Source organism: Streptomyces sp. NPDC055254 (assembly GCF_053606025.1).
This window is the reverse complement of the sequence record NZ_JBSGQV010000010.1, coordinates 110809-167497: the sequence shown is the minus strand read 5'-3', so window position 1 is coordinate 167497 and position 56689 is coordinate 110809. Positions and strand designations below refer to the sequence as shown.

Annotated in this window: 51 protein-coding genes and 2 pseudogenes (2 of these 53 running past the window's edge); 31 read left to right on the top strand and 22 right to left on the bottom strand. The window is 72.6% G+C overall.

Annotated elements, in window-relative coordinates:
* Both ACWFQ8_RS13580 and ACWFQ8_RS13575 read right to left on the bottom strand, forming a co-directional pair.
* On the bottom strand, positions 1–287 hold the 5' portion of the coding sequence (locus ACWFQ8_RS13580) for a DUF4158 domain-containing protein (RefSeq protein WP_453786358.1). The gene continues 145 nt to the left of window position 1, outside the view; only the first 287 of its 432 coding nucleotides appear in the window; its start codon is at positions 285–287; its stop codon lies off the left edge, out of view.
* Positions 288–446: 159 nt separating this feature from the next.
* A complete protein-coding gene (locus ACWFQ8_RS13575; RefSeq protein WP_453786357.1) occupies positions 447–2474 on the bottom strand; it encodes a 5'-methylthioadenosine/S-adenosylhomocysteine nucleosidase family protein in 2028 nt (675 codons plus the stop codon).
* A gap of 258 nt (positions 2475–2732) precedes the next feature.
* Between ACWFQ8_RS13575 and ACWFQ8_RS13570 the strand changes: the two genes are divergently transcribed.
* From ACWFQ8_RS13570 to ACWFQ8_RS13545, 6 genes are all read left to right on the top strand, one after another.
* Positions 2733–3479, top strand: coding sequence for a vWA domain-containing protein (locus ACWFQ8_RS13570; protein ID WP_453786356.1), 747 nt, complete (start codon positions 2733–2735; stop codon positions 3477–3479).
* A 662-nt stretch (positions 3480–4141) separates the two neighbouring features.
* Positions 4142–4942, top strand: a complete 801-nt coding sequence (locus tag ACWFQ8_RS13565; protein WP_453786355.1) for a protein phosphatase 2C domain-containing protein — start codon at positions 4142–4144, stop codon at positions 4940–4942.
* A gap of 66 nt (positions 4943–5008) precedes the next feature.
* Positions 5009–6283, top strand: coding sequence for a hypothetical protein (locus tag ACWFQ8_RS13560; protein ID WP_453786354.1), 1275 nt, complete (start codon positions 5009–5011; stop codon positions 6281–6283).
* 112 nt (positions 6284–6395) lie between these two features.
* Complete coding sequence (locus tag ACWFQ8_RS13555) at positions 6396–8795, top strand: ATP-binding cassette domain-containing protein (RefSeq protein ID WP_453786353.1); 2400 nt, start codon at positions 6396–6398, stop codon at positions 8793–8795.
* 124 nt (positions 8796–8919) lie between these two features.
* Positions 8920–9465, top strand: a complete 546-nt coding sequence (locus ACWFQ8_RS13550; RefSeq protein WP_453786352.1) for a hypothetical protein — start codon at positions 8920–8922, stop codon at positions 9463–9465.
* Between the two features lie 175 nt (positions 9466–9640).
* On the top strand, positions 9641–10072 hold the full coding sequence (locus ACWFQ8_RS13545; protein ID WP_453786351.1) for a pyridoxamine 5'-phosphate oxidase family protein: 432 nt from the start codon (positions 9641–9643) through the stop codon (positions 10070–10072).
* 160 nt (positions 10073–10232) lie between these two features.
* Here ACWFQ8_RS13545 and bla read toward each other — a convergent pair whose 3' ends face one another.
* Positions 10233–11171, bottom strand: coding sequence for a class A beta-lactamase (bla, locus tag ACWFQ8_RS13540; RefSeq protein ID WP_453786350.1), 939 nt, complete (start codon positions 11169–11171; stop codon positions 10233–10235).
* Between the two features lie 355 nt (positions 11172–11526).
* Here bla and ACWFQ8_RS13535 point away from each other — a divergent pair, with 355 nt between their 5' ends.
* The 10 genes and pseudogenes from ACWFQ8_RS13535 (at position 11527) to ACWFQ8_RS13490 (ending at position 19180) form a co-directional block, all read left to right on the top strand.
* On the top strand, positions 11527–12087 hold the full coding sequence (locus ACWFQ8_RS13535; protein ID WP_453786349.1) for a pyridoxamine 5'-phosphate oxidase family protein: 561 nt from the start codon (positions 11527–11529) through the stop codon (positions 12085–12087).
* A pseudogene (locus ACWFQ8_RS13530) lies at positions 12072–12515 on the top strand (SDR family NAD(P)-dependent oxidoreductase); the annotation flags it as partial. The gene ACWFQ8_RS13535 and the pseudogene ACWFQ8_RS13530, both read left to right, overlap by 16 nt.
* A 375-nt stretch (positions 12516–12890) precedes the next feature.
* Positions 12891–14048 (top strand): threonine synthase, encoded by a 1158-nt coding sequence (locus ACWFQ8_RS13525; protein ID WP_453786405.1) that lies wholly within the window; start codon positions 12891–12893, stop codon positions 14046–14048.
* 25 nt (positions 14049–14073) lie between these two features.
* Positions 14074–14793: a helix-turn-helix transcriptional regulator gene (locus ACWFQ8_RS13520; protein WP_453786348.1), complete on the top strand. Its 720-nt coding sequence runs from the start codon at positions 14074–14076 to the stop codon at positions 14791–14793.
* 172 nt (positions 14794–14965) lie between these two features.
* Entirely contained in the window at positions 14966–15604 is a 639-nt protein-coding gene (locus ACWFQ8_RS13515) for a TNT domain-containing protein (RefSeq protein ID WP_453786404.1), read from the top strand.
* The gene (locus ACWFQ8_RS13510; RefSeq protein WP_453786347.1) at positions 15601–15840 is read left to right on the top strand and encodes a hypothetical protein; all 240 of its coding nucleotides are present in this window, start codon (positions 15601–15603) and stop codon (positions 15838–15840) included. Before ACWFQ8_RS13515 ends, ACWFQ8_RS13510 begins: the two co-directional genes overlap by 4 nt.
* Positions 15841–16125: 285 nt before the next feature.
* The gene (locus ACWFQ8_RS13505; RefSeq protein WP_453786346.1) at positions 16126–16371 is read left to right on the top strand and encodes a hypothetical protein; all 246 of its coding nucleotides are present in this window, start codon (positions 16126–16128) and stop codon (positions 16369–16371) included.
* A gap of 292 nt (positions 16372–16663) precedes the next feature.
* On the top strand, positions 16664–17056 hold the full coding sequence (locus tag ACWFQ8_RS13500) for a hypothetical protein (protein ID WP_453786345.1): 393 nt from the start codon (positions 16664–16666) through the stop codon (positions 17054–17056).
* A 244-nt stretch (positions 17057–17300) separates the two neighbouring features.
* Complete coding sequence (locus ACWFQ8_RS13495; protein ID WP_453786344.1) at positions 17301–18530, top strand: hypothetical protein; 1230 nt, start codon at positions 17301–17303, stop codon at positions 18528–18530.
* A gap of 143 nt (positions 18531–18673) precedes the next feature.
* Positions 18674–19180: a DinB family protein gene (locus ACWFQ8_RS13490; RefSeq protein WP_453786343.1), complete on the top strand. Its 507-nt coding sequence runs from the start codon at positions 18674–18676 to the stop codon at positions 19178–19180.
* Between the two features lie 71 nt (positions 19181–19251).
* On the opposite strand, the pseudogene ACWFQ8_RS13485 reads toward ACWFQ8_RS13490, so the two are convergent.
* Positions 19252–19771, bottom strand: a pseudogene (locus ACWFQ8_RS13485) (IS5 family transposase); the annotation flags it as partial.
* A 187-nt stretch (positions 19772–19958) separates the two neighbouring features.
* A complete protein-coding gene (locus ACWFQ8_RS13480; protein WP_453786342.1) occupies positions 19959–21098 on the bottom strand; it encodes a tryptophan 2,3-dioxygenase family protein in 1140 nt (379 codons plus the stop codon).
* A 267-nt stretch (positions 21099–21365) separates the two neighbouring features.
* On the opposite strand from ACWFQ8_RS13480, the gene ACWFQ8_RS13475 reads away from it, so the two are divergent.
* Entirely contained in the window at positions 21366–21545 is a 180-nt protein-coding gene (locus ACWFQ8_RS13475) for a hypothetical protein (RefSeq protein WP_453786341.1), read from the top strand.
* Here ACWFQ8_RS13475 and ACWFQ8_RS13470 read toward each other — a convergent pair.
* Together ACWFQ8_RS13470 and ACWFQ8_RS13465 are read right to left on the bottom strand one after the other, a co-directional pair.
* Positions 21542–22333, bottom strand: a complete 792-nt coding sequence (locus tag ACWFQ8_RS13470; RefSeq protein WP_453786403.1) for an IclR family transcriptional regulator — start codon at positions 22331–22333, stop codon at positions 21542–21544. The genes ACWFQ8_RS13475 and ACWFQ8_RS13470 overlap by 4 nt on opposite strands.
* A 939-nt stretch (positions 22334–23272) precedes the next feature.
* Positions 23273–23863 (bottom strand): RNA polymerase sigma factor, encoded by a 591-nt coding sequence (locus ACWFQ8_RS13465; protein ID WP_453786340.1) that lies wholly within the window; start codon positions 23861–23863, stop codon positions 23273–23275.
* A gap of 493 nt (positions 23864–24356) precedes the next feature.
* On the opposite strand from ACWFQ8_RS13465, the gene ACWFQ8_RS13460 reads away from it, so the two are divergent.
* Positions 24357–25592, top strand: a complete 1236-nt coding sequence (locus ACWFQ8_RS13460) for a DUF418 domain-containing protein (RefSeq protein ID WP_453786339.1) — start codon at positions 24357–24359, stop codon at positions 25590–25592.
* A 21-nt stretch (positions 25593–25613) separates the two neighbouring features.
* Here ACWFQ8_RS13460 and ACWFQ8_RS13455 read toward each other — a convergent pair whose 3' ends face one another.
* Complete coding sequence (locus ACWFQ8_RS13455) at positions 25614–26273, bottom strand: hypothetical protein (protein ID WP_453786338.1); 660 nt, start codon at positions 26271–26273, stop codon at positions 25614–25616.
* Between the two features lie 135 nt (positions 26274–26408).
* Here ACWFQ8_RS13455 and ACWFQ8_RS13450 point away from each other — a divergent pair, with 135 nt between their 5' ends.
* Positions 26409–27086, top strand: coding sequence for a response regulator transcription factor (locus ACWFQ8_RS13450; RefSeq protein ID WP_453786337.1), 678 nt, complete (start codon positions 26409–26411; stop codon positions 27084–27086).
* 208 nt (positions 27087–27294) lie between these two features.
* Positions 27295–28674 (top strand): ATP-binding protein, encoded by a 1380-nt coding sequence (locus ACWFQ8_RS13445; protein WP_453786402.1) that lies wholly within the window; start codon positions 27295–27297, stop codon positions 28672–28674.
* Positions 28675–28886: 212 nt separating this feature from the next.
* Here ACWFQ8_RS13445 and ACWFQ8_RS13440 read toward each other — a convergent pair whose 3' ends face one another.
* Positions 28887–29543, bottom strand: coding sequence for a nucleoside/nucleotide kinase family protein (locus ACWFQ8_RS13440; RefSeq protein WP_453786336.1), 657 nt, complete (start codon positions 29541–29543; stop codon positions 28887–28889).
* Between the two features lie 208 nt (positions 29544–29751).
* On the opposite strand from ACWFQ8_RS13440, the gene ACWFQ8_RS13435 reads away from it, so the two are divergent.
* Complete coding sequence (locus ACWFQ8_RS13435) at positions 29752–30222, top strand: cation:proton antiporter regulatory subunit (protein WP_453786335.1); 471 nt, start codon at positions 29752–29754, stop codon at positions 30220–30222.
* Positions 30223–30228: 6 nt separating this feature from the next.
* Positions 30229–31533 (top strand): cation:proton antiporter, encoded by a 1305-nt coding sequence (locus ACWFQ8_RS13430; RefSeq protein WP_453786334.1) that lies wholly within the window; start codon positions 30229–30231, stop codon positions 31531–31533.
* A 38-nt stretch (positions 31534–31571) separates the two neighbouring features.
* On the opposite strand, the gene ACWFQ8_RS13425 is transcribed toward ACWFQ8_RS13430, so the two are convergent.
* The 4 genes from ACWFQ8_RS13425 to ACWFQ8_RS13410 form a co-directional block, all read right to left on the bottom strand.
* The gene (locus ACWFQ8_RS13425) at positions 31572–32858 is read right to left on the bottom strand and encodes a hypothetical protein (protein ID WP_453786333.1); all 1287 of its coding nucleotides are present in this window, start codon (positions 32856–32858) and stop codon (positions 31572–31574) included.
* A 105-nt stretch (positions 32859–32963) separates the two neighbouring features.
* Positions 32964–34214 carry an FAD-dependent oxidoreductase gene (locus ACWFQ8_RS13420; RefSeq protein WP_453786332.1) on the bottom strand — a complete coding sequence of 417 codons (1251 nt, stop codon included), beginning with the start codon at positions 34212–34214 and terminating at the stop codon, positions 32964–32966.
* Positions 34211–35617: an FAD-dependent oxidoreductase gene (locus tag ACWFQ8_RS13415; protein ID WP_453786331.1), complete on the bottom strand. Its 1407-nt coding sequence runs from the start codon at positions 35615–35617 to the stop codon at positions 34211–34213. Before ACWFQ8_RS13415 ends, ACWFQ8_RS13420 begins: the two co-directional genes overlap by 4 nt.
* A complete protein-coding gene (locus ACWFQ8_RS13410) occupies positions 35614–37050 on the bottom strand; it encodes an FGGY family carbohydrate kinase (RefSeq protein ID WP_453786330.1) in 1437 nt (478 codons plus the stop codon). Before ACWFQ8_RS13410 ends, ACWFQ8_RS13415 begins: the two co-directional genes overlap by 4 nt.
* A 356-nt stretch (positions 37051–37406) precedes the next feature.
* Between ACWFQ8_RS13410 and ACWFQ8_RS13405 the strand changes: the two genes are divergently transcribed.
* The 5 genes from ACWFQ8_RS13405 to ACWFQ8_RS13385 all read left to right on the top strand — a co-directional run bounded on the left by ACWFQ8_RS13405 (position 37407) and on the right by ACWFQ8_RS13385 (position 42784).
* A complete protein-coding gene (locus tag ACWFQ8_RS13405) occupies positions 37407–38387 on the top strand; it encodes a hypothetical protein (protein WP_453786329.1) in 981 nt (326 codons plus the stop codon).
* Between the two features lie 128 nt (positions 38388–38515).
* Positions 38516–40048: an amino acid permease gene (locus ACWFQ8_RS13400; RefSeq protein WP_453786328.1), complete on the top strand. Its 1533-nt coding sequence runs from the start codon at positions 38516–38518 to the stop codon at positions 40046–40048.
* Positions 40049–40165: 117 nt separating this feature from the next.
* Positions 40166–41701: a hypothetical protein gene (locus ACWFQ8_RS13395; RefSeq protein ID WP_453786327.1), complete on the top strand. Its 1536-nt coding sequence runs from the start codon at positions 40166–40168 to the stop codon at positions 41699–41701.
* A gap of 245 nt (positions 41702–41946) precedes the next feature.
* Positions 41947–42363 carry an ATP-binding protein gene (locus tag ACWFQ8_RS13390; protein WP_453786401.1) on the top strand — a complete coding sequence of 139 codons (417 nt, stop codon included), beginning with the start codon at positions 41947–41949 and terminating at the stop codon, positions 42361–42363.
* Between the two features lie 58 nt (positions 42364–42421).
* The gene (locus ACWFQ8_RS13385) at positions 42422–42784 is read left to right on the top strand and encodes a DUF4180 domain-containing protein (protein ID WP_453786326.1); all 363 of its coding nucleotides are present in this window, start codon (positions 42422–42424) and stop codon (positions 42782–42784) included.
* Between the two features lie 50 nt (positions 42785–42834).
* On the opposite strand, the gene ACWFQ8_RS13380 is transcribed toward ACWFQ8_RS13385, so the two are convergent.
* The 3 genes from ACWFQ8_RS13380 to ACWFQ8_RS13370 all read right to left on the bottom strand — a co-directional run bounded on the left by ACWFQ8_RS13380 (position 42835) and on the right by ACWFQ8_RS13370 (position 48117).
* Positions 42835–45528: a SpoIIE family protein phosphatase gene (locus ACWFQ8_RS13380; RefSeq protein WP_453786325.1), complete on the bottom strand. Its 2694-nt coding sequence runs from the start codon at positions 45526–45528 to the stop codon at positions 42835–42837.
* A gap of 99 nt (positions 45529–45627) precedes the next feature.
* Positions 45628–47445, bottom strand: coding sequence for a VanW family protein (locus ACWFQ8_RS13375; protein WP_453786324.1), 1818 nt, complete (start codon positions 47443–47445; stop codon positions 45628–45630).
* Positions 47446–47523: 78 nt separating this feature from the next.
* Entirely contained in the window at positions 47524–48117 is a 594-nt protein-coding gene (locus ACWFQ8_RS13370; RefSeq protein WP_453786323.1) for a hypothetical protein, read from the bottom strand.
* 299 nt (positions 48118–48416) lie between these two features.
* On the opposite strand from ACWFQ8_RS13370, the gene ACWFQ8_RS13365 reads away from it, so the two are divergent.
* Positions 48417–50483 carry a SpoIIE family protein phosphatase gene (locus tag ACWFQ8_RS13365; RefSeq protein WP_453786322.1) on the top strand — a complete coding sequence of 689 codons (2067 nt, stop codon included), beginning with the start codon at positions 48417–48419 and terminating at the stop codon, positions 50481–50483.
* A 62-nt stretch (positions 50484–50545) separates the two neighbouring features.
* On the opposite strand, the gene ACWFQ8_RS13360 is transcribed toward ACWFQ8_RS13365, so the two are convergent.
* The gene (locus ACWFQ8_RS13360) at positions 50546–50746 is read right to left on the bottom strand and encodes a hypothetical protein (RefSeq protein ID WP_453786321.1); all 201 of its coding nucleotides are present in this window, start codon (positions 50744–50746) and stop codon (positions 50546–50548) included.
* Positions 50747–51059: 313 nt separating this feature from the next.
* Between ACWFQ8_RS13360 and ACWFQ8_RS13355 the strand changes: the two genes are divergently transcribed.
* Positions 51060–51290, top strand: a complete 231-nt coding sequence (locus ACWFQ8_RS13355) for a DUF6296 family protein (RefSeq protein ID WP_453786320.1) — start codon at positions 51060–51062, stop codon at positions 51288–51290.
* Positions 51291–51311: 21 nt separating this feature from the next.
* On the opposite strand, the gene ACWFQ8_RS13350 is transcribed toward ACWFQ8_RS13355, so the two are convergent.
* From ACWFQ8_RS13350 to ACWFQ8_RS13335, 4 genes are all read right to left on the bottom strand, one after another.
* Positions 51312–52712: an NADP-dependent succinic semialdehyde dehydrogenase gene (locus ACWFQ8_RS13350; RefSeq protein ID WP_453786319.1), complete on the bottom strand. Its 1401-nt coding sequence runs from the start codon at positions 52710–52712 to the stop codon at positions 51312–51314.
* Positions 52713–52818: 106 nt separating this feature from the next.
* Complete coding sequence (locus ACWFQ8_RS13345; protein ID WP_453786318.1) at positions 52819–53793, bottom strand: NAD(P)-dependent alcohol dehydrogenase; 975 nt, start codon at positions 53791–53793, stop codon at positions 52819–52821.
* Positions 53790–54023, bottom strand: a complete 234-nt coding sequence (locus ACWFQ8_RS13340) for a helix-turn-helix transcriptional regulator (RefSeq protein ID WP_453786317.1) — start codon at positions 54021–54023, stop codon at positions 53790–53792. Before ACWFQ8_RS13340 ends, ACWFQ8_RS13345 begins: the two co-directional genes overlap by 4 nt.
* Positions 54017–54445, bottom strand: coding sequence for a hypothetical protein (locus tag ACWFQ8_RS13335; protein WP_453786316.1), 429 nt, complete (start codon positions 54443–54445; stop codon positions 54017–54019). Before ACWFQ8_RS13335 ends, ACWFQ8_RS13340 begins: the two co-directional genes overlap by 7 nt.
* Before the next feature lie 245 nt (positions 54446–54690).
* Here ACWFQ8_RS13335 and ACWFQ8_RS13330 point away from each other — a divergent pair, with 245 nt between their 5' ends.
* Positions 54691–55371: a beta-glucanase gene (locus ACWFQ8_RS13330; protein WP_453786315.1), complete on the top strand. Its 681-nt coding sequence runs from the start codon at positions 54691–54693 to the stop codon at positions 55369–55371.
* Between the two features lie 186 nt (positions 55372–55557).
* Entirely contained in the window at positions 55558–56418 is an 861-nt protein-coding gene (locus tag ACWFQ8_RS13325) for an endonuclease/exonuclease/phosphatase family protein (RefSeq protein WP_453786314.1), read from the top strand.
* Between the two features lie 153 nt (positions 56419–56571).
* On the opposite strand, the gene ACWFQ8_RS13320 is transcribed toward ACWFQ8_RS13325, so the two are convergent.
* Positions 56572–56689, bottom strand: the 3' portion of a protein-coding gene (locus tag ACWFQ8_RS13320; RefSeq protein ID WP_453786313.1) for a hypothetical protein. It continues 1379 nt past the right edge of the window; only the last 118 of its 1497 coding nucleotides appear in the window; its start codon lies off the right edge, out of view; its stop codon occupies positions 56572–56574.

Genomic DNA, 56689 nt, shown 5'->3' with positions numbered 1-56689 from the left:
GCGGCGCGCCGGTCCCGGTTCAGCTCCACTCCGCACAGCTCGACCGCCAGCCACTCGGCGAGCTGGGCCTGGTCGTCCTCGGAGCACTCACGGAAGCCGAACGCGTCTCGGATCTCCATCCGGTGCCGCTTGATCGCCCGCCCCGACCAGTCGTACGCGGCCCACTCCTCCGCGGCCACCTTCACCCGCTGTGCGACGTACGACACCGCCGACACCGGGATCTCCCCGGCGTCCTCCGGGAACCAGGCCTCCACCTCGAAGAACTTCAGCAACAGCGCGGACCCCAACCGGTTTGCTCCCGACTTGTTCCGCAGCCGCGGGGAGCCGCGTTGACTTCGGCAAGACGCGCGGGAAGGCGTTCATTCGGACATCGCGGACCGGGCGAAGCGCTCCCACGCCCGGCGAAACCCGTCCGGGCCCAGTCGCTCACCCGTAGCCGTTCGGGGTCAGGACCCCGAAGTGTCCCGGCCGCCCCGGCCGGGTGAGCGCGTCATACCGTCGAGTGCCTCGCGGTGGGAGGCAGTCTCGTCCTGCCATGCCTGGGGGTCGAGCCCGCCGCTGTGCACCATGTGGACGACGAAGGCGGCGGCGTTGCCCGCTGCGGTCTTCTGTGCTGCCGCGGTCTTATGGGCGCACCAGTCGGACACGCCCTTGACGAGGATCCACTCGGTGCGTCCTCGCGCCGCGGCCGCGTACAGGCCTCCGCCCTCCATTTCGACGGCGAGCGCGTCCGGTTCCTGCTTCAACAGGGCATCCCGGTGAGGCGCGAAGTCGACAAGGGCGCCCGAGGACAGCACCAGCCCGGTGTGGACGGCCGCGCCGGTCCAGTCGACGCGCGCGGTGCGGAGTCGATCGAGCAACAGCACGGACGGGGGCACCTTGTCGCCCCGCAGCGTCACGATGCTCCGCTCCCCGTCACCTCCCACCCGGCGGTGGTCCATCTCCCGAATCTGCTCGGCGACCACGATGTCACCCAGGGCTTGGCGACCGCGCGGGGAGGTTTCGCCGTCGAGGGTGAAACCGGGTTTCAGGCCGCCGCAGATGCCGACCATGATCAGGAAGTGCGGGCGCAGTCGTGTCAGCAGTGCCGGCACCACCAGCGCCGAACCGGACGGTCCCAGTGACGACTGCCCGCACCGGGCGACGTGGATGGCCACCTCGCTGATGCACCCCTGCTCGAACACGGTCTGGTCGCCGAGGAAGCGCGCCTTCGGGGTGGCGCCGTTGACCGCGGCGACCGCGGCGAACACCGCCTCCTGCTCGACATCGGTGGCGACGAGCAGCAACAGCTTCGTTCGCTGGTCCATGGTTCTCCTGAGGACGACGTGGGGAGCGCGCCGGGTACGTCGCGCCCTGACCGACTGCAGGGCGGCGACGGCGCCTACTAGGACTCCGGTCAGAGCCATCACACTGATCAGCCACCCGAAGACGATCGACTGGAGCGTGTCGGGAGCCAGCCCCGGGGGGTCGTTGAGGAGCAGCCGCTGGCTCAGCCAGCGCAACGCCCGCGGATAGTCGGACGGCCGGCCGTCGCAGCGCTCGGCGCACGCCGTGCGTTCCCAGCCGGCCACGAGTACCGGCCCGGCCAGCAGTACGGCTACCACCGCCGTGGCGTACCAGAGGGCGAACGAACCGGACACGACCCGCCGGTCCGCCGGATCGTCGCCGGCGGCCACCGGGAGCAGCACCAGCACATCGGTCGGACCGCCGGTCACGCGTGGGGCCCGGTTCCGGGAGTTCAGGCGTTCGCGTACCGCCGTCGTGGTGACTCCACGGAGCGGCACCAGGAGTGTCTCGATCGCGCCGCCCCGCTCCACGCCGAAACCGAGGTCCGCCGCCACGGCCCTGGCATGGCCGCCGACCAGCACTCCCAGTCGACCGGTGGCGCGCCGCAGCAGTTCGTCCGTACGCTGCGGATCTTCCAGGTGAATCAGCGGAAGGGTCCAGTACGCACCGTCCGGCGGCGGCCCGACCGGGCCGGCCTCACGGGAGCGGACGGTACGCCACATCGCCCAGGCGGCGGTCGCGCAGACCCCGGTCGTCCACACGGCGGTGTACAGCACCGTGGCGAGTACCAGTACGAGGACGGCTGTCCGGGCCGGGGTGAAGGGCAGCAGGACCGCGATGACGGCCCAGGCCACGGCGAGCGGGACGATGAAGACCAGCCGCTCCCACTGTCGGTCGGCGAGCCTCAGCAGGGCGTGGCCGACCGACAGCGCCGGTGTCGCGCGGAAGGGTGCCGCCGGCGGCTCCAACAGGGCGAAGCCGTACCGGTCCAGCCAGACCAGCCGCCCGTCCAGAGCCGCCGCACGCAGCATCACCGCCAAGGGGCCGCGCGACCTCGTCAGGCCCGAGGTCCCGCGTTCTCGCAACGCGGCGATCGAGACGGCTCCGTGCTCCGCCGCGCGCACCGCCCGGGCGGCGTCGAGGCACTGGGCGAAGGACGGCGACACCGCCTCCGAGGCATCGCCCACCGAGCACCTCCCCTCTGCGACTGCGGACCGCCGACGAGCGGCCTGCCGAAGTTAGCCGAATCGAGTGATCTACGCCACAGTAGCGTCTACTGTGACAGTGCGTCATCCGGCGCAGGGGACAGGGGACTTCCGCGCGGGGGCGACCACTGCCGTGCCGACACGCCCACCGGTCGTGGGCGCGGTCGTGGGCACGGTCGTGCCGCCGGATGGCCGTTCGGTCGAGCGGCGGCGCCCGGAGCGCCGCGGGGGGAGTGGTGCATGAGCCCTGAGGCATCCGACGGCAGGGAACGGGCGTTCCCTTTCTACGTGGTGTGCGACGTCTCGCAGTCGATGTGGAAGGAGGGCGTCTATCATCCCGCGGGGGACGTGGGGCGGGTGCCGGGGCGCACCCCCTACGACGCGCTCTGCGAGGCCGTGCCGGACCTGCTGTGGAAACTGCAGCTGGACGCCACGGCCTGTGATGCCGCGCACATCAGCGTCGTCACGTTCGCCGAAAGTCCGCGCACGGTGGTGCCCCTGGCACGGCCGGACACCGTGAAGCGCATCGACTCGCTGCCGAAGGGCAGCCAGACCGACTACGCCAAGGTCCTGGTCCACCTGGCGCGCCAGGTCGAGCAGGACTGCCGTGAGCTGGAGCAGGAGTACGCCCTCAAGCGCCCGACGGTCTTCTTCCTCACCGACGGCGATCCGTACGTGGGTTCCGCACGTCAGCCGGACGAGGCCTGGCTGCCGTACCGCGCGCAACTGGTCGGCCTGAAATGGGCCCCCCAGGTGGCTGCCTTCGGCTTCGGGAACGTTCGCCCCGCGACGCTGGTCCGTCTGGCCACCCCGGCGATGGGCGACGGCCATCAGTCGCGGCCGATGGCGTTCCGGTCCACCGCGCAGGTGCCGGTCAGTGATCTGCTGGAGGCGCTGATCGACACCCTCTTCATCAGCATCAGTGCCTCCGTTTCGGAGGACAAGCTCGACCTGCGTGTTCCGGAGGGCATGCAATGGCTGGCCTGATCATCGCTCTCCTGGCCTCTGTCGGTGCGGTGCTGCTGTTCTTCACGGCCGTGAGCATCGCCACCAGCGTGCGCCGTAGGGGCGTACTGCCGTCCCGGCTTCGGGGAGCGCTGACCGGGATGCCCCTGGTCGGCGCCCACTGGCGCCGTACCCGGCGCCGGCGCCGCACGAGCGGAGGCGGGAGCCCCGCCCCGCACCCCGGCCGGTCGGACAGGCAGGAGGAACACCGCCCCGCGACCTGCCCCCAGGCACAACCGATGACGGGTCCGGGGCAGCGCGGGGAGATGGGACCGTGGTCAGCCGGAATCGGTCAACCGGCGGCACTCCCCCTGGCGTCCGCTCGCCGCTCCTGGCTGTCGGCCGGGGTGTCACGGGACCGGGAACATCAGCCGTCGACGTGTGCCGTCGGACAACCTGCCGGCGGCGAGGCGGACCGTCCGGCTGTCGGCCCTGACAGCGGGAAGCACCACAGCTCCGAATCGGCCGTCCCGGGCCGGGGGCTGCGCAAGCACCGCAAGGATGCCGACGGTGCCCGTCCCGGCCCGACTGCCGGCGCGCCCGGGGCGAAGGCCGACGCCGACCCGTCGCCTCTGGTGGCGGGGCGTCCGCCCCGCCCCGTACCGGTATGGCTGTCGAGCACGGCCACGCACGCCCGTGCCGCCATGGCCGCCGACGGCGGCGCCGTGCACGGGATCACCGTGCGCGCCGCGACCGTCCGAGGCCGCAGCCACATGCAGACCGGCGAGGAGCGCCACGATGCCTACGTGGTCCGCACTGACCCCTCCCTACCGTGGATCGTCGCGGTCGTCGCGGACGGCGTCAGTTCCTCGGTGAATGCCGGTGAGGCAGCCGCCGAGGCCGTTGCCCACGCCGGCCAGCTCGTCCTCGACCGGCTCCGCTGCGCCGGTCCTCCGGACGGCGCCCACTGGTGGACCGGGGTGTTCGAGCGGACCGCCGCCGCCGTCGCCGCACACACCGAAGGGCTGCCCCGGCTCGAACCGCCCGCTGCACGACGCCGCATGATGGAGCCCGGCCCGGCGGCCACCACCCTCGCCGTGTTGGTGGCGCCCGCCGACCCGACGCATGACCCCCGGGTCTTCTCCGCCGTCGTGGGAGACAGCCGGATCCTACGGCTGCACCACGGCACGTGGAGTGCCGTGCTCGACGCGCGGGCCTTGACGGCCGGATCCGACCGGGTGCACACCCTGCCGCGCCACCCCGAGGCGATGCGTGCCACCGAGTCGGTGTGGCGCCAGGGCGAGGTCCTGGTGCTCGCGACCGACGGCTTCGCCGACGCCATCGGCCCCGAGTCGCCTCTGGCGCTGGCCCTCGCGGACCGGTGGAGGCAGCCGCCGTCGCTCTCCGGCTTCCTGCGGGACGTCGACTTTCGCAAGGCCACCTACAACGACGACCGGACCGTCGTTGCCCTCTGGCAGGGGAATGCGGACACCGCCGTCGCCTGACGCCCGGTGCGCCGCTCCGTCCCCGCGACCAGCCACCATCCACGGACCGACGAAGGAGGTGCCGCCGTGCCGGACCCGGTCACGATCCCGGTCACCGAACTGCAGTTGGGGCCCACGGCCTTCCGCGGTGCCGGACAGGCCAGATCGCTCGACCTGTGCCAGGCACCCGGCCACCCCATGGTGCTGATCAAGTGGTACACCGCTCAGGCACGCAACGTGCTCGACCCGGACGCCTTGGCCGCCCTCGTGGAGTGGCGGTTGCGTTTGAAACCCTCCGACCGCGCTGAGCTGGACCGGCGTTGCGCCTGGCCGCGGGCCGCCGTCACCGACGACGACGGGGTGTGCGGCGTCCTGATCGCACCCGCGGGTGAGGACTTCGGCGACACCCTGCGCCGAGGCGGTCGTTCTGTTGCTCGCCCCCGGGCGATCGACGACCTGGCTCGTACCCGCAAGGCCGCCGTTCGCGTCGGACTGCCCTACTACGAGGCGCCGCTGAAACTGGCCGTGCTGGCCCGGCTCGTCGAGACCACCCAGTGGCTGCATTCCCACGGTTTCGCGGTGGGCGACCTGCAACCGAAGAACGCCCTCTTCGCGATCGAAGGCGGTATCCGGGTTCACCTCATCGACTGCGACTCGTGCGTCATCCTGGACGGCACTCCCCCGGTGTTCCCACCGGCCGACCCGGAAAGCTGGAAATTGCCGGGAGCGGACGGTTTCAGCGAGGTCACCGACTACGGCAAGCTCGCCTGGTCGGTCGTGCGCTGCGTGCAGGAGAACCTGGAGGCCACCACCATCGACGAGGCCGGACTGCGGACCGTGATCGACTCCCCGACCCTGGAAACCATCGCGGACTGCAGCCGCGGCGAAGTCCTCCCGAACGCCGCCGGGGTCTGGGCGTCCCGGGCCCGGGCATGGCCCCGGCTGGTCACCCCGTCCGGGTTGTACGTCACGGTGGACGGGAGCCTGCTGCGCCGCTGGGACCCCTCGTCCCCCGTTCCGGATCCCGCTTCCTCCCCGCCTGCTCCGGGTTCCGCCGACGCCTCCGCGCCCCACTCGGCAGCCGCCTCCCCGGACGTGGCCGGAGGCCGTGCCGCGGACCCGGACCCGGACCCGGACCTGGACCCGGTGCAGGTGCCGGACCCTCCAACGGAAGCCGGGTTCGTCCCGTCCGGGCCCGCGGGAGCGGCCGCGGGGAACCGCCGCACCCCGCCCCCCGGCCGCAAGGACGACATCGTCGACCGCGTCATGTGCGTCCTGGCCGTCGTGCTGGGCCTGGCAGCGCTCGTCCTCGCCGGCTACGGCGCGTACGCGGGCGCGACCTGGCTCGTAGGCCTTTTCTGAACGAGGACGGGGGCGGCTCGCGCCGAGACGGGGTGGGAAGCGGTCGCCGCCCGCCCCGCCCCCGGAGGCCGTACCCGCCCACGTCTTCGGCCCACTTGGAGGGAGACCCCCCATGACCCGCACGGCGAATCCGCTGGTGATCGGAGTGGACGGCCGCTACACCACACTGGAGCCCGGCCGCTCGTACCGCATCGGCACGGCCCCCCATTGCGACATTCGGCTCCCGGATCCCGGGCCGGCGGACGAGGTGGGAACGCTCCTGCACCGGCTGCACTGGACCCTCGGTGGTCTGCCGTCCGACGCCCGCGTATGGCTGGGCGGCGCCGAGGTCGTCGGCCGGGTCGTCCACCTGCGGAACGTCCCCGACGGTACGACCCTGCTCGTACGTACCCCGAGCGGGGAGGCGAGGATCGACATCGGACGAACCGGAGCCACGCGCCGGGCGCCCGCTTCCGCAGTCCCCCCGGCCCGCACGGCCCCGCCCCCTCCCGCAGACGGGGGCCCCGGGTCCGGCCGCACGGACGGCGCTGACGGGGTGGTGACCCGGCGGCTGCACCGCATCGGGCCCACCACCCTCATCGGCCGTGCGGACACGGGGGGACCGAGTGACGCCCCGGGACGCATCGCCGTCCCGGGCCTGGGCGTTGCCGTCCGACACGCGACGCTCACCCGCCGGGCGCAAGGGGAGTACCACCTGGCCGACCACGGACGCGGACGCGGCACGTTCGCCGGCGGGAGTGCGGTGCTGTGGGCGCGCATCACCCCCGGCACCGCCTTCACCGTCGGTCGCAGCCGGTTCACCCTGGTCGAGGACGGCGTACTGCGGGAAGACCGGTACGGAACGCCCGCCGCGCTGGCCGTCGAAGGACTCCGGGCCGTTCACGGCAGCGTCACCGCGTTGGACGGTCTCACGTTCACGTTGGAAGCGGGCCAGGTGCTCGCTGTCCTCGGCCCCTCGGGCGCCGGTAAGACCACGCTGTTCCGGGCGCTGCTCGGAGAGGTGACGGTGACGGGCGGTCGGGCCACCCTGCAAGGGCTCGACAGCCGCACCCACGCGGCCCAGGTCCGGCTGCTCCTCGGCCTGGTCCCCCAGGACGACGACCTGCACCGCACCATCACCGTCCGCCAAGTGCTGGACTACGCGGCCCGGCTCCGGATGGCGTCGGACGTCACGGCCGCCGACCGCAGGACGCGCGTCGAGGCGGTGTGCGCTGAACTGGACATCGCCGACCGCATGGACACCCGGGTCGAGCTCCTCTCCGGCGGTCAGCGCAAGAGGGTGTCGCTCGCCCTGGAGATCCTCGACGAACCCTCGCTGCTGATGCTCGACGAACCGACGTCCGGTCTCGACCCCGGGGCCGCCAGAGAGGTGATGCGCCTCCTGCGCGGCGTGGCCGACCGAGGCTGCACCATCATCCTCGTCACCCACTCCACCGACCAGCTCCATGGCGTCGACCAGCTCCTGCTGCTGGCACCCGGCGGGCGGCCCCTGTACTTCGGCCCGCCCCGTGAGGTCCTCGGCTCCATGGACGCGCCCGACTTCCCGACCCTGATGGACCGTTCCCGCGCCGTCGGGCCCGCCCGGCCCGTCCGATCCGGATCCGGTCCGGTCGGCGCCGCGCGGCCCGGGACCTCGGGGGGCCGTCGCCGCAGTGACGAGGCTCCCCCGGCGCCCGCCCACACACGCCCCCGCCCCAGGAGGCACCGCCCGACCCGCCGGACGGCGATCCTCGCCCGCAGGGAGCTGTCGTTGTTGGCCGCCCGAGGGCCGGCAGGTCTGCTGGGACTCACCGGCCTCGCGGTGGTCTGCGGCGCCTTCGCGGCCCTGGTCGCCTCGGACCGGGGGCTCGGCGGTGGTCCGGGAAGCAACCCCGAGGCCCTCCAGGTCGTCAACCTCCTGGTCATCGGCGCCGTCCTGTGCGGTCAGGCCCTCTCGTACGGGAACGTGGTCGCCGACTTCCCGATCGTACGCCGCGAGTTCCGCACCGGCGTGTCACCGGGACCCGTGCTGGCCGCCAAGGCCCTGGTGTACGCGGGGGTCGGCACGATCCAGGCGGTGGTCTCCGCATCCGTGTACCTGGTCTTCAGGCCCGGACCCGCCGCGGCGTTCGGCCTGCCCTCGGCGATGCTCCTCGTGCTGCCGCTGATCGCCACCGTGGTCTGTTCGATGGCGCTCGGCCTGCTCGTGTCCGTCTGTGCCTCCCGGTTGGAACGGGCGGTGACCTTGGTGACGTTCGCCTCGGTCTGCCAGGTCGCGCTCAACGGGGTGCCCTTCGCACTGACCTCCGGGCCGCTGCACCTGGCGTCCCTGGTCGTACCCGCCCGCTGGGGGCAGGCCGCGCTGGGCTCCCTGGCCGATGTGGGGCGCCTGGCCCCGCAAGCGGCCAGTGACCCCCTGTGGGCCCACCGGGCCGGCCGGGCCGCGCTGGACAACGGCATGCTCGCCCTCCTGACGGCCCTCTTCCTCATGGCCGCTTGGCTGGTGCTGCGCCGCCGGCTCCGACCGGTCTGAAGCCGACCGTATGCCCGGGGCGGCCGCGGGGAAGGGATACCACGGCCGCCCGGGGCACGCGCGTACCGGTCGGCACGGACAGACGCAGCGACGGCGACGGCGACGGATAGAGGGGGGTGGGGACGTGTCGGAACCCGGATCCATATCCACGGAGCAGCTGCTGCTCCTCGAGTACGACCGGCTCAAGGACGAGCAGCGGGCCCGCATCGGCTTCCGGGACAACCTGCTGTACGCGACCCTGGCCTCCGTTGCGGGCATCCTCGTCCTGCACGTCCAGTCCAAGACTCCCGCAACGCTTCTGCTCCTCCCGCCCATCACTGTCCTGCTGGGCTGGACCTACCTGGTCAACGACGAGAAGATCTCGGCCATCGGCCGCTATGTGCGCACCCGTATCGCGCCTCGTTTCGCGACCGGGGGCGAGGGCGGCCAGGAGGTGTTCGGGTGGGAGGTCGCCCACCGCGACGACCCCCGGCGACGGTCGCGCAAGCGGCTGCAACTGGCCGTGGACCTGTTGTGTTTCTGCGGGCCGCCGATCGGGGCCGTCGCCGCCTACTGGACCGCGGGCCGCACTTCGCCGGTCCTGGCCGCCGTGTCCGTCGCCGAGCTGCTGGCCACCGTCCTGCTGGCCTGGCAGATCGTGGCCTACGCGGACCTGACCGCCACCGGCTGACTTCCCGGGCGCCTACCGGCCCTGCCCGGCGAATGCGCGGTCGGCTCCGCCCGCCCGCACGTGGCCGGCGCGCCCTCCGCGGGTCGTTGGCCCGTGTGAGTGACACGCAGGAATGGGCCGGGAGCGGGCCCGGTTTGGGTTCGGGGAAGGCTTTTCCCTGCCGAAGGAGTACGCCGTGGCCCTGGACCGTACAGCACGTGAGCAGTTCCTCGCCGAGCCGCACGTGGCCGCGATCGCCGTCAGCTCGGGCGCTGATGAGGAGCGCGCGCCGCTGACCGTGCCGATCTGGTACCAGTACGCACCCGGTGGTGACATCTGGATCATGACCGGCCGGGACTCGCGCAAGGCTCAGCTGATCAAGGCGGCCGGCCGGTTCAGCCTGCTGGTCGACCGTGTGGATCCGACGATCCGGTACGTGTCGGTCGAAGGCCCGGTCGTGTCGACCGAAGCAGCGACGCGCGAGCACCTGGTCGAGGTCGCGTCACGGTACCTGCCGGCGGAGAAGGTGGACGGTTACGTCGAGTTCGCTTGGAAGGACCACGGCGAACAGGTGGTGATCCACATGCGTCCGGAGCGGTGGGTCAGTTCTGACCTGGGCACGGTCTGACCTGGGCACGGTCTGACCTGCCGGGGCGGGCGGTCGAGGGGTACTGCGCACGCACGTCCCTCGGACCCCCGGGCGAGTGGGACCGGCTCCTGCGCGCGTCCCACCCGCCCGGCCGCCAACCCGCCCGGACGCCCGGCCGCCCGGCCGCCCGGCACTGTGACTACTCGCTCGGGTCCGTATCGTCGACGAGCGCGTCTGCCAGCAGCCTCGCTGTCGCGGCGATCAGTTCGTTGTCGCGGGGTGCCGTCGCCTCCGGCTTGGTGGTGAGGATCGCCAGCACCACGGGCGGCCGCCCCGGCGGCCAGGCGATGCCGGCGTTGTTGTTGGTCCCGTACGACCCGGCGCCGGTCTTGTCCGCGACGACCCAGTCGCGGGGCAGGCCGGCACGGAGTCGTTCCCCGCTCGTGGTGTTGGCCAGCAGCCACCCGTTCAGCCGCTCCCGGTCTCCGGGGGTCAGGACGTCACCGAGCGCGAGTCGCGCGTACGTCCGTCCGATCGCGCGGGGGCTGGTGGTGTCGGTCGTGCGCCAGGGCTCGGCCGAGTTCAGTTCGGGCTCCCACCGGTCGAGGCGGGTCGTACGGTCACCCATTGAGCGGCAGAAGCGGGTGATCGCGGTGGGGCCGCCGAGCTCGCGGAGCAGGAGGTTGGCGGCGCAGTTGTCACTCTGGGCGATGGCCGCGGAGCAGAGTTCTGCCACGGTCAGGCCCGAGGCGATGTTCTCGGCCCGCCGTGTGATGTCTCCGCCGCCCGCTTCCGTGACGTCCTGCTGCGTGTAGTGGATGCGCTTGGCGAGGTAGGTGCCGTCGTGGTCGAGGTCCCGCAGCACGGCTGCGGCCGCGGCGGTCTTGAAGAGCGAGCACATGGGGAACAGTTCGTCGGCGCGGTGGAGCACCGTCCGGCCGGTGGCGGTGTCGCGCGCGTAGACGCCGAGCCGAGCCCCGTGCTCGTGCTCCAGTCGGCGCAACTGCGCCAGCGTACGCGCCTTTGCGCGCGATGACGCGGCGCGCGCCGTGCCCGTCGAGAGCGCCGCGGCGAGTGCCGCGCCGGCTCCGACGGTCAGTAATGCGCGACGGGAGGGTGCTGTTCCCTGAGTCTGCACGTCAGTCTCTCCTCTTTCTCTTCTGCCGCCTTGACCTGCCTGATGATGTGTCCTTGGACGCCGAACATGATCGCCGCGGTTCCCGAGTGTCTGTTCCCGTGCGTCTGTTCCCGGGCGTTTGTTCCCGGATGCCTGTCCACGGGTGCCGTTTTCGGGTGCCGTTTTCGGGTGCCGTGCCGGGTCGGCTCGCCGCGTACGGGACGGGAGCAGCGGCAGCGGGTCGGGTCACGCCTCGGGCCCGTAGCTGCCCTAGCTGTCCCTGATCGAGCGGGCATACGGCGGCACGCGGGCGCGGCGGCGGGGCCGGGGCGGGCGCGCCGGTCAGGATGGGGCAGGCAGACGAAGGAGAGCAGCGATGCCGACGCAGGGACGCGCCGATCAACCCGTCACCGAGCTGGACGCCCGTTACAGTTCCGCGCTCAACCCCCGCCCGGGCGCCGCGGACGTCACCGCCACCGAGTGGTCCGAGGCCCGGGCTCTGCTGGAGACAGCCGAGATCTTCTGGGTGTCGACCGTGCGACCCGAAGGCCGGCTGCACGTCACTCCGGTGATCGCCGCCTGGCACGACGGGGCGCTGTACTTCTCCACCGGCAAGGACGAGCAGAAGGCGAGGAACCTGGCTCATGACGGGCACTGCGCGCTGACGACGGGTGGCAACGCGCTCACCGCAGGGCTCGACCTGGTGGTCGAGGGCAGGGCGGAACGGGTTACCGATCCCGCGGTGCTGGAGGAGGTGATCGCGGCGTACGAGACGAAGTACGGGGCGCACATCACCTCGCCCGAGGGCACCTTCTACGGGCTCGGGGAGGAGTTGCGAACGGGGGCCGCGCTGGTGTTGGCGGTGGCACCGACGACGGCGTACGGCTTCGGTCGGGACAACGGGGTCTATACGCACACGCGGTGGGCGTTCTCGTAGGCGTCGATGACGTCCAGGCCACCAACGCCCGAGGCGTGTCCCTCGCGATCAAGTACGAGATCCCGCACATGCTCAGGGCTCAGCGCGGCGTCATCAGCTGCACCTCGTCGTCCGCGACCGAACAGGCGCGGCCGAACGGCGCTGCCCACACTGCGAGCAAGCGGGCGGTGCAGGGCATAGTGAAGTCCGCGGCGCTCGCCTACGGGCCCAAGGGGATCAGGCTCAACGCCCTGCTTCCGGGCACCACCGACACCCCTTTTGTCCGCCCGCCGGGAATCCCGGACGCGAAATGGGCCGAGTACAAGCAGGCATGGGGGCCGCTCAACGTGGACGGTCTCGAACGGATGGCCGACGCCGAGGAGATCGCGCGCGCAGTGCTCGGGCTCGCATCCGACGACTTCCCCCATATGACGGGTGCGTCGGTCACCGTGGACGGCGGAAGCCCCACGGGCCGGAGGATGATCCAGCCGAGCGGTACCCGAGATTGCGCTCTTGACCTTGCAGCGATTCACCGACGCGCCAAGGCCAGCTCATCCGATGGGAAACCGTTCGGACTGTGGTGCCGCTCGCCGGGACAACGCGATCGCGACCCGGTCGGGGTCGCGAGGACGGATCGTTGGACATGCTGCATAATTTTGGACTCTGAGTCCAACCTTGCAGCAACACGCACGATGGGGAACGCGCCGAGCGTCGCGGCCGGCAGCCCTCATCCGGCACCGAAGCCGTGTCCGGACCAACACCGCCACCGGCACCGCCGGCCAGGAACACTCCTGACCGCCTTACAGAAGAAACTGGAACGGGCCATGACCGCCGAACACCGTGCAGCCGCTCCCGTACCCGACCTGTACGACCGGTCCGGGAACCGCTACTCCCTGGACGACCCCCGCTGGCGAGGTGAGGACGGCAGCCCCCTCACCATCAGCTCGCAGCCAGGCCTGCGTCCTGACCAGATCGACACGACCGAACGGTCCATCTGGCGATACCACGCGGCACTGCCCGTCTCGGCCACCCACCGAGTGAGTTTGGGAGAAGGATGGACTCCGATGATCCCGGTCAACTGGGCCGGACGACGCGTCCACTTCAAGCTGGAGTGGTTCAACCCGACCTCCAGCTTCAAGGACCGAGGCGTATCGGTCATGATGTCCCACCTCGCAGCACACGGTGCCCTCCGAGTGCTTGAGGACAGTTCGGGAAACGGTGGTTCTGCGGTCGCCGCCTACGCCGCCGCTGCCGGCATCCGCGCCAAGATCATCGCCCCCGCCGTCACCTCAGCAGCCAAGATCCTCCAGGCCCGCGCTTTCGGCGCCGAGATCGAACTTGTGAGCGGCACCCGCGAGGAGGTCGCGGACGAGGCGATTCGCCAGTCGGCGCGACTTCCCTACGCCAGCCACAACTGGCACCCCATGTTCATCCAGGGCACGAAGACCATCGCCTACGAGATGTGGGAGTCTTTCGGCTTCACGGCGCCCGACAACGTCGTCCTGGTGGCTGGGGCAGGGAGCAACATCATCGGTTGCGACATCGCGTTCGGCGAGCTGCTCGCTGCCGGTCAGATCGACGAGCGCCCGCGCCTGTTCGTCGGGCAACCCGAGCTCTGGGCGACCATCGCCGACACGTTCAACGGCATCGACCCGGCCAGCCGCGGCGAGCGGGTACCGACGATCGCCGAAGGTGCGTCCATCGCCAACCCGGTTCGGCTGCCCGAGGCGGTGGACGCCATCAGCCGTTCCAACGGCGCCGCATACGCCGTCCCTGAGGCGGAGATCCACGCCGCGGTCCGCGCGCTGAGCGCGCGAGGCCTGTACGCCGAGCCGACGAGCAGCGTCGCCGCGGCAACCCTCGATCACTTCATCGCGACCGGAGACATCGCCCCGAACCAGACGACCGTGGTCGTGCTCACCGGTTCCGGGCTGAAGTCCGCCGAGAAGATGGCCTCGGTGTTCGACGGGCCCTCCCACTGACCTCCGGAAGAGTAAGGAGAGCGCGATGGCACCCCCCTCGCAGCCCCCGCACCGGGGCCCCACGACTGACGCCGACAGCCTGGACCCGTCAGCCGAGGCCCCCCATGACCGATCCGATGACGAACTCGCCGACGAGCACCTCCTACGGGAAGCAGAACGAATCGCGGTCGCCGTCGGGCGCATGTTTCCGGGATTGTGCGAGGTTGTCCTGCACGACCTGCGTCGCCCTCGCAACGCCATCCGCGTCATCGAAAACAACCTGTCCGGGCGACAAGTCGGCGACTCCGCCACCGAACTAGGACTACGGCGCATCGCAGACCCCAGCTACCCCAGCGTCATCCAGAACTACAGCAACCAGTTCCCCGACGGACGCCCGGCCAAGAGCACCTCGATCGGGGTCAAGAATGCCGACGGGCGCTACGTCGCGGCACTGTGCCTGAACCTCGACGTCAGCACGCTGTCCCCGCTGACGCTGACCCTGGCGAAACTCGTCGCCACAGACATCGAACACCGGGACGAGACCCTCGAAACACTGCGCGACCGCACCGAACGCGAACTCCGGACCGCCATCGACTCCTTCGCGGCACAGCGCTCCAGCACCCCACGCAGCCTCAACCGCGACCAAAAGCGCGAACTGGTCCGGCAACTGCACCGCGAAGGGTTCTTCGAGACCCGAAGTTCCGCACAACACATCGCCGACCGACTCGGCATCTCCCGAGCAACCGTCTACAACTACACGAAGTAGCCGGCCAATCCGCGGGGCGCCCGGAGCAGCGAATGGCCGGTTCAGGGCACAGGGTGATCACAGACGGTGAGGGATCCACTACTCTATGGCGGGCTCACGTTCGACCACGTCAAAGGAGATGCGCGTGGAGCGCAGCCGTACCGACCTGAGAATTCGTGCCGTCCTTGCCGCGATGGGCGTCGGCATCGCCCTCGTCGCCGCGCCCGCGGCCCAGGCCGCCCCCGCAGCGGCGTCCGCGTCCGCGGCCGTGGCGCCGGCACCCTGCACCGGGGAGTTCGAGGGCGACAAGCGGCTCGGGCCGCAGTACTTGCCCAAGCGGTGGCAACGGCCGGTCGGGCCGCTGGTCAAGCGCTACCAGCGCACCGGCAAGCTGTCGTCGGCCGACTTCCTGCAGAAGTACTGGGAGGGGCCGGCCGACACCGGTAGCTGGAAGTACCCGCCGAACGACGGGTTCGCCGAGGTCAACGGCCGGGTGGACAAGGCCGCCGAGGACCTGACGCCCGGCGAGCGCCTCGACCGCTTCGGGTCCGAGTACGGCTCCTACCTCGCCCCGGCCGGCGATACGTACCCCGAGCGCGCCCTGCCGCCGCAGAACCTCAACACCCGGGACGCGGCCTTCCCGTGCGACTACCACGTGTACGAGGTCGCCAAGCCGTTCAGGGTGTGGGAAGGCTCCATCGCCCCCTGGTTCGAGCAGCCGGGCGGCGGGCGGCAGATCAAGCTCGATCCGGTCTTCCTGAACCCCGGCGAGGGGCAGCGGCTGAACGTCAAGTGGCTGCTCGACAACGGCTACCTGGTCCCCTCCGCGTGAGACGTCGGCAGGAGCTCGAGCGGGCGCTCCGGGAAGCCGGGGTGCCCGCCGGGCACTACTGGATCGAGGGCGTCCACGAACCGGCGCCGCCCCCGCCCGACTTCGTCTACCTGCGGGCCCTGCCGGAGGGCGGCTGGGAGACCGGCGTGTACGAGCGCGGCGCGTACGAGCCCGTCGTCGTGCACGCCGACGAGGACGCGGCCTGCGCGCACCTGCGGCTGCTGCTGGGCGTGTGAGGCGGGGGTACGGGAGCGTTGGCGTCGCCCTGGCAAGGCGAATTCACCTGCCACTCGGATTCTCGGGGCTACGTGCTGAGGGGCACAGTCCGTCACCTGCCGCGGACGCCGCCGGCGTCCACCGTCCTCGACGTCACCAGCGGCGGGACATCGGCGCGCGGGCGGGCTCTGCTTTCCGTGCTCGGCATTCGAGTGACATGCCGTTTCTCGTGACCTCCTCGTGATGTTGATCCGGACGGCGCGCATCTTTCCTCGCGCGTCGTCCATGGATCTTCAGGAGTAGTCATGCGTATGCGCTCTGCCCTCACCGCCTCCGTCCTGGCCGCCGGCATCCTGCTGGGCGGCGCCGGTGCCGCCCTGGCCAACGACGGGGCGGAAGGCGAGTACTTCTCCAGCGGCCACGCGGGCTTCGCGGCCAGCTGCTCGTCGGCGGCCGCCGTGCCCGCCGTGTTCGGTCCCGTGTACACCTCGACCTGTTCGGCCGCGGGCGAGAAGGAGTACGCGGAGTTCGGTCACTTCGCCTCTCACTGACGCGCGGAGAGCAGTGCGGGGGCGGTCGGGCGTCATGCCGACCGCCCCCGCGGTGCGTGGTGACGGCGGTGGCGGTGAGAGCGGCGAGGACCGGGGCCGGCGTCGCGCCGCCGCTGTTCGTACGCCGCGGAACCCGCCCGGTGTCGCGGCCGCCGGGGCGCGGTCGGGCGCCGAGGGCCGGGGGCGGCTCCCGGGCGGGGGTGACCAGTACCGATACTGGGATGACCCCGGTCCGGCGGCGCCGCGCCGATGGAGACCCGATGCGCGACCCGATGCGAGAGTGGAAGAAGCGATGACCCTGACCGAAGGCCGGCGGGTACGACTGGCGACGGAGACCAAGCTGCTCGATTCGACGGCGCCGGTCGACGACTCCTCGATGCCCACGGTGTCCTTCGTCGGCTCCCTGTCCCTGGCCGCGGGCACCGAAGGCACGGTCGAGCGGGTGGTCGAGGACCGGCCCCAGAGCGAGGGGGTCCGGGAGTACCTACGGCTCACGTCCCTTCTCGATGCGTTCGGCCGTGACATGCCCGCGGAGAGCAAGCGTCGGCTGGAGGAACAGATCGCCGCGTTGGAGCCCGAGTGGACGGACTACGAGAAGCGGGGACCGAGCGTCACGGTCCGCGTCCGCCTCGACAACGGCTTCGTCCTCGACGGCGTACCGGACAGCTTCTTCGCCGCCCTCTGACGGGCCGGGGGCGAAGTTCGGCTGGCCGCGGGGGCTCGTCCGAACACGTCAGGGTGATGGCCCGCCGGGTGCCGTGTCGATTCGGGTCTCCAGCGGCACCTCACGAAGCACACGTCTGCATGCGCCTGACCCACCGCGCGACCGGCCGGCGCGTCGCGGGCCGTCTCCGGCTCGGCCCGGTGCCCTTCGCGGCGGAATCGTTGCGGGTTTCGGGCCGTACCCGGCCGCGCAGTAGCATCCCCGGATGCCGAACCGCAGACCGAACATCGAGACCTTGACGCCCGAGGCCGGCCGGATCGACGCCGCCGGGCTGCGGGCGTACGACCCCGACCTGCTCGCACGGTGCGCCGCCGAGCGGGCTCAGCCCTGGTGGCGCCGGACGGCCTGTGTGGACGCGCTGGCCGGTCGGGTGCCGGCGGCGCGGGTCGGCGAACTGCTCGCGCGCGTTCGCGACACCGATGACTCCGGGACGGTCCGCAAGGCATTGCTGGGGCTGCTCGCGGACCGGGAGGAGCTCCTCCCCTGGCTGCGTCACGAGGACCGGCGCCACGAGAGTGCGTACGGGATGGTGGACGCGGTCCTCCAGGCCCGCGGAGTCCTCGGGGACCGTACGGCCGCGCCCGAGTTGGCGACCCTCGCGTTCAGTCACTGGCGGACCCGGCGGGCGATCGGGGAGGCCGGGTTGGACGCGCTCGCGGATCGACACGGGGTGGGGGTCGTGCTGTCCGAGCTCGACGGGACGAGGCCGCAGGACCGGGCCGTCGTCGTCCGCATGCGGCACCGTGCCGGTGGGGACGTCAGCGACGCGCTCGCCGACCCCGACCCGCAGGTGGCCCACCTCGCGCAGTCCCTGCTGACCTGCCCGGTGCAGGTCAGCGCCTACCTCGCCGAGGCGCCGACGGCCGACGCGAAGCTGTGGGCCGCGTACGCCCTGCACCGCCTGACCGGTGACGTGGCGCAGACGCGGGCCGTGTACGAGGCACTGGGGCGCCCCCGGGTGGAGGTCGAGGGCCTGGACGAGGAACTCCGCCGGGCGATCGTGCACGAGTACGGCCACGCGTGCGAGAAGCAGAGCGACCCGCGCTGGCGGGTGGAGGCCCTGTGCACCGAGCCGCCGCAGCGGCCGGACGAGGAGCGGCAACTGGCCCTCGCCGCGGCCGCGCTGGCGGCCGCCGGATTGGCACCGCGCCCCGCGGTCTCCTGCGGTGACGCCCATCACCAGGGCGACGGCACGTACCACGTCATCGGGTACGGGGGCCTGGCCGGCGGGCGCGAGGTGCTCGTCAGCACGCTGGGGCGCTTCGCCGGCAGCCACGGGGACGACCCAGACGCTCGCGCCGCCCTCGAGGCGGCCGGCTTCCGCTGGATCGACGGGGCCACGGGGTCGATCCGCGTCACCGGCCTCGGCGTCTACTACTTCGGGGCACGGGAACCGCTCGACGTCTCGACGCTGCTGTTCTACTGGCAGGACTAGGACCTGTCCGGCGGATCATGCCGGGCGGCCCACCGGCGCTGGATCGCGGTATCGACCCGCCGTACAAGGAGCTGGGTGAAGCAGGTTGGGGTCGTCGATAAATCCCTCGACATGGGTCGCAGTGATCGGGGACGCTTCGCGCGATGCCCAGAATCGATGACACGCCGCCCGCGTGGGACGAGCGCACCCAGCTCACCACGTTCCTCGACTACGCACGTGGCACCGCTCGCGCCAAGTGCGAAGGCGTCTCTGCGGAGAACGCCCGCAAGGCGCTCCTGCCGGGCTCACCGCTGATGACCATGAGCGGAGTGATCAACCACCTCCGCTGGGTCGAGTACTACTGGTTCCAGGTGATCTTCCTCGGCGAGGAAGACCGGGCCCCCATGACCGACGAGGACCCCGACCGCGAGATGCGGATCGCCGTCGACTTCCCGCTCACGCAGCTGCTCGACGAATACGCCGAACAGAGCGCCCGCTACCGCGAACTGGTCGCCGGGAACGACCTGGACAAGCAAGCCCAGGGAACCATCCGTAACGGCCTCCACGTTGACCTGCGCTGGATCCTGCACCACCTCACCGAGGAGACGGCCCGCCACAACGGCCACCTGGACATCCTGCGCGAGATGCTCGACGGCACAACCGGCTACTAGATCCGGGAGAGATCATGGGCGGAGCCAGAGTCTGATCGAGGCGAGCATGACGGTGCCACGGAAGATGTAGGCGGGGCGTCGCCCCACTGGCCCGGGTGATGAGCAGGGCCAACGGGCGGCGTCCGCCCTTGCCGGCGAGGTGGATTTTGCAGGTCAGACCGCCCCGGGAGCGTCCCAGGGCCTCACGCCCCTCTGGGTCCACACGTATGCCACCCCCTTTTCGGGGTGGTCGTTCGGGGAAGTGTGTCGGGCTCCGGCCGCGTGCTGGTGGGCCCGGCAGGTGGTGGAATCGACGTTGACCGCCCACGAGCCGTCCGCGTCCTGGGCGGTGGAGTCGGCACCTGCCTGCAAGGCGTGCAAGATCCTCGACCAGGTGCCGTCGGCCGACCAGCGGCGGTGGCGTTCGTAGACCGTCTGCCAGGTTCCGTAGCGTTCGGGCAGGTCACGCCAGGGGATGCCGGTCCGGGTCCGGTAGAACACACCGTTGATCACGGTGCGGTGGTCGGCCCACCGTCCCCCCGGCCCGCCGGTCTCCGGAAGCAGCGGGGCTATCCGCTCCCACTGAGCATTCGTCAGTTCATGCCGACGCACCATGACGGCCTCCTGCCCGGAACGGCAACAGATCCACCATCCGGGCAAGAGCCATCAGACACTGCCTAGTGCTGTGAACTCCGCGAGCGCCGACACCGGCCGCGTGGGCCGGACGGAGGCCGTCCGCGCCACCTACCCGTCCTCCGGTTCGGGAGCCAACCCGGCTGCGATGAGGGCCGGTTCGCGGCTATCCGCTGGTACCAAGTTGCCAGAACAGCCGGTTCTCCAGGCATTCCGTCAGGTACGGAACGCCGTTGGTGTACCCGGAACCGTGCGCGTCGCCGAGCATGCGCGCGGCGAGGCCGCGGTGCGCCGACTTCCACCGCTGGTGCCCGCTTTCCAGGCGGCTGATGGCCACGTCGAGGCGGTTCCACTCCGACTGGTCGAAACGTCCCTCGTTCCGGAGGTCGAGGTAGGCGCGGGTGACGGTGTCGTGGCCGGAGTCTGCCACTTCTGCCCGGACGGCGGGCACACTTGCGAAGCCCGCCGACCGCAAGCGCGGTATGGGCGGGACACCGCACAGTCCCTCGAACCGTTTGTACTGTTCGGACTGAATGGCGCTGGCACCTTGGGTGTACTGCCGGATGGCGGAGAATTGCTCCGCGCGTATCGTGGCGACGATGCGGAAGAGCGTGGCGGCGCGTTCGAGCACGGCAACCGCCTGGTCCATTCGCTCTACGGATTCTTTCAGGCGTCCCGCGCGCAGGGCCCCGATGGCCTCCTTCATCGCTGCCGATATCGCGGCGAAATGCATTTCGTGGGTCTGCAGCACGCGGATGAAGAAGTACTCGTCATGCACGACGTAGACGGGCTGGACGGTGACGTCGAACCATCGGCCGGACTTCGTCGCCGGTGGCCGGGGCAGGTGATCGAGCAGGTCCTCCAGGCGTGACCGGGGTGCGTGGGCCAGGCGGGACGGCAGGTCTCCGGCCTCCGCCTGGCCGAGCCCCTTCGCCACGAGTCGCAGGGCGTGCCGCAGGCGCGTGCTCAGCGTCGCCCGGTCCGGCCGGCCCCGTTCGGGTCTCTCGGGCTCCTCGGGCGCCCCCGCTGCCGCTTCGATCTCGAAGCGGACGAGGTCGGCCATCAGCAGGGTCGACATCCGGTCCGCGCTCAGCGCGGCGTGCCGTCCGTCCGCGAGGAGTTCCAGGACCGGTAGCGCGAGGTAGGTGCGGTTCCAGAAGCGTCCCTCGTGTTTGTCGAGCGCGCAGTCGAGGAAAGCGCTGAGGAGCGGGCGGTGTGCGGTGTGCCGGCGTCTGATGTCGCTCAACCGGACGAGCGTTCGTTCGGGTAGGAAATGCTTTCCTGTGCGCCGTACGTGTTCCGTCACCGATCTGGCCAGGGATATACCGTCGAGTGTGTCCGGTATTCGGTCCGCGGCGGCCCAGTGTTTGATCTCCCGCAGGGTGGACGTACGCGATGTGCACGCGGCGCGGAGCGGGCACGCGCAGTCGCGAGCCGTTTTCCGTGTGCATTCTGCCGTGCCGGTACCGGAATTCGTCGCCATTCGTTTCTCCCATGCCGTCGTGTGGAGCCGGTGTCGATTTCCACTAGGCATGATCGAGAGACCGGACGTCATGTCTCGGGAATTCGTGTCTTGACAGCGGCCGGAATCCGCCTCGGCGCCTCACCGGTCTTCCCGGCCGCCGCCCACGGCCGCCCGGCCCCGCACGACACGGGTGCGGCGGGGGGCGGGCGGCGGGCGGTGGGCGGCGGGCGGCGGGCGGCGGGCGGTCGTGACGGTGACGGTGACGGTGACGGTCTGGACATGGTCTAGACGGTGGTGGACACGATGATGTGCTCCCGACCGGTCGGGATCTCCTCTCCGGGCTCGGGGTCCTTTCCGGCGACGATCAGGGCGAGCAGGACGGCTGCCGCCTCGCTCTGCAGGATCCGGGCGGCCTGCCTGAGGCGGTGCGGGTCGGGAACGGGGATGGACAGGGCCACGCATTCCGCGTTGGGCCCGGAGGTGATCGGCACGGCCGCACAGACGGTGCCGATCGCGTACTCCTGCAGGTCGAGGAGCGGGGCGTTGGGGCGGCGGGTGTCGAGCTGGTGGAAGAGGTCCCGTCGGCTGGTGAGGGTGCGGGAGGTGAACCGGGCCATGGTGTGGCGGGCGAGGTGGTCCTCGCGTTCGGCGCGGTCGAGTTGGGCCAGCAGGGCCTTGCCGACGGCGGAGGCGTGGGCGGCGGCGCGGAAGTCGACCCATTCGTCGACCAGGGGGGTGCCCGGCCCGTCGGCGTACTGGGTGATGGAGACCTCGCCGTCGGTGTAGCGGGCGACGTAGACGGCGGCGCCGACCGCGTCCCGTACCCAGGCGAGGGTTTCGCGTACCTTCGCGCGCCCGTCCTCGTCGGCCCGCCGGGTCAGCAGGAGGGCGCCGCCGGCGACGTAGGCGTCGGGGCCGATGGCGGTGGCCAGGTTCGCGCGGATCAGCCGTTCCGTCGCCCGGGCGAGGACGAGCTGCGGCAGCCGCGTCTCGCGGGCGATCTGGGTGAGGTTGACGCCTCCCGAGTGGCGGTTGATGACCTCCAGGACGCGCAGGGCCTGGTGTACGGATTCCAGCGCGGCAGAAGCGGGCCGTACGGCGGCCGGGGACCTGCGGGCGGCCGGGGCCGGCGGGGGCGGCTCAAGGGCGTCGGGGGCCTGCGGAGTGGCCTCCGGCGTGAGCCCCGCGGGGTTGAGCCGCGCGTGGCGGGCGACGGCCGCCGCGAGCGGGGGGCCGGGGCTGCGGATCTCTCCCAGGTCGGGATGCTCCTCGACGGGCAGCGCGGCGATGGCGCGGCGCAGCCGGGCGGGGAGTCGGTACGGGGGCCGTCCGGCGCCCGCCGTCGCGGTGCTGAGGGCGGTGAGGGCGCTGAGGTCCTGGGTCGTGAGGGGGGGTGAGGTCCAGATGACGGAGGCCACCAGGGCGTCTTCGAGGTCTTCCGGGACGGCGGGCAGGGGCGGCAGGTGGTCGTCGGGGGGCAGGGTGCCGGCCTGGCGCTTCCAGTGGCGGGCGGTGTTGACCTCCGCGCGCGAGAGGTGGAGGAGGTAGAGGCAGTCGGCAGCGGTGCGGGATCCGGATCCGGCCGCGTACCGGAGCCAGAACTGCGCGTTCTCCGACCGGTCCGACAGGTGCAGGAGACATCCGAACAGCAGGGCCGAATCCGGGCCGTGGGGCCAGGAGGATGCGTCCAGGGCCAGTTCGGCGAAGGCCCGGCTCTCGACCAGGGCCCAAGTCAGGTCGTCGAGGCCGCGCGCGGCCCGGACGTGGCAGGCGGCGTCCAGGGCGAGGGCGTCGGCGGCGGCCGCCACGGCGTCGGTGGCCGCCGCCTGCGCGCCCGGTCCCGGGGCCGGCGGTGGCGGCTGAGGAGCGGGCGCGGTCGGCGACGATCCGGCGGGCGATCCGGCGCCGGGCCGCACCCTCGTCGTAGCCTGCGTACTCCTCCACCAGCACCTGCGCGTCCGCCAGCGCCGCGTCCAGTTCGCACAGCGCCATGTCGCGATCGCGGGTCATGTCGCTCACTGGTCCTTCTCCTCTCCGGGGATCCAGTCCACCCCGAGTTTTCGGGACAGGGTTCGGCGCGCGCCCCTGATGTGCGAGCGGACCGTGGCGGGGGCGATGCCCATCATCCGGGCGACCGTGTCGCAGTCGTTGCCGAGCACGAAGGTCAGCAGCACCACGTCGTACTGCTTCTCCGAGGGCAGTTCGGCGATCGCCGCGTACAGGCCGAGCTTCGATTCCTGGAGCTCCATGCGTTCGCGCGAGGAGCGGCGGAGCGCGGCGAACCAGGCCGTCTCGACCATGGCGACCTGCCGTCCGAGGACGGCGAGCCTGCGCTCCACGTGTTCGCGGAGCACGGTCCAGGCGAAGGAGTGCAGGCTCGCCTCGCGCAGGGCGTGGGTCCATACCTTGAGGAGGAAGGTGAAGACGTCGTCGACGACGCCTTCGGCGTCCTTGGCGTTGCCCAGTTGGAGGTGGGCGTAGCGCAGGTAACTCCGGTGCTGCTGGGAGTGGAAGGCGGTGTAGTCGACGGGCAGGACGCCCGCCAGTTCGCTGGAGACCGCCCGGTCACCGGACGGGTCGAACTCCTCGTTCATGTACTCCCCCACGGCTGCTCGTCCGCCCCCAGGGGGGCGGATGTCTCTCGCCGGAACACCCTGACCGTGTCGGGGGTCAGGACCCGTGTCGGGGTGGCGACTATCAGCGCGGGGGCAACGATCTCGACGACATTCACTTCGGCGCGGATCCTTCCAAGGGGCGTGGGGATGTGGGATGTGGGATCTGCCTGCCTGACTGCCCGTGAGGGCAGCCCTGGAGTGCGCCAGGCACCCCAGAACTCCACCCCATCGGAAAAAGTCCCCGATCGTGCAAGCGGGATGCGGAGACTTTTCGGGAAGAAGCGCATCCGATTCCGTGCGCGCCCCCTCGTGCACGCGCACGCTCCTTACGAGCGCCCGGGCCGGGGCCGGACGGGGTACGGCTCACCCGGTGCCGGGGCCACTCGCGCCGGTGTCGTCGCAGTCAGGCAGTCGTCGAAGGGCTTCGGGGTGTGACGATCAACTACGCTGGCCGCCGCCGTATGACAACCACCTGGGGGATGCAGTGTCCGTACCGGCCCCGCGAGTACCGGAGGCCCGGCCACCGCGAATATCTGAGGTCGACGCCCTGCGGGGCTTCGCACTCCTGGGCATCCTGCTGGTCAACGCCCTGATGATGGCCGGCCCGTACGCCCTGGGCACGGTTCGGGACCCGGACGCCTCCACGCCGGACCGGGCCGTCGAGGCATTCGTGCAGATCTTCGTGGTCGGCAAGTTCTACCTGATGTTCTCGTTCCTCTTCGGCTACAGCTTCACGCTCCAGGTGGCCTCGGCCGAACGCGCGGGCGTGCGGCCCGTGCCCCGGTTGCTGCGCCGCTCCCTCGGCCTGCTGGTGCTGGGCGTCCTGCACGCCGTCCTGCTGTTCACCGGTGACATCCTGATGACGTACGCCGTGCTCGGCCTGGTCCTGGTCGCCGCGCGCGGTTGCGCCCCGCACACGGCACGGCGCGCGGCGCTGATCGTCTTCGGCTGCGCGAGCGCGTTCATGCTCCTGCTCGGCTCCGCCTCCCTGCTCATGTCGGCCGCGGAGGCGGCGGACCTGGACGCCGAGCTCGCGGCCGGCTTCCCCGGCCTGGTCTCCGACTACCGGGGGGACGCCGGGTCCGTCGTACGGGCCAACCTCGACCAGTTGCCCGACGCGCTCCTCGCCATCCCTGTGGTGGGCGGCTTCGTGGTGCCGGCTTTCCTGGCCGGCGTGTACGGCGGCAAGCTGGGCCTCCTCACCGCGACGGCCCGCCACCGTGCCCGGATGCGTCGCATCCTGCTGCTCGGTGTGGCCGTCGGCCTGCCCGGGGCCGTGTTCGCGGGTCTGGCGACCAGTGGTCCGCTCGGGCCCCGGTGGGCGATCCTCGGCCAGTCGGTGGGAACGGTCAGCGCGGCCGCCCTCACCGCCGCGTACGTGTGCGGGATGCTCCTGCTCATGAACACCGCGCGCGGGGGGCGGGTGACGGCCCTTCTCGCGCCCGCCGGCCGGATGGCCCTGACGAACTACCTGAGCCAGTCCCTGGTCATGGCCCTCGTCTTCACCGGCTACGGCCTCGCGCTGTACGACCGCCTCGGCCCGGCCGTCGTCGTACTCGGCGCACTGACCCTGTACGCGGCGCAGCTCGCGCTCAGCAGGTACCTGATGGCGCGGTACCGGTACGGCCCGGTCGAATGGCTGCTCCGGGCCGTCACCTTGGCACGCCTCCCGCGCGACCGCATCGCCCCGCCCCGGGAGGCGGTACACGGCGCCGAGTGACCGGCCGGGGCCGGCGGCTCCCTACCGGCCGATCGTGGTGTTGCTGGTGACCGTGCCGTCCGCGCCGGAGACGGTGACCGCGTGCCGGACGCCGTCCGGGCCGAGGACCACGGCGCGCCAGGCGCTGCCGCCGCCCTCCTGCGCCACCACGCGCATCGACTCGACCTTTCCGCCCGTCACGGCGGCGGCGGCCTTCTCAGCCGCCGCACCGATCGCCAGGGCGGGGAGCGGCGCGGGAGCCGCCTGCCCGGCTCCGTCGGGGCGGGCCGCGTCGGGGCGGACGGTCTCGGCCCGGCCGTCGCCCTTCAGGAGCCGGCGCTGCTCCCGTTCGCCGGCCGCGTGCTCGCCGCGCTCCCCCGGGCCCACCGGGCCGGGCTCCTCGGGGCCTGCGGGGCCGCGCCCGAACCCGCCGTCGTGGCCGGGCACGGACCAGACCGCGCGCGGACCTCCGAAGGGACGGTCGTGATGGTGCTCGACCACGGCGACGGCCGTGGCCGCGCCGCCCGCGATCACCACGGCGGCGCCCGCCACCGCCCATCGGGCGCCCTTGCCGCGGGGTAGCAGGCGCCCCAGGGCCGCACGCTTGCGGGCGGTGGCCGCCGGGCTGGTCCCGGGCCGCTCGGACGGCTGCTCGGTCGGCGGGACGGACGGCGGGACGGACGCGGGGACGGAATCAGACATGCGAGTACTCCTCGGGACGGCCGGGCACTGCTCCCGGCTCGTTCCGGATCATGCTGAAAGGATGCTGAAGCCCACCTGAAGCCACCTGAAGACCCCTTCAGCAAGCGGCCGGCCGGGCCTGAGACCCTGTTCGGCATGCGCGTACTGGTGGTGGAGGACGAACGGCGGCTGGCCCTGGCCCTGCAGCGGGGGCTGGAGTCGGAAGGGTTCTCGGTCGACGTGGCCCACGACGGGCCCCAGGGACTGTGGATGGCGACCGAGCACGGCTACGACCTGATCGTGCTCGACATCATGCTCCCCGGTCTGAACGGCTACCGGGTCTGCGCCAAACTGCGCGCGATCGGCAACGAGTCGGGGATCTTGATGCTCACGGCGAAGGACGGCGAGTACGACGAGGCGGAGGCCCTGGACACCGGCGCCGACGACTTCCTGTCCAAACCGTTCTCCTACCTGGTCCTGGTCGCCCGGCTGCGCGCGCTCGCGCGGCGTACGGGCGGGCGGCGCCCGCAGGTGATGCGGTACGGCGACCTGCTCATCGACCCCGCCCGGCACTCCTGCTCGCGCGGCGGCGCGGAGATACGTCTGACGGCGCGTGAGTTCGCGGTCCTGGAATGCCTGGCCCGGCGCGCTGGCGAGGTGGTGCCCAAGCGGGACATCCTGGAGCAGGTGTGGGACAGCGCCTTCGACGGCGACGCCAATGTCGTCGAGGTCCACGTCAGCGCGGTGCGCCGCAAGATCGACGCTCCGTTCGGGCGGGCCGCGCTGGAGACCGTGCGGGGCGCCGGGTACCGGCTGGCGGTCGACGGTGGCTGAGTTCGGGAGACCTCGCTCCGTACGGGGCCCCGCGCCCGCGCGCGCCCCGCGCCGCCTCGACCGCCTGCGGCGCGGCCCCCGTACACAGCGGGCGCCGCAGAAGCCGCACGCGCCGCGGGACCCGCTGGGGCCGGGCCGGCGCCTCGTCGAGGCCCTCGCCTCCGTGACGGCCCCGGTCCTCGCGGCGCTCCTGGACCGGTGGCCGGTGCTGCGCCGTGCCTGGCCCACCACCGTCCGCGCGCGGGCCACGGCGGGTGCCTGCGCGGTGGTGGCCGTTGCGCTCGGGCTGGCCTCCTTCACCCTGCTCGGCCTCCTGGAGGCCAATCTGATCCGCGCCGCGCAGAGCGACGCACGCCGGCAGGCCGAGACCGTGGCGCAGCTCGCCGCGGCCGGGCGGCTGGACCGGGTGCGCTCCCCCGCCCGCGGGGTGGAGTTCATCCAGGTGGTGGGCGCCGACGGCCGGGTCCTGTTCGCCAGCCTCAACCTGGTCGGCGCGCCGCCGCTGCCGCCGCCCGGCCCGGGGACGGCGGGCACCCGTTTCCACACCTGGACGGTGCGCCCGCTCGAAGGCGAGCCCCGCCAGCGGGTGGTCCAGGTCGTCACGGACACCCCGGACGGCCCGGCCACCGTGTACGCGGGGGCCTCGCTGCGCGACGTGGACGCGGCCGACGACACCACCACGGCGGCCCTCGCGGTCGGCGTCCCCCTGCTCCTGGCCACCGTCGGGCTCGTGACCTGGCGGGTCACCGGCCGCGCGCTGAGACCGGTCGAGGCGATCCGCGCCGAGGTGGCCGGGATATCGGACCGCGACCTGCACCGCCGGGTGCCGGTACCGGCCACCCGCGACGAGGTGGCCCGCCTGGCGCAGACCATGAACGCCACCCTGGACCGGCTGGAGGCCTCCGGTGCCCGCCAGCGGCAGTTCATCGCCGACGCCTCCCACGAACTGCGCAGCCCCATCACCGTCGTGCGCACGCAGCTGGAGGTGGCCCTCGCCGTCCGGGACCCCGAGCTGTGGCCCGAACTGATCGGCGGGGCGCTGGAGGACGTCGAACGCCTCCAGCACCTCGCGGCCGATCTGCTCCTGCTCGCCCGCATCGACGCGGCGCAGCCGGTGGCGTCCGTCCGGCTGGACCTGACGGCCCTGGTGGGGGAGGCGGCGCAGACGCGGCCCGGGGACCGGGTTCCGGCGTACCTGACCCTCGAAGGCGGCGTGGAGGTCAGGGGCACCGGTCTGTGGCTGAGCCGCATCGTCACCAACCTCGTGGACAATGCCCGGCAGTACGCCGAGAGCCGGGTCGACGTCACCCTGCGCACCGCGGGCGGAGGGACGGGGGTGCGTACCGCCGTGCTGGAGGTCGTCGACGACGGCCCCGGCATCCCGGCGGCCGACCGGGAGCGGGTCTTCGAACGCTTCACCCGGCTCGACGACTCGCGCAGCCGCGACCATGGCGGGGCCGGCCTGGGTCTCGCCATCGCGCGGGATCTGGCCGCGCACCACGGCGGAACGCTGACGGCCCGTTCCTCGGCGCGCGGTGCGCGGCTGGTCCTGTGCCTGCCGACGGCTCCCGGGCCCGGCGAGGCGTAGGCTCGGACGCCGAACAGCCCTCGCCACCAGGGCAATCGCGCAGGACGATGCACCGACCGGGTTGCCGGAGGACCTGCCCCGCACCGAGACGCCGTGGGGCGCGCCGGAGCCCGGTCGCCGTAGTGGAGGCGACCACCCGGGCGGCGGGACTCGGGGTGCACCGCACCGGGCACCGGGTCGACGAGGCCGGACCCCACCTCGACGACAGCGGGTCAGCCGAGGTCGAGGGCGGGGTCGAGGACGAGGTCCGCCCGCTGGCGTCCCGGTGCGACGAGCCGGGCGTTGGCCTCGTCCGAGCGGTCCACCCACTCCCGCGCGTACCCCGGGTCCTTGCCGTGGCGCACGTGCCGTTCGACCAGGCGCCGGACGCGCAGGCCGTCGTCGGGCGCGAGGTACCAGGCCTCGTCGAGCAGCGGGCGTACCCGGGCCCACTCGCCGGCGTCGTGGAGCAGGTAGTTCCCCTCGGTGATCACCAGCGGTACGGCGGGGGCGACGCGGATGCTCCCGGCGATCGGCTCTTCGAGCGCGCGGTCGAAGGCGGGGGCGTAGACGGTGCCGGGCTCGGGATCGCGCAGCCGACGCAACAGCGCGGTGTACCCGGCCGCGTCGAAGGTGTCGGGGGCGCCCTTGCGGTCGGCCCGGCCGAGGCGGGCCAGTTCCGCCCCGGACAGGTGGAAGCCGTCCATCGGCACCACGGCGGCCAGTTCCGGGCCCAGTTCCCGGGCCAGCAGCTCGGCCAGGGTGGACTTGCCGGCGCCCGGCGGGCCCGCGATTCCGAGGATCCGCCGGCTACCCGGACCGTGTCCGCCGGCGGGGGTGGTCCGGTCGGCGAGCGCGCGGGCCCGTGCGATCAGTTCTGTCGTCTCCACCGTCCGTATCCTGCCCGAGGCGCCGGACGGAGGGCTCCGTCGGGGCGGCGCCGACCCGGATGCGTCGGACGACACCCACGTCCCGTTCCTGGTCGGAGATGGCACGATGTGCGTGCGCGGGGACCGGAACCTGCCTCGTACCGGGTCGGCGCCGCTCGACAGTCGAACAGATGGAACAAGGGGGGACAGAGCTGTGCCCGCTCCACGGATGAGCACCACACCACTGCCCGGCATCGGTGTCCAGTACGATCTCACCACGCGCGAACACCGGCACCTGTCGGTCATCGCGCACCGGGACGGTACCCGGACGGTGAACGTGTACCGGGCCGATGACCCCGACGCGTGCGCGCAGTCGCTGCACCTGACGGGTGGCGAGACGGCGTCGCTGATCGACGCCCTGATGCCCGCTCACCACAGTCCGAACGTGCTGCACACCACCGATCTCGGTCTGGTGGCCGAGCGGATCGAACTGTCCGCGCACTCGCACTGGAACGGCCGAGTGCTGGGTGACACGCGGATGCGCAGCGAGACGGGCGTCTCGGTGGTGGCCGTCCTGCGCCGGGCCGAGGCGCGCCCCTCGCCCGCGCCGGACTTCCGTCTCGCCGGTGGGGACACGCTCATCGTGATCGGTACCCGCGAGGGCGTCGACGCGGCCGCCGCGATACTCGGACGGGAGTGATCGGTCGTGCACTCCGCCGTCTTCCTGATCGAGTTCGGTGCCATCATCCTCGGTCTGGGCCTGCTGGGCCGGCTCGCCGGCCGTTTCCACTTCTCCCCGATCCCGCTGTACCTGCTGGCCGGTCTGGCCTTCGGAACGGGCGGGCTGCTGCCGTTGGGTGCCAGCGAGGAGTTCGTCGCGATCGGTGCCGAGATCGGCGTCATCCTGCTCCTGCTCATGCTGGGGTTGGAGTACACGGCGAGCGACCTGGTCTCCAACCTCAAGACGCAGTACCCGGCCGGGCTGGTCGACTTCACGCTGAACGCGGTACCCGGCGCGGTGGCAGCGCTCCTCATGGGCTGGGGTCCGGTCGCCGCGGTGGTGCTGGCCGGAGTCACCTGGATCTCCTCCTCGGGGGTCATCGCCAAGGTCATGGGCGATCTGGGCCGGCTCGGCAACCGCGAGACGCCGGTGATCCTGAGCGTCCTGGTCCTGGAGGACCTGGCCATGGCGGTCTACCTGCCGATCATCACCGCGCTGCTGGCCGGTGTCAGTCTCGCCGCGGGCAGTCTCACGCTGGCCATCGCGCTCGGGGTGGCGGGGGCGGTCCTGTTCGTCGCCGTCCGCTACGGCCGGCTGATCTCCCGGTTCGTCTCCAGCGACGACCCGGAGAAGCTGCTCCTCGTCGTCCTCGGGCTGACCCTGCTCGTCGCGGGCATCGCCCAGCAGTTGCAGGTCTCCGCGGCCGTCGGCGCGTTCCTGGTGGGCATCGCCCTGTCCGGGGAAGTGGCCGAGGGCGCCCACACGCTGCTCAGCCCGCTGCGCGACCTGTTCGCGGCCGTCTTCTTCGTCTTCTTCGGCCTGCACACCGACCCTTCGAGCATTCCGCCCGTCCTGCTGCCCGCCCTCGCGCTCGCCGTGGTCACGGCGGGTACGAAGATCGCGACCGGCTACTGGGCCGCGTGGCGGGCCGGGATCGGGGTCAAGGGCCGTTGGCGGGCCGGGGGCACGCTCGTGGCGCGCGGCGAGTTCTCGATCGTCATCGCAGGCCTCGCCGTGACGGCGGGCATCGAGCCCGCTCTGGGTCCGCTCGCCACCGCCTATGTCCTGCTCCTCGTCGTGATCGGGCCGCTCACCGCCCGCTACACCGAGCCCGTGGCGGCCTGGGTGTCCTCGCGGCGCGCGCGCTCCGCACCGGTACGGGCCGCCGTGCCCTCGCCGGCCGAGTCCCCGGAGGCGACCCGGGGCCGGGCGAGCGAGAACGAGGCGGTTCAGGGCCGGGCGGCCCCGGACCGGGACGTCCAGGACCAGGACCCTGTCGGACGCCCCTGACCTCCGGGGCGCCCGCGGGCGCCCCGGAGGTCAGGGGGTCAGGATCCGTCGGCGTGCACCGCGTAGACGTAGCGCGAGCCCGCGTACTCGCTCACGTTCCAGATGACCGAGTCGGAGTAGGCCCAACCGGTCGTGGCGGAGCTGTGGAAGCTGAGGTCCTCGCATCCCTTGGCGAGGCGGACCACGGTGGAGGGCGCGTCGGCGCCGGAAGTGACCGTGCGCAGGCTGCCGCCCCGGCTCGGGCCGTCGCTCGCCGAGAGGTAGTGCCGGCCCTCCCGCGAGACCACGCCCTGGATCTTGCCCTGCGCCACCGTGACGGCCTCGGACGCCGAGGTGGAGGCGATCTTGCGGTTCGTGTGGTCCAGCGGCCACCGGACGACCTTCGGCGTCGCGATCTTCTGGCCGTTGCCGTTCCATGTGAATCTCGGGTCGTAGTCGACCACCGGAGTGGTGAGGTCGTAGGCGTACTCGCTCACGGTGAGGCTGTCGGGGGTGGACGCGCGGTCGAGTCCGACGGCCGAGAAGCGCAGCAGGGTGCCGGTGTTGTCGTAGGCGCCGGTCTGCGGGAGGACGTAGCGGTAGTCGTAGGCGTGGTGGCGGCCGTCGGAGTGCAGCCCGCAGACGTCCGGCAGGCCGGTGCTGACCTGGAAGATCTTCTCCAGGTCGAACACCCGCAGGCCCTTGTAGGTGTCCACGACGTAGAGCAGGTTGCCGTACCACATGATGCCGCCCGCGTGGGTGCGGATCGGCTGGTAGGTGTACGTGCCGCCCGCGCCCCGGACGGGCTCGACGAGCAGTACGTGCCGGTACGTGGGTGCCGCGGCGGAGGTGTGGTCCACGAAGCTGAGCCGGATGCCCTTGTCGATCGCGAACTCGTGGACGTCGTCCTGGTCGGGGTCGGTCTCGAAGTACCAGGAGACCAGGACCACCCGCTTGCCGCCGGCGGGCCACAGGCCCGCGCCGAGGGCGTCGGCGCTGGTGGTGATGCCCTGCGGAATCCATTCGGCGGCGTCCCGGTCTCCGGGGTTCCAGGTGAAACCGTGCGAGAACCCGCCGACGCCGGCAGGCGCGCCGGTGAGCCGGGTCGCGTCGCGGTTGGCGTCGGCCAGCACGTCGGCGACCCGCACCGTGGGCAGGGCCGCGGCCAGGCCCTCGACGAGCTGTGTGAAGGAGCCGGAGGCGTTGGCGGTCCGCTCGGCCAGGGTGAACTGCCCGGCGGGCAGGGTGGCCGCCCGGGCCTGGGAGGGCAGGAGCGCGGCGCCGGCGCCGGTGACGAGCGGCGCGGCGGCCATGCCCTTGATGACGGTCCTGCGTGAAAGATCCATGGGAGGAGAATCTAGACGCCGTCCGCGGACGCCCGTAGCCCGAGTCCCTTTCCTGGCACGGCAGTTGTGGTAACGGATGTCGGCGCCGGGGTCTGTGACGCGCCGTCAGGCGATGCCCAGGACGACGGGACCGCCCGCCGCGTCGACCCGTCCCGTCCATCCCGGTGGCAGCCGCAGGGACCGCGACGGTGACACCCGGCCCGGGATCCGCCGGCGCCACAGGAGCCGGCCGTCCTGGCCGGCCGTCACCAGCGGGCCGGTGAGAGGTTCCCCGGACCGCAGCAGCAACGGACGCTTCCCCACGCCGGCCACCCGGTTCGGCGCGACCCACACCAGGGGGGCCCGTACGACCAGGGGTGGGCCGGGGTCCGGCCAGGGCGCTCCGGACAGGTGGGCCAGGACCGGGGCCGCGGCGGCGGCGCCCTCGGCGGCGGCCGTGGCGGCGGTCTCCACGCCGTGCAGGGCGTTGCCGACGGCGAAGACACCCGGCACCGAGGTGCGGAAGGACGCGTCGACGGAAGGGCCACGGGTGCCGGGGTCGAGTGCGACGCCGCCGCGGCGGGCCAGTTCGTGGTCGGGGATCCAGTCGCCGGTGAAGACCACCGTGTCGCAGGCGAGGAATCCGGACCGGCCGTCCGCGTGGCGCACGGTCACGCCCGACAGTCGGCCCCGGCCGCGCAGTTCGACGACCGTGGTGGCGGTGAGCAGCGGGACGCCGGGCAGTGCGGCGCCGCGCGGGTGCTCCGTGACCATCGCCACCACGTCCGCACCCGCCCGGCGCAGGGTCCGTACCGCGTGGCGGGCGACCGGCTCGGCGCCCACGACCACGGCGAGCCGGCCGACGGTCCGGCCGTACCCGTGGACCGTCTGCTGCAACTCCCCCGTCGTCAGCACCCCCTCCGGACGGGAGCCGGGCACCAGCCGGGCGCTGCGCGGGCGTTCCCGGGCGCCGGTGGCGAGGACGACGGTCCGGGCGGTGATCCGCTCCAGGCCTGCCGGGCTCGTGGTGTCCAGGGACAGCGGACCGGCCCAGCCGGTGGCGGTGACCCCCGTCCGGACCGCGGCCCCCGCGCCGACCGCCGTGTCCGTCCACCGCCGCGCGTACGCCGGTCCCCGTAGCCACGGTCCGACGAGCCAGGGGTGCGGCGGCGCGGCTCCCTCGGACCGGGGGGACAGCGGGGGCCGTCCGCCGAAGCCGCCGAAGCCCCGGTGGTGGCAGTGGCGCGGCATCCCGCCGGCCTCCTGCTCGCGTTCCAGGACCTCGACGCGCCCCGCGCCCGCGCCGGCGAGGCGGGCGGCGAGGGCCAGTCCGGCCGGGCCGGCCCCGACGACCAGGACGTCGACCGTACGGTTCATCCGCGAGCCTCCTCGAACAGCGCGCGGACGGCGGCGCCGCAGTGGAAGCCCTGGCAGCGGCCGGCCCGCGCCCGGGTGCGCCGCCGCAGGCCCTCCAGCGAGCCGGGGGGCACGGTGGCCGCGAGGGCGTCGCGGATCTCCCCGCGGGTGACCCGCTCGCAGTGGCAGACGATCCTCCCGTACTCCGGGTCGGCCGCGATCATCCGCGCGTCGCGGTACGGCCGCGGGAACGCTTCGCCCAGGTTCGGCATCCGTACCGGCTCCAGCTCCCGTGCGCCGGTGACCGGCAGTCCGCCGTCGGCGAGCAGCTCCACGACGTGGGCGGCGATCGCCATGGAGGCGGTCAGGCCCGTGGAGCGGATGCCGCCCACGGTGACGTACCGCTGCGCGGGGTGGGCCCGGATCGCGTAGTCGTCGTCGCCGGTGGCCGCCCGCAGCCCGGCGTACACCGCGGTGACCTCCTCCTCCAGCAGCGCCGGCAGGATGCGCCGGCCCTTCTCCCGCAGCTGCGCGATCCCTTCGGCGGTCGATCCGGTGGCCGTCCTGTCGTCCAGGTCCTCGGCGGTCGGCCCGAGCAGCACGTTCCCGTAGACCGTCGGCGACACCAGCACCCCCTTGCCGAGGGGGCCGGGCACGGGCAGCAGGATGTGCCGTACCAGGCCGCGGGCGAGTTCGTCGAAGACGATCAGCTGGCCGCGCCGGGGCGTCACGGTGAAGTCCTCGTGGCCCAGGAGGCGGTCGATCCGGTCGGCGTACAGGCCGGCCGCGTTGACCAGGTGGCGGGTGCGCAGCGGTCCCCGGCCCGTGGTCAGCTCGTGGGGCGTACCCGGGTCGCCCGGGACGACGGACTCGACGCGGCAGCGGAGGTGGAGGTCGACGCCGGCCCGCACGGCCTGCGTGGCGTACGCGAGCGTGGTCGTCCAGGGGCAGATGACGGACTCGCCCGGCACGTCGAGCGCGCCCAGCGCCCCGGGGCCCAGGTGCGGTTCGCGCGCTCGCACCTCCTCGGGCGGGACGATCCGGGCCGATCGGTATCCGTTGCGCACGGCCTTGTCGGCGAGGCCCGGCAGCGCGGCACGCTGTTCCTCGTCCCAGGCCACCAGGAGCGCCCCGAGCGGCTCCACCGGGATGCCGCTCTCGGCGGCGTACGCGGCGAGCCGCTGCCCGCCCGTCCGGACGAGCCGGGACTCCAGGGAGCCGGGTACGGCGTCGAAACCGGTGTGCAGGATGGCGGTGTTGGCCTTGGAGGTACCGTCGCCGACGTCGTCGGACGCGTCGAGCAGGGCGACGCGCAGCGGGAGCCGGGCCAGTTCCCGCGCGATGGCCGAGCCCACCACTCCGGCGCCGACGACCGTCACGTCGTACGCTCCGCCGGGCAGGGCGCCCGTGGTGGTGACGCTCATGCCGGGCCGTCGACGAGGGCCGACACCGCCGTCCGGAACCGGGCGCGGCGCTCCGCCGTCTGCTCGGCCCCGGCCTTGGGTTCGTAGACGGCGGACGGCTTCCACTGCGGGACGGCCTCGTGGACGCTGAGCGACGGATCGAGCCCGAGGCGGGCGACCGCCGCGATCCCGAGGGCGGTGACGTCCGGCAGTGCCGACACTTCGACGGGGATCCGGAGCAGATCGGCCTGGGCCTGCATGAGCAGCGCGGAGCGGGTCAGCCCGCCGTCGACACGCAGAGCGGCCAGCGGCGCGCCCAGGTCGGTGGCGGCGGCGTCGGCGAGCTCCGCCACTTGGGCGGCGATGCCGTCGCACAGGGCGTGCACCAGGTGGCCGGCCGTGGTGTCGAGGCCGAGCCCGGTGATCGAGCCGCGCAGGTCGCCGCGCCACCAGGGGGCGGCGAGCCCGGCCAGGGCGGGGACGAAGGTGACGCCGCCGGCGTCCGGGGTGCTCCCGCCCACGGTGTCGATGTCCTCGGCGCCGGATATCACGCCGAGGTCGGTCAGCCAGCGCACGGCGGAGGCGGCCGTGTACACCTGCCCGTCCAGGCAGTAGCTGGTTTCTCCGGCGAGCCGCCAGGCGACGCAGCCGACGAGCCCGGTGGCGCTGCGGCGGGGAAGCGGTCCGCTCTGCGCGAGGAGGAACGCGCCCGTGCCGTACGTGCACTTGGCGGTGCCGGGCTCGGTGACGCTCTGGGCGAGCAGCGCGGCCTGCTGGTCGACGAGCAGTCCGGTGAGCGGCAGCGCGGGCCCGAAGGCGGTCGTGGTCCCGACGCGGGTGTCCGCGTCGACGATCTCCGGGAGCCGCTCGCCGGTCAGGCCGAAGGCGTCGATCGCCGCGGCCGACCAGCCGACGGTGTCCAGATCGAGGAGCTGGGTGCGGCCGGCGGTCGCCGCGTCGGTGACGAACGCACCGGTGAGGCGGTGCACGAGCCATGCGTCGCTGGTCGTCACGACGCCGCGGCGGGTCAGGTGGCGGCGTATCCAGGCCATCTTGGGCGCGGCGAAGTACGGGTCCAGCGGCAGGCCGGTCGTCTCCCGCAACCACGCTGCGTGGGCGGCCAGTTCGTCGCAGAGCTGGGCGGCGCGCCGGTCCTGCCAGACGATCGCGTCGGTGAGCGGCTCGCCGGTGCCCGGATCCCAGGCGAGGACGGTTTCGCCCTGGTTGGCCAGCCCCACGGCCACGACCGGCTCGCCGGCCGCGGCGAGCGCGGCGCGCCCGGCGTCGACGACGGAGTCCAGCAGCCGGCGGGGGTCCACCTCCACCCGGCCGCCCGGCAGGTAGCGGGGCCGTACGGGCGCGGAAGCGGAGCCGATGACCCCGCGTACCGGGCAGACGACGAGCGCCTTGGTCCCCGAGGTGCCCTGGTCCACCGCGAGCACGGGACCCGTCATCACCGCTCCGTCCCTGGTGTCGGCACTGCTTGATCGTCGATCGGAAGCCTTCACCAGCGGAAGTCGCCCGTCAAGGTCCGTCCCGGCCGACGCGGGACGTACTGACGCCAACTCACCCGCGGTGCATGGCTTGATACTTGCGTTCGAACGGGATTCTGGATGCGGATGCTTTCCGTCGCCCTATAGTGATCGCCGATCAACGGGAAGGACGCCGACCGTGGGTCGACGGCGCGGCTGCAGCGCGGTAGCCGAACGCCCTGAGGAAGCGCCTCCACCCCGCACGCGATCCGAGGACCGATGACCACGACCACCGCAGGACGCGCCCGCCCGGGCCGCTCGTCGACCGGGACGGGGTGATGGCGGGCGGCGATTTCCGGCCCGTCTACCACCCCGCCGGTCACGACAACGAGCTGCGTGTCGCCGTGCAGGACCTGCGCACCGGCCGCTGGGTGTCGATGGCGCACTTACTCGGGCGCACGGACAGCTGGGGGCTGTGGACCCAGCGCACCCAGGTCCTGGCCGCGGTCGCCGCCGGATCCGATGTGGTCCAGGCCTGGCGGAGCGAGGAGCCGCACAGCCTCGCCGCGAGCGTGATGCACACCCGGGTCACCGTCGAACAGGCCGTCCGCGCCCACCGCGCCGGCCACCCCCGCACCCGTGAGCTGTGGCAGCAGGCCTGGGAGGCGTGCCGGGCCACCGCCGGCGCCGACCCCGCCGATCCCGTTCCGTGGGTCTGCCTGCTCGCCCTCGCCCTCCTCGACGAGGGCGCCCTGATGGACGAGCACCGCCTCCCGGCGCCGGGCCCGATGCTTCCCCCCGGGCCGTGGGGCATCCTCGCGGAGGCCGACCAGCGGGACCCGTACAACCGCGAGGCGTACCACCGGATGCTCCAGTTCCTGTACGCCCGCACGTCCGGTCCGCTCACCGAGGCCGCCAACTTCGCGCAGTGGGCGGCCCGTTCCGCCCCGCCCGGTTCCGCGGTCCACGTCCTGCCGCTCTACGTGCGGGTCGAGCGCTACCGTCGCGAACGCGGCCAGGAGCGGGCCCTCGACCTGCACTGGGTCGCCGAGGACGCCATCCGCGACGCGGCCCACGCCCTCGACGCCTGGTTCCGCCACGCGGCCCCGCGGCACGCCTCACCGCTCGACCTGAGCCACCTCGCCCATGCGCTGTGGGGAGGCCTCCAGTTCGAGGAGGCGGCCCGGGTCTTCGACGCGATCGGCCGCTACTGGACCACCCTGCCCTGGGCCTACCGGACCCGTGACCCGGCGGACCCCGCACTGGCCGAGGAGGTGTTCCTGCGCGCCAGATCCCGCAGCCTGGCCGACCGGGACTGAGTTCCGGTTCCCCCGCCCCCCGGCCGCACGCTCCGGGCGGCGCCCCCGCGGTGTCGCCCGCCACTCGGTCGTTCCGCCGTTCCCGCGCTCCACCCCGTCCCCGTGCTCCATCACCCCGGAGGTACGCCATGTCCCGCACCGCATGGGCCGCTCGCCAGGACCGCAAGTCCCCACCTCGGCAGGACGAGGAGGAACGGCTCAGAGAACTCGGCTACCAGCCGGTCCTCGCCCGCCGGATGGGCGGCTTCGGCAACTTCGCCATCAGCTTCTCGGTGATATCCGTCCTCTCCGGCTGCATGACCCTCTACGGCTTCGGTCTGGGTACCGGCGGCCCGGCCGTGATGCTGTGGGGCTGGGTCGGGGTCGGCCTCTTCGTCCTCTGCGTGGGCCTGGCCCTGGCCGAGGTGACCAGCGCGTACCCCACCTCGGGGGCGCTCTACTACATGGCCGACCGCCTCGGCGGCCGCCGCTGGGGCTGGTACACGGGCTGGCTGAACCTCCTCGGCCTGCTCGGCGCCATCGCCGGGATCGACTACGGCGCCGCCCTGTTCACCGGCGCCTTCCTCAACCTCCAGTTCGGTTTCGTACCCACCCCCGGTTCGACCTTCCTGATCTTCCTGGGCATCCTGCTGCTGCACGCCGTGCTCAACCTCTTCGGCGTGCGCCTGGTCAGTGTGCTGAACTCGATCAGCGTCTGGTGGCACCTGACCGGCGTCGCGGTCATCGTCGGCGCCCTGGCGTTCGTCCCCGACCGCCACCAGTCGCCCTCGTTCGTCTTCACCGAGTTCGTCAACGACACCGGCTGGGCCAACCCGTTCTACGTGGCGGCGGTCGGCCTCCTGCTCGCCCAGTACACCTTCTCCGGGTACGACGCCTCCGCGCACCTCTCGGAGGAGACCTCGAACGCCTCCGTCTCCGCCGCCAAGGGCATCGTCCGAGCCATCTGGGTCTCCTGGATCGCCGGGTTCGCCCTCCTCGCGGGTCTCACCTTCGCCATCCAGGACTACGCGGCCGTGCAGGGCACCGCCACCGGCGTCCCGCCCGCCCAGATCTTCCTCGACGCCCTGGGATCCGGCGGCGCCACCGCCCTGCTCCTGGTCGTGATCGTCGCGCAGCTCTTCTGCGGCAACGCCGAGGTCGCCGCCGCGAGCCGGATGGTCTTCGCGTTCAGCCGGGACAACGCCCTGCCCGGATCGTCCCTGTGGCGCAAGGTCAGCAGCCGGACCCAGACACCGGTGCCGGCCGTATGGCTCGCCGTCGCCGTCGCGGCCGTCCTCGCGCTGCCCTCGCTCTACTCCGCCACCGCCTACGGGGCCGTGACCGCCATCAACGTCATCGGCATCACTCCGGCCTACGCCATCCCGATCTACCTGCGGCTGCGCGCGGGTGACCGCTTCGAACCCGGCCCGTGGAGCCTGGGGCGCTGGAGCAGGCCGATCGGCTGGATCGCGGTCGTCTGGGTGGCCGTCGTGACCGTCCTGTTCTGTCTGCCGCAGAAGTCGCCGGTCACCGTCGACTCGATGAACTACGCGGTGATCGCCCTGGCGGTGGTACTGGTCCTGTCCAGCGTGTGGTGGTACGTCGCGCGTCGCTCGTACGGGACCCCGTCCGCGTACGGCAACGCCCGGGAGCAGGCGGAGATCGCCGAGGGCGTCGTCTGAGCCCCCACCCCGGGCCCGGCCGGCTGTCCCCGGAGGCCGGTCGGCCGGGGGGCCGCGCTACTGACACACCCGGGCGGGGCGTGGACAATCGTGCCAACTGGCATCGGGGGGGGACTGATGGGTCGGGCACTGCGCATCGCGATACCCGTTCTTCTGGCGGCGGCGGCACTCTGGTACGCCTCGTACGTCACCACGATCGCGCTCTGGGAGCTGCGGAAGCTGTTCTCCTGGCTGGCCGCGCCTCTGGTGGCCACCGGCGCCGTCGCCCTGCCGTGGCTGGTCGTCCAGCGGCTGCGGGAGGGCGGGACCGGGGGCGGCGGGGACACCGCGACGGCGTTCGGGTGCCTGGCCGCGGTCCTCGGCCTGGGCGTCTCAGTCGGGTGGCTGGTGTACGGCGCGTACCTCCAGGACCGGGCGTACATGCACGACGTGCGGATCGTGTCCGAGCCGCTGCCCGAGCTGGCGGCCCGGTCCCCCTACCTGGTCGGCGAGGCGCAGGCCGCCCCGCACCTGGGTGATGTCACCGGCGAGATCTTCGACGTCACCTACCTGCCCGACGCGGACCGGTTCTCGACCCTGGTCGAACGGCGCGGCTGGCTGGCGGGGTACGAGGTCGGGCTCGTGCAGGACATTCCGCTGGGCGGCAACGGCCGCGACCAGAAGCGCTGTTCGTTCGACGTGGAGACGGCGGACGCCCGGATCGGCGGCTGGTTCCACCACAACCTCGGCCGGAAGATCTCGGCGCAGCGGCGCTGGGTGCGCTTCGAGGCGTCCGACGCGTACGTGACCTGCTCGGGCGACACCCCGATCGTGGTCGTCCCCCTCAAGCGCCAGACCGGATTCATGGTGGTGACCGAACGCCCCGCCGGGGTCGCGCTCTACGACGGGCGGACCGGAAGGCTCACGATCACCACGGACACGGCCGCGGTGCCCGGCCCGTCCTATCCGCTGAGTCTCGCGTCCCGCCAGCGCGAGGCGACCGCCGCGGTCGGCAGCTTCACCGACTGGTGGTTCGAACGCAGCGGCTGGGACGCCTCCGAGGACGGCGCCAACGAGGGCAACGAGTCGGAGTTCACGCTGCGGTACCGGGCCGCGACCGGGGACAGCGCGTACGTCACTCCGCTCACCCCGCAGGGGGAGGCCAGCTCGGTCGTGGCCGTGTCGACCGTGCCCACCCGCCATCGGGGCGGCGGGCTCGCTCCGATGACCGTGCACCGGCTCAGTCCGACCTGGTCCTCGCCGGAGGCCCTGGTCGAACTGATCAAGGCCGAGTACCGGGACGTGTGCTGCTACAACGAGGACCGGGTCTTCGAGGTCGTGCCCACCGGCGGCAGCACCTGGACCGCCACGCTCGGCAGCGAGCAGAACATCCGGTACCGGGTGGAGGGCCGCGGCCAGGTGGCCGGCCGCGAGGCCACCTGCCTGAAGACCGCGGACGGAGCGCTCGTCCGGTGCGCCTACGCGGCGCCCGGCTCGCCCGAGGAGCAGGAACTCGCCCGCAGGGAACTGGAGAAGCAGAAGCCGAAGGAGGAAGCACCGGCCGGTCCGGGGCAGGTCGGCGACCTCACCGCCTACTCCCCCGAGCAACTGGCCGAACTGCAGCGGCGGCTGTCGGAGGAGGTCGTCCGCCGGCTGAAGAGCGGGCGGGACTGAGGCGGCGAAAGCCCGTCCGGGGGTTTCGGCCGGGCTCTGGCGGTCACACGCGGGGAAGTCACGGTCCGCGAGGAGAGGAGTACCTCATGGCAGCCATGGTCTTGCTGATCGCACCGATGTTGCTGGCCCTGCTGCTCGTCAACCGGCGGCACGGACAGCGCGCCCGGCACCGGGCCGGCCGCGTCTGATACGGAGCCCCGAGGGGACGAGAGGGAAGCGAGGTGGGTGCGTTGTCGCTCCGCGCGATGGGCTGGGCCAAGTCGTTCCCGGTCAGCCGAGGGGCGAGTGAAGCCCGACGGTGGACCCTGGAGCATCTGGATTCACTGAAGTGGAGCGCCGACGCTCCGGACACCGTCCACTCCATCCTGTTGACGGTGTCCGAATTGGTCACCAACGCGCACCTGCACGCGGGGAGCAGCGCCCAACTGGTGCTGACGTGGGACGGCCGGTGCCTGCACGTCAGCGTCGCCGACAGCGACCCGTTCCTCCCCGCTCCGCGTGACGCCTCCTCGGCGGCGACCTCGGGGCGGGGCCTCGCCATCATCGACGCGCTCGCCGACGCGTGGGACGCCCATGCCTTCCACGGCGGCAAGACGATCACGGCGTGCTTCCGTCCCCTGGACGACCCCGAGCCGCGCTGCGGCCCCGCGCGATCCGGCTGAGGCCCGCCGCGGGCCGTGGCGTCGCCGCCGTGCGCGTCGCCGACTACATTCGACGTCCATGGAGAACGTGCAGAGCATTCACGACGTACCCGTTCTGATGTGCCCCGCCGAGGGCGAGCCGATCAGCGGGGAACGCGACGTGCTGGACCTCGTAGGCAATGCTTCCTACCAGGGCGCCCAGTGGGTCGTCATTCCCGCCGAGCGGTTCGACGAGGCGTTCTTCCGGCTGCGCACGCGCGTCGCCGGCGACATCGTCCAGAAGTTCGTCAACTTCCGCATGGGCATGGCCGTGATCGGCGACATCTCCCGGCACACGGAAGCCAGTGAGTCCCTGCGGGACTTCGTCCGCGAGTGCAACCGCGGCCGCCAGACCTGGTTCCTCGCCGATGTCGAGGAACTGCGCGAACGGCTCGGGGGCTGAGCCGGGCGAGGCCGCCGGGCCGGTCGCGCGGGTCGGCGTCCGGGCAGGTGTCAGAGGGGGTCGGCGTCCAGGAAGGCAGCGGGGTCGGGGAGGGCGGCCTCCGAGGGGCCGTGGGGGGACTGCTCGGCCCAGATGACCTTGGCGTCCGGTGTGTACCGGGTGCCCCACCGCTCGCTGACCTGGGCCACCAGGAACAGTCCGCGTCCGCCCTCGTCCGTGGTGGCGGCGTACCGCAGGTGCGGGGCGGTGCTGCTGGCGTCCCAGACCTCGCAGGTCAGCGTGTGGTCGTACAGCAGCCGGACCCGGACCGGGGCGCTGCCGTGCCGTAGGGCGTTGGTGACCAGTTCGCTCAGGATGAGTTCCGTGGCGAAGGCGAGATCCGGCAGCTCCCAGGCGTCGAGCTGCTTCGCGGCGGCGTTGCGCACGGCTCCGACCGCGCTCGGCTCGTACGGCACGTCCCATTGGGCGACCCGGTCCGCGCCGAGGACGCGCGTGCGGGCCACGAGCAGTGCCACGTCGTCGGTCGGCTTGGCCGGGAGCAGGATGTCGAGCACGGCGTCGAGGCTCTCGTGCGGGTCCCGGCCGGGCCGCGACAGGGCGCCGCGCAGCAGCTCCAGGCCCTCGCCGATGTCCCGGCTGCGCTCCTCGACGAGGCCGTCCGTGTACAGGACGAGCTGGCTGCCCTCCTCCAGGTAGAACTCGGCGGTCTCGAACGGCATGCCGCCCAGCCCCAGCGGGGGCCCGGCGGGCAGTTCCAGGATCTCCGTCGTGCCGTCGGGCGCGACCACCAGGGGCGGCAGGTGCCCCGCCCGGGCCACCGCGCAGCGGCGGGAGACGGGGTCGTAGACGGCGTAGAGGCAGGTCGCGCCCAGGACACCGGCGTTCGCCTCGTCGTCGTCCCCGTCGTGGTCGTGGTCGATGCGCTGTACGAGGTCGTCCAGCCTGGCCAGGATCTCGTCAGGAGGCAGGTCGAGGGAGGAGAAGTTGTGGACGGCCGTACGCAGCCGGCCCATGGTGGCCGCGGCGTGCAGGCCGTGCCCGACGACGTCTCCCACGACCAGCGCGACCCGGCTGCCCGGCAGCGGGATGACGTCGAACCAGTCGCCGCCCACCCCGGACTGGGCGGGCAGGTAGAAGTGGGCCACGTCCACGGCGCTCTGCTCGGGCAGGGCGCGCGGCAGCAGGCTGCGCTGGAGGGTCTCGGCGAGGGCGTGCTCACGGGTGTAGCGGCGGGCGTTGTCCATGCTGACCGCGGCGCGGGCGACCAGTTCCTCGGCCAGGGACAGCTCGTCCTCGTCGAAGGGCTCGGGCTTCTGCGACCGCCAGAAGTTGACCACTCCCAGGACGACGCCACGGGCCGTGAGGGGGGCGGCGATGAGCGAGTGGATCCCGTACTCGACGATGGCCCGGGCGCGCGGCGGGTCCTGCGCGTGCCAGCCGGGGTCGTCGGACAGGTCGGGCACCAGTTCCGCCCGGCCGGTGCCGTAGCCCCGCGCCTGCGGGGTGGACGGCAGGAAGTCGATCAGTCGGCCCCGGGGGTAGAGGGGGTGGTCGGAGGTGATGCCGCTGACGGCGGTGCGCCGCATGTCGGCGCCGGGGCCCGGTTCGTCGCCGTCGAGCACCTGTTCGGCCAGGTCGACCGTGACGTAGTCGGCGAACCGGGGGACGGCGACGGCGGCCAGCTCCTCGGCCGTGCGCACCACGTCCAGGCTGGTGCCGACCTCGCCGCCCGCGTCGTACAGCAGCTTGAGGCGTCTGCGGGCCGTCTCGGCCCGGCTGGTCAGGATCTGCATCTCGGTGGAGTCGCGGATGGTGATCGCGCTGCCTTCGGGGCGGCCCCGGGGGTGGGTGGGCCGCTGGTTGACCACGAGCAGCCGGTCTCCGGCCTCCACTACCTCGTCGGTGGCCTCCCGGCCGGACAGCAGGAGGTCCGCCATCCGCCGGTCCAGGCCGGGGACGTCGTCGATGTGCCGCCCGTCGGCGTCCTCGGGGAGGTCGAGCAGCCGCTTGGCCTCGTCGTTCGCCAGCAGCAGCCGCCCGTCGCCGTCGGTGATCAGCACTCCTTCGCGGACGGCGTGGAGCACCGCGTCGTGGTGCTCGTACATCCGGGTCATCTCCTGCGTGCCCAGGCCGTGGGTCTGGCGCCGCAGCCGCCGGCTGATCAGCGCGGTCCCGGCGGTGGCGAGGGCCAGGCAGGTGGCGGTGGCGAGGATGATGACCGGGAGCTGGCGGTCGACGACACCGGTCACGCTCTCCACGGTGAGGCCCGCCGACACCAGGGCGACCACCTTGCCGTCGGCCGAGGTGACCGGCACCACGGCCTGGATCTCCTTGCCGAGCGGACCGTCCACGCTCTCGGTGTGGACCTCTCCGGCGAGCGAGGGCTCGATGGTGCCGACGAAGCGCTTGCCGATGCGGTCCGGCTGGGGGTGGCTGTACCGGATGCCGTTGGTGTCCATCACGACGATGAAGTCCACCCCGGCGTCCTTGCGGGTCCGCTCGGCGAGGGGTTGCAGGACCGCGGACGGGTCGGACGTCCTCAGTGCTTCTTCAAGCCCCAGGGAGTGGGCGAAGGTCTGGGCGACGGACACCGAGCGGTTGCGTGCCTCGCGGTCGATGTCGTGCCGCGACTGCAGGACGAGGGCCAACAGGGCGGCGGCGGCGAGCAACACCACGATCGCCACCTGGAGGACGAAAACCTGTCCGGCGACGCTTCTGAATCTGTTGCTCAGGGGTGACCGCACCGACGTGCCCGGCACGGGTGGCAAGGAAGGGTCACGCCCCCAGTTGTAGCACTTCCGGGCGTCTGTGGCTCCCGTCGGGAACACGGCGCACCGGAAGGATCACCCGATGTACACGTCGGCGGGGGCGTGCGAGGACTCCGGCCGCGGGGCCTGAGCGGGCCGCGGCGTCCCGGAGGGCTGCGGGGTCGCCGTGGCCTCCGGCTCGCAGGTGACCTCGTCGCGCGGTGTGTAGTGGGTCTTGAACTCCTCGCTCCTGACCTCCCGGCCGCCTTGGACGAAGACGCGGCCCACGGTCACGTCGAATCCTTCGAGCGGGGTCTGGACCTCGCAGGTCGGTCCGCCGGCCGTCCGCTTGCCGGGCGGCGTGACATTGGTGCGCGGACCCTTGGTGGCCCGGATCTCGTCGTACTTCTTCGTGCCGAGGAGGGTGATGGTCAGCGAGGTGTCGGTGGATTCGGCCCGCACGTAGAGGGCGTGGCCGGAGTCGTTGATCCAGCGCAGGTCGAGGGAGCCCCAGGCGACGGTGGCTTCGCGGCCTTCGGGGTAGCGCTCGATGTAGAACGAGTGGGCGCCGTACTCGACGGGTTTGACGCCGGCGAAGAAGACCGCGTTGAACATGGTGGTGGCCACCGCGGAGACGCCCCCGCCGGGCGATTTCACGTACTGGCCGTCATTGATCATGATGCCGTCGACGAAACCGTTCTCCGGGGTGCGCTCACCGACGGTCCGGTTGAAGCTCCACTCCTGACCGGGGAGGACCACGGAGCCGTTGATGAGCTGCACGGCGCGGCCGATGTTGGTGCTGCGGTACGGGGCGGCCGGGAACTCGACGGTGAAGGAGGAGACCTTCTCCTTGATGCCGAGCCGGTGCGCCTCGGCGCTCGTGAGGCCCGGCTGGACGGCCGCGGTGGCGACCTCGCCGGTGCGGGCGGCGCCCGAGCGGGTGAGCAGGGGCAGTACCGCCCGGCCCAGCGCCGCCTCGGTGACCTTGCGTCCCGCGCGGCTGGACTCGCCCGGCACCACGCGGCCCTGCGCGTCGAGCTCGAAGGCGGCCTCGCGCGGCTCCTCGGCGATCTGCTCGACCGGGCGGGCCACGGCGGGGTCGGCGAGCAGCCCCTTGGAGTCGAGGTCCGGCACGAGTCGGCCGTGGTCGTCGGGGCGCATCGTCAGGTGTGCGCCGAGGACGGCGGGCGGTATGGACAGCCGGTCGCCGGCCATGGTGAGCGTGACGGGGCCCGACATCGCCGGCCGCCCGAACTGCCGCATGGCGCGTCCGGTCTCGTCGGCTCCCACGCGCGGCGGCGTGCGGTCGACCGGCATCACGACGGGCCCGGGGGCCGCGTCCGTACGCAGGTACGCGGCGCGGAGGGTGTCCAGGGCCCGGTCCTCGACCAGGGCGACGCCGGGCTTCGGGGGGACGGCCTTCGCCGCGCCGTCGTCGAACGCGACGGATCCGTCGCGGGCCGGCTGAGCCGTGCGCGCGCCGATGCGGTCCAGCGCCGCCCGGGCGGCGCTCTCGTCGACGCGGATCACGGGCTCGACGTCCGCGTCCCCGGAGGCGAAGAGCCTGCTGATGACGGCGACGGGGCCGTATCCGGCGTGGACCGCGCGGTCCACGGTGGCGGTGGTGTCGAGGGACAGTCCGAGTGCGGCCGGGTCGGCCTTCTCCACGTGGTCGCCGATCTTCATCGCGACCGGCGCCGCCGCGGCCGGGCCGAGCTCCCGGTTCAGCGTCCGGAGCGCTTGCGACCGGGTCATGCCGCCGATGTCCACGCCCCGGACCCGGGTGCCGGAGTCGATGTCCCCGCCGACCACCAGCCCGGTGACGTAGAGGCCGCCCAGCCCGAGTACGAGCGCTCCGCCCGACACCGGCAGGGCGATCCGCCAGTTGCCCGTCCAGCTGCCCGCACGTCCCATGTCTCTCCCTGTGGCGTCCGCCGGGGAGCCGGCCGAGCCGGGCTGCCAGAGCAGCCGATATACGACAATTCCGTGACATCATGATTCCTCCAGATCATGATCATTGGGCATGAATGTAATGGTTCTCACGATCCGCATCCGCCCCGCGCGGGTCATGATCCGTTTCACGTGCCCCGCCGTGCACGAGGGCGAGACCCGGATCGTCGTCGAGAGCGAGCGGTACGACGTACTGGTGCGGGGGGCGGCGCCCGGCACGGCGGAACTGCAAACGCTTCCGTACGACACCGGCCCCCGGGGGACCCGTACCCGCAGGCCGCGCCGGCCCTCGTGGAGACGGCCGGTGATCCGGTGACCGCGGCGGAGCTGCCCACCGCCTTCGCGATCGGCGGGCACGGCATCGGGGCCCAGGGTGCCCTGGCCGATCATGATCCGGCCGAGCAGGTCCCGCGCCTCGGCGGCGCTGCGGGGCTGCTTGGCCTCGTCGGGCTCCGGGATCAGGACGACGCCGGGGGCGGTGGGTGCGGCGGACGGGAAGCCCGGCCCGGACGGGGACGGGGTGGGGCGTGCGCCGCGTCCCTTCGCCGCTCCGCCGCCCGAACAGCCGAGGAGTACGAGCATGCCCGCCACCACGCAGCCGCAGGCGCGCGGCACGGAGCTCCGTCTACGTGTCACCGCTTCCCCCACGAGGCGATCGCACCCCACTGTCGGTGCGTGCAACTGGCATACGACAAAGGGGGGTTGAGGACTCGGCCGGCGGCGCTCCGCGGCATCGATCGGAGGCATGCGGTCCGCTCGACCGTACGGGAACGCCGGTCGCGGTGAGGGGGTGCGTCCGGGTCGGCGCGGTCGGCGTGTCGCGGCAGACCGGGTCGCAGGCCGGTGCCGGGGGCCGCAGCATGGAAGGAGGACCGGGACCGGATCGGCCGGGGCCCGTCCGGTGGGCGCATACCGTACGGCTGAGGAGGCCGCTGATGGCCGCTGAGGAAGCCGCGGGCCCCTTGCCGGCCGGCGGCCTGCTGGACGTGCTGGGCGTGGCTGCCGTCGTCCTGGACGAGGAGGGCCGCATCCGGCTGTGGAGCCCGCAGGCAGAGGCACTGTTCGGCTACACGGCGGACGAGGCCCTGGGCGGGTTCGCGGCCCGGCTGCTGGTGGACGAGCCGGACCGGGACATGGTGCTGGACCTCTTCGCGCGGGTGATGTCGGGCAACGGCCCGTGGGCGGGCGCCTTCCCCGTCCGGCACCGCAGCGGCGGAACGGTGCTGGTGGAGTTCCGCAACATGCGGCTCCAGGCCGACAACGGCCGTCTCTTCGCCCTCGGACTCGCCACCGAGCAGGCCACGCTGCACCGGGTGGAACGGGACCTGGCCCTCTCCCTGCGCCTGGTCGACCAGTCCCCCATCGGCCTGGCCGTGCATGACACCGAGCTGCGCTACGTCCTGGTCAACCCGGCGCTGGAGCGGATCAACGGGATGCCCGCCGAGCGGCACCTCGGCCGCCGCATCGGCGAGGTGCTGCCGTTCCTGGACGCCGAGTCCGTCGAGGACCGGATGCGCGAGGTCATGGCCACCGGGGTGCCGATGCTCGACCGGTTCACCACCGGGCGGATCTCCTCGGACGCGGACAGCGACCACGCCTGGCTGGTCTCGGTGTACCGGCTGGAAGACCAGTCCGCACGCGTGATCGGCGTCGCCACCTCCGTGGTGGACGTGACCCAGCAGCACCTGGCGGCCGTCTCGGCCGCCCACGCCCGCCGCCGGCTGTCCCTGATCGCGGACGCCTCGGTACGCATCGGCACCACGCTCGACCTCGACATCACCGCCCGGGAGCTCGCCGACGTGGCGGTACCCGAGGTCGCCGACATCGCGGCCGTCGACATCCTCGACACCATCCTGGCGGGCCCCCGGCCGGACGGCCCGGCGGACGGCGGCGCGCTGCGGTTCCGCGCGCTGGCGCTCAAGAGCGCCTACCGCAGTCCCGCCGAGGATGCCGCCGATCCCGTGGGCGACGTCGCGTTCTACGGTCCGAGCCGCCTGGTGACCCGCTGCGCCGACACCGGGCGCCCCGTCCTGCTGTCGCGCGTCCGCCCCGAGGACCTGCCCCGCATCGCCCGTGACGAGGGAGCGGTGCGGCTGCTCGCCGAGGCCGGTGTCCACTCCTACCTCGCGGTCCCGCTCATCGCCCGGGGCCAGGTCCTGGGCGCGCTCGACCTCAAACGCGCCCGCAACCCCGAACCGTTCGGCGAGGACGACGTCCTGCTCGCCTCCGAACTCGCCGCCCGGGCCGCCGTGTCCATCGACAACGCCCGCTGGTACCAGCGCGAGCGCCACACCGCGCTCTCCCTGCAGCGCCACCTGCTGCCCCAGCACCCTCCGACGGCGGCCGGGCTGGACATCGCCTACCGCTATCAGCCGGCCGGGGTGGCGGACGAGACCGGCGGGGACTGGTTCGACGTGATCCCGCTCGCCGAGGAGCGGACCGCGCTGGTCGTGGGGGACGTGATGGGCAGCGGCATCAACGCCGCTGCGACCATGGGGCAGTTGCGCACCGCCGCGCGCACCCTGGCGCGCCTGGGACTCGAACCGGCGACCGCGCTCACCCACCTCGACGAGGTCGCCGTAGATCTCGGCGACTCCATGGCCACGTGCGTCTACGCCGTCTACGACCCGCACACGCGGCTGTGCCGGCTCTCCAGTGCCGGGCACCTGCCCCCCGTGCACCTGCACACGGGCCGCCGGCCGGAGCTGCTGCACCTGCCGAACGCGGTGCCCCTGGGCGTGGGAGGGGTCCCCTTCACCACCACCACCGTCGCGCTGGAGCCGGGCGACGAACTGGTGCTCTACACCGACGGTTTGGTGGAGACCCGCGACCAGGACATCGACACCCGCCTGCAGACCCTGGCCGACCTGCTGGCCGGACCGCACCGGCCGATCGAGGAGACCTGCGACCTGCTTCTCGGTGCGCTCCGGCGTCCCGACACCCATGACGACGTCGCCCTGCTCATCGCCCGCACCCGGGCGCTCGCGGACGGAGTCCCGTAACCGCGGCCGCGGGGACGGCCGGGGCCCGGGGACCGTGACGTCCCCGGGCCCCGCGGTCGGCGTCAGGCGGCGTGCGGGGCGTTCGCCGGATACGGGGGCGCCGGGGGGTCGGCCGGGGCGCCCTCGGGCAGCGCGTGCAGGTGCCCGACGACGGGCGCCTCTTCCGGTTCGGTGGGGGCGCCGAAGATCCGCTCCTCATAACGGCCGAGTGCCAGGACGGCGCACAGGAGGAGGGGGGGCACGAGGAGCACGGTGAAGATCACGGCGGTCCCTTCGGCAGAGCGGGGTCCCGGGCGCCCCACCCCGTTCGGAGCGGGTCGACGCCGGGGGTGATGACTCTTCGGCGCGGGAAACGGTGGCCTTCCGGCGAGGTCCGGCGAAGTAGGCGGAGGGATGTCGCTCGTTCACCATGCGTCCTGTCCCCGATCGGCGCAATACGGGACAGAACGACACACTTCGAGCTCACGCTTTCGGCCCCGGGCGGCCATGCCCTCCCGGCGGGCGGTCCGCACCGCGGGACCGCATGATGGCTCTGTGGGGCGGGCCCGGAAGCGGCATACGGCGAAGGGAGCCGAGATGCGCGCAGAGCGGTACGAGTTGGTGTTCCCCGACCGCCCGGAGGCGGACCGGGACATGGTGGTCGTCACCCGTACGGAGCAGAGCGGGCCGGGAGGCCATCCCGTCTACGCCGATCCCACGGGCATCGTCCGGGCGGAGATCAGCGACCGGGACGAAGTGCGCATGCTCCCCTCGGGCGGCGGCCAGGACCCGGTACACGGGGTCCGGGCCCACCCGCTGGACGACTGACCGATCCGGCGGCCGCCGCCGTCAGACCGCGGCGGCGGCCCGCCAGACCGTGGTGATGTTGCAGAACTCCCGGATGCCGTGCCCGGACAGCTCGCGCCCGTACCCCGACCGCTTGACGCCGCCGAAGGGCAACGCGGGGTGGGAGGCGGTCATCCCGTTGACGAAGACGCCTCCGGCTTCGAGGTCGCGGGCGAAGCGGTCCACGTCCGCGTCGTCCCGGGTCCACACGTTCGAGCTGAGCCCGAAGGGCGTGTGGTTCGCCCGCTCGACGGCCTCGTCCAGGCTGTCCACCCGGTAGAGCGTGGCGACGGGCCCGAAGGTCTCCTCCTGGTCGACGCGCATCGCCGGGGTGACGTCGGCCAGGACCGTCGGCTCGTAGAACCAGCCGTGGGGGAAGGCCGGCGGGCGGCGGCCGCCGCACAGCACGGTGACCCCGCGGCGCACGGCGTCCTCGACGAGCTCCTCCACGTCGGCGCGTCCGCTCTCGGTCGCCAGTGGGCCCACCTCGGTGGACTCCTCCATCGGGTCTCCCACGACGAGCGCCGACATGCCGGCGGTGAAGCGCTCGGCGAACTCGTCGTAGACGTCGGCGTGCACGATGAAGCGCTTGGCGGCGATGCACGACTGCCCGTTGTTCTGCACGCGCGCGGTGACCGCCGTGGCGGCCGCGCGGGCGACGTCCGCCGACGGCATCACGACGTACGGGTCGCTGCCGCCCAGCTCCAGCACCGTCTTCTTGACCTCGTCCCCGGCGACCGCGGCGACCGCCCGGCCGGCCGGTTCGCTGCCGGTCAGCGTGGCGGCGGCGACCCTGGGGTCGCGCAATACGGCCTCCACGGAACCGGAGCCGATGAGCAGGGCCTGGAAGCAGCCGCGCGGGAACCCCGCCCGGCGGAAGAGGTCGCCGAGGTAGAGGGCGGTCTGCGGGACGTTCGAGGCGTGCTTGAGCAGGCCTACGTTGCCCGCCATGAGGGCGGGCGCGGCGAACCGCACGACCTGCCACAGCGGGAAGTTCCACGGCATGACGGCCAGGACCACGCCGACCGGCCGGTAGCGGACATGGACGGACGAGGCCCCCGCGTCGCGCACGTCCGCCTCGGCCGGGTGCTCGTCGGCCAGCAGGGATTCGGCGTGGGTGGCGTACCAGCGCATGGCCTTCACGCATTTGGCCGCCTCCGCGCGGGCGGCGCCCAGGGGCTTGCCCATCTCGGTGGTCATGGTCCGCGCCACGGCCTCGGCGTCCTCCTCCAGGAGCGCCGCCGCCCGCATCAGGAGTTCGGACCGTTCGGCGAAAGGTGTGCGGCGGTAAGTGGCGAAGGTCCGCGCGGCCTCGGCCAGGCACTGCTCGACGGCGCCGGGGTCGAGCGCGTCGAAGGTGTGCAGTGTCCGGCCGGTCGTGGGATCCACGGTGGCGATGGTCATGGTGGGACCTCCCTGCGAGTGAGCCGCCGCCTCGAACCCTGCCCCGCGGGCCGCCGCCCCGCAACGCGAGGTCCGGGGCGGCCTTCCGGGCGCACCCGGCGGGACGTCAGGCCACGCTGACGACGAACTTGCCGCGCGCCCGGCCCTCCCGCAGGTGGCGGACGGCGTCGGGGGCCTCGGCCAGGGGGTAGGTGCGGTCGACGGCCGGGGTCACCGATCCCGCTTCGATGAGTTCGGTGAGGACCAGCAGGTCACGGTGGTGGACCGTGGCGGCCAGGGCGCGCAGCCGCTGGCCGAGGAAGGGGGACAGCAGCAGCGCGCGCAGTTGGCGGTCGTTCCCGCCGATCCATCGGCCGCCGCCCTCGCCGCCGATGATGACGAGGGTGCCGCGGGCGGTGAGGGACCTGCGGAGCGTGGTCAGGGGCCGGTTCCCGGCGGTGTCGAGGACGAGGTCGTAGCGCCGGCTGCCGTCGGTGGGGTCCTCACGCGTGTAGTCGACGACCTCGTCGGCGCCGAGCGAGCGGACCAGGTCGCCCTTGGCGCCACTGCACGCGCCGGTGACGTGCGCGCCGAGGTTCTTGGCCAGCTGGACGGCGAAGCTGCCCACGCCGCCGGAGGCGCCGAGGACCAGGACGCCGCGGCCGGCCCCGAGGGGTCCGCCGTCGCGCACGGCCTTGAGGGCGGTGCAGCCGGACACCGGGACGGCGGCCGCTTCCTCGAAGCTCAGGTTCGCGGGTTTCGGCGCGAGGCGGCCCTCCGCGGCGCACGCGTACTCGGCGAACGAGCCCTCAGCATTGCCGTAGACCTGGTCGCCCGGACGGAAACGGGTCACACCGGGGCCCACGGCCGCCACCTCCCCGGCGACGTCCAGACCCCGTATGCGGTGCTTGGGCGCCCGCAGGCCGAAGCCCGCGGCGCGGATCGCGTACGGAAGGCCCGCCGTGAGGTGCCAGACGCCCGGGTCCACGCCGGCGGCGCGGACCCGTACGAGGACCTCTCCGGGGCCCGGCTCCGGCCGGTCCACCTCTTCGAGCCGCATGACGTCGGGCGGTCCGTACACGTCGTGGACGATGGCCTTCATGAGCTGTCTCCCTCTGTTTCGCGGTACTGGAACACGTGGTCGAGCGGAACGCCGAAGACGCGGGCGATCTGGAAGGCCTTCTCCAGGGAGGGCGAGTAGCGGCCCTGCTCGATGGCGATGACGGTCTGGCGGGTGACCCCGATGCGGCGGGCGAGTTCGGCCTGGGTCATCTCGTCGGCGGCGAAGCGCAGGGCTCGGATCGTGTTGGTGACGTTCGTCGGCTTCACCACGGGTGGAACCCCAGCCGGTAGGAGACGATCTTGGTGGCCGAGCCCAGCAGCGCCGACAGGACGAAGGCCAGGTAGATCGCGTTCGCGATCCAGAAGGGCGCCGCCTCCAGCATCGCGAGGACGAGTCCGGTCACCGCGCCGATCACGACGAACGACTGCCCGATGTGCTCGCCGAAGCGGCCGATCTCCCGGTCGCGCTGGTCCCTGACGTTCGCGTCCTCGGGCGAGAGCGCGCTCACGGCGACGTGCAGCAGGATCGAGGCGGCGATCGACGCGCCGACCGACCACAGGAGCGCCTGTTCGTAGGGCACTTGGGCGAGCGGAAGGCCTCCGGCCCGACCGAGCACGACGGCCAGGTAGACCGCGTACGACACGACCGAGACCACGATCATGATCCAGGCACGTTTCTCTTCGACCGCCACCGGCACTCCCTGTGTAAAGAATCTTTGACTCTTGCAGTGTCAAGGAGTGCGGACACGATGTCAATGTTTCTGTACACCTCCCCGCGGGTCGACGCGGGGGCGGATCCCGGGACGGGGAGCCGGGGCCGGTGCGTGCGCGCGTGCGTGCAACACGCGCATCAACGGGCTTCCGCATACCGGAATGGGCCCCACCGGTGCGGGGCAGAACGCAGGAACCTCCCTCCCCCGCTCCGGAAAGGAATGTCATGCCCGATCGGATCCCGGTCTTCACGGCGGACTTCGGCTCCGCCTCCCAATGGGTCGCCGGCCGCTCTTGGGCGTATCCCGGCGGCGGACCCACCAATCCCGGTGACAACAAGCTCGACCACCTCGTGGCCGACCCCGCCTACAGCCGCTCCGGCACCTTCCGGGCCACCCGCTGCCCCGACGGCAAGTGGGACGCGGGGCTGCTGACCACGGAGGGCAGCGACCAGGGGTTCATGGCCCGGACCGGGGACACCCTGGAGGCACGGGTGCGCCTACCCGTCGAGATCGGCGCCTGGCCGGCGATCTGGACCTGGCTGGACGGCGGCAACGAGATCGACGTCTTCGAGTACCACCCGGACAACCCCGACCTCCTCGAACTCTCCAACCACGTGCGCGGCGGCGGGCACTACCACCGCGACCCCTCGATCCGCCCCGGCGCATGGGTGGACCTCGGAGTCGATTTCGGCGCCCGCTCGGTGGTGTGGCGGGTCAACGGCCGCCAGGTGCACGCCGACCGGCGGGGGGTGGGGCTGCGCTGGCGGGCGTACCTCATCGTGAACCTGTCGGTGAGCGCCGGGCGTTATCACCCGGCCCCCGATGCGGACGTGTCGCGCATGTCCTACGAGGTGTCCGCCCTGAGCGTGTACCGCCCCTCCTGGTGGCGCCGCTACGTGAGGTAGCGCCCCGGTGCGCTGATCCGACCCGGACCGTCGAGGACATGGACGCGCAGGCTGCCCCGGCCCGGCGCGGCCACGGTCCCTCGGCCTTCCGGGTGGCGGCTACTCTGAGTGCTGTCGATCAAGAACGCACACCATCGAACGGGGACATACATGGACATGGCAGCGATAGCGAGGAGAGGCGCCGGGGTGCTGAGCTCGTTGATGCTCGCCGCACTGCTGGGCGCACCGACGGCCCAGGCCGCGGAGCCCAAGAACCTCCAGGTCATGTCCTGGAACATGTGCGGTTCGCAGCGCTCCACCTGGCATTGCGAGGGCACCGGGACCCCCGAGCAGAAGATCGGCGTGGTCAAGTACCACGTCCAGAACAGCTACGTCCAGGCCGCGCTGCTGCAGGAGGTGTGCGAGGACGATCTCACCCTGCTGATGGCGCAGCTGGGAGCGGGGTGGAGCAAGAGCTTCGAGCCGTACCAGTGGTCGCAGGACGGCACGACGTGGAACAGCCGCTGCGGTGAGGACACCGGGCGTGCGGACCGCATCGGAACGGCCGTCCTGGTCAAGGGCGGGATGGCGGACGCCCGGCAGTACCCGGTGACACAGCCGTACACGGGCCAGCACAGGCCCTTCCAGTGCGCGACGGCGGTGTACTGGGACGTCCGGCTGTGCAACGTCCACGCCGCGCGACTGGGCAGCAACCCCGACCACCCGGACTGGGACTACCGGGACGACCAGTTCGCCGAGATCAAGGCCGTCGTGAACACCTTCCCCAAGGTGGTCTTCGGCGGGGACTTCAACGCGCTTCCGCCGGACGCCCCGAACAACTCCGCCGCGTGGGTGTGGCCGACCGGGCTCTACTCCACGGGTCCCGGCACCGAGGGCTACCAGGAGTGCGACCAGACCGGCGCCCCCCGCACGGGACGGGCGACGCACAGCTTCGGCGGGAAGATCGACTACGTCTTCAGCAGCGAGACCCGCCGCTGGTGCGCGGTCGCCGACTCGGCCTACTCCGACCACCACGTGATGATCGAGAGCGTGAGCGTGGCCGCGTAACCCTCCCCTTCCGGCACAACGCGGCCCGGGTGGGCGCGGGCGGACACACCACCCCGCGCACCCGGGCCGCACCCGCTCGCGGCCGGCCACGGGCGCCGGCCCGTTCCCGCACGCACGGCGCGCAGACGGGCGCGAGGCCGGCGCGGATACCGCCTACGGTTTCTCGGCGGCCCGGCGGAGCAGGGCAACCGGTTGATCGACCGACGTCGACCTGGTCTTCATTCCGTACGGCTCCTGCTCGTCTTCGCTGAGCACTTCCTGGCTGTCCGGG

Coding starts and splice junctions, on each gene's coding strand:
- ACWFQ8_RS13570 (WP_453786356.1), top strand. CDS start 2,733: ATGAGCCCTGAGGCATCCGACGGCAGGGAACGGGCGTTCCCTTTCTAC.
- ACWFQ8_RS13565 (WP_453786355.1), top strand. CDS start 4,142: ATGGCCGCCGACGGCGGCGCCGTGCACGGGATCACCGTGCGCGCCGCG.
- ACWFQ8_RS13555 (WP_453786353.1), top strand. CDS start 6,396: ATGACCCGCACGGCGAATCCGCTGGTGATCGGAGTGGACGGCCGCTAC.
- ACWFQ8_RS13535 (WP_453786349.1), top strand. CDS start 11,527: ATGCCGACGCAGGGACGCGCCGATCAACCCGTCACCGAGCTGGACGCC.
- ACWFQ8_RS13525 (WP_453786405.1), top strand. CDS start 12,891: ATGACCGCCGAACACCGTGCAGCCGCTCCCGTACCCGACCTGTACGAC.
- ACWFQ8_RS13520 (WP_453786348.1), top strand. CDS start 14,074: ATGGCACCCCCCTCGCAGCCCCCGCACCGGGGCCCCACGACTGACGCC.
- ACWFQ8_RS13515 (WP_453786404.1), top strand. CDS start 14,966: ATGGGCGTCGGCATCGCCCTCGTCGCCGCGCCCGCGGCCCAGGCCGCC.
- ACWFQ8_RS13505 (WP_453786346.1), top strand. CDS start 16,126: ATGCGTATGCGCTCTGCCCTCACCGCCTCCGTCCTGGCCGCCGGCATC.
- ACWFQ8_RS13500 (WP_453786345.1), top strand. CDS start 16,664: ATGACCCTGACCGAAGGCCGGCGGGTACGACTGGCGACGGAGACCAAG.
- ACWFQ8_RS13495 (WP_453786344.1), top strand. CDS start 17,301: ATGCCGAACCGCAGACCGAACATCGAGACCTTGACGCCCGAGGCCGGC.
- ACWFQ8_RS13490 (WP_453786343.1), top strand. CDS start 18,674: ATGCCCAGAATCGATGACACGCCGCCCGCGTGGGACGAGCGCACCCAG.
- ACWFQ8_RS13455 (WP_453786338.1), bottom strand. CDS start 26,273: ATGTCTGATTCCGTCCCCGCGTCCGTCCCGCCGTCCGTCCCGCCGACC.
- ACWFQ8_RS13450 (WP_453786337.1), top strand. CDS start 26,409: ATGCGCGTACTGGTGGTGGAGGACGAACGGCGGCTGGCCCTGGCCCTG.
- ACWFQ8_RS13435 (WP_453786335.1), top strand. CDS start 29,752: ATGAGCACCACACCACTGCCCGGCATCGGTGTCCAGTACGATCTCACC.
- ACWFQ8_RS13425 (WP_453786333.1), bottom strand. CDS start 32,858: ATGGATCTTTCACGCAGGACCGTCATCAAGGGCATGGCCGCCGCGCCG.
- ACWFQ8_RS13420 (WP_453786332.1), bottom strand. CDS start 34,214: ATGAACCGTACGGTCGACGTCCTGGTCGTCGGGGCCGGCCCGGCCGGA.
- ACWFQ8_RS13415 (WP_453786331.1), bottom strand. CDS start 35,617: ATGAGCGTCACCACCACGGGCGCCCTGCCCGGCGGAGCGTACGACGTG.
- ACWFQ8_RS13410 (WP_453786330.1), bottom strand. CDS start 37,050: ATGACGGGTCCCGTGCTCGCGGTGGACCAGGGCACCTCGGGGACCAAG.
- ACWFQ8_RS13405 (WP_453786329.1), top strand. CDS start 37,407: ATGGCGGGCGGCGATTTCCGGCCCGTCTACCACCCCGCCGGTCACGAC.
- ACWFQ8_RS13400 (WP_453786328.1), top strand. CDS start 38,516: ATGTCCCGCACCGCATGGGCCGCTCGCCAGGACCGCAAGTCCCCACCT.
- ACWFQ8_RS13395 (WP_453786327.1), top strand. CDS start 40,166: ATGGGTCGGGCACTGCGCATCGCGATACCCGTTCTTCTGGCGGCGGCG.
- ACWFQ8_RS13390 (WP_453786401.1), top strand. CDS start 41,947: ATGGGCTGGGCCAAGTCGTTCCCGGTCAGCCGAGGGGCGAGTGAAGCC.
- ACWFQ8_RS13385 (WP_453786326.1), top strand. CDS start 42,422: ATGGAGAACGTGCAGAGCATTCACGACGTACCCGTTCTGATGTGCCCC.
- ACWFQ8_RS13375 (WP_453786324.1), bottom strand. CDS start 47,445: ATGGGACGTGCGGGCAGCTGGACGGGCAACTGGCGGATCGCCCTGCCG.
- ACWFQ8_RS13365 (WP_453786322.1), top strand. CDS start 48,417: ATGGCCGCTGAGGAAGCCGCGGGCCCCTTGCCGGCCGGCGGCCTGCTG.
- ACWFQ8_RS13355 (WP_453786320.1), top strand. CDS start 51,060: ATGCGCGCAGAGCGGTACGAGTTGGTGTTCCCCGACCGCCCGGAGGCG.
- ACWFQ8_RS13350 (WP_453786319.1), bottom strand. CDS start 52,712: ATGACCATCGCCACCGTGGATCCCACGACCGGCCGGACACTGCACACC.
- ACWFQ8_RS13345 (WP_453786318.1), bottom strand. CDS start 53,793: ATGAAGGCCATCGTCCACGACGTGTACGGACCGCCCGACGTCATGCGG.
- ACWFQ8_RS13330 (WP_453786315.1), top strand. CDS start 54,691: ATGCCCGATCGGATCCCGGTCTTCACGGCGGACTTCGGCTCCGCCTCC.